The following is a 57,671-nucleotide window of genomic DNA, read 5'->3' as shown; positions in this document are numbered from 1 at the left end:
GCCCGCGAGCGGTTCAGCCTGGTGACCCCGCTCGACCTGGTCTGGGAACCCGACCGAAGCACCCTGTAGACGCGAAAACGGCCGCCGGGACGCACCCCGGCGGCCGTTTCGTCGATCCGTCAGCTCTGGATCATCTTGCGCAGCACGTACTGCATGATGCCGCCGTTGCGGTAGTAGTCCGCCTCGCCCGGGGTGTCGATCCGGACCACCGCGTCGAAGTCCACAGTGGAGCCGTCGGCGCGGGTCGCCTTGACCGCGACCGTGCGCGGGGTGTCGCCGTCGTTCATCGCCTCGATGCCGGAGACGTCGTAGGTCTCCGTGCCGTCCAGGCCGAGCGACGACGCCGTCTCGCCCTCCGGGAACTGCAGCGGCAGCACGCCCATGCCGATCAGGTTCGAGCGGTGGATGCGCTCGAACGACTCCGCGACGACCACCCGCACGCCGAGCAGCGAGGTGCCCTTCGCCGCCCAGTCACGCGACGAGCCGGACCCGTACTCCTTACCGGCCAGCACCACCAGCGGCACCCCGGCCTCGGCGTAGGCGACCGACGCGTCGTAGATCGTGGTCTGCTCGCCGCCGGCCAGGAAGTTCCTGGTGAAGCCGCCCTGCACGTCGTCCAGCAGCAGGTTCCGCAGCCGGATGTTGGCGAACGTGCCGCGGATCATCACCTCGTGGTTGCCGCGCCGCGAGCCGTAGGAGTTGAAGTCCCGGCGCTCCACGCCGTGCTCGGTCAGGTACTTCCCGGCAGGCGAGTCCTGCTTGATCGCGCCCGCGGGGGAGATGTGGTCGGTGGTCACCGAGTCGCCGAGCAGGGCCAGCACCCGCGCGCCGGCGATGTCCGACACCGGCTCCGGCGTCGCGCCCATGCCCTCGAAGTACGGGGGCTTGCGCACGTAGGTCGACTCGGTGTCCCACTCGAACGTGTTGCCGGTCGGGGTCGGCAGCGCGCGCCAGCGGTCGTCGCCGGCGAACACGTCCGAGTAGCCGCCGGTGAACATCTCCGACGAGATCGCCGAGGCCACCACGTCCTGGATCTCCTGCGGCGACGGCCAGATGTCCCGCAGGTACACCGGCTCGCCGTCCGAGCCCGTGCCGAGCGGCTCGGTGGTGATGTCCTTGTCCATCGACCCGGCCAGCGCGTAGGCGACCACCAGCGGCGGCGACGCGAGGTAGTTCATCTTGATGTCCGGGTTGATCCGGCCCTCGAAGTTGCGGTTGCCGGACAGCACCGACACCACCGCCAGGTCGGCGTCGTTCACCGCGGCCGAGATCTCGTCCTGCAGCGGCCCGGAGTTGCCGATGCACGTGGTGCAGCCGTAGCCGACCAGGTGGAAGCCCAGCTTCTCCAGGTACGGCAGCAGGCCCGCGCGCTCGTAGTAGTCCATGACCACCTTGGACCCCGGCGCCAGCGTGGTCTTCACCCACGGCTTGCGACCCAGGCCCTTCTCCACGGCCTTCTTCGCCAGCAGCGCGGCGCCGAGCATCACCGACGGGTTCGACGTGTTCGTGCAGGACGTGATCGCCGCGATCGCGACGGCGCCGTGGTCCAGTTCGAACTCCGCGCCGTCGACGCTCACCCGCGTCGGGTTGCTCGGCCGGCCCTCGGCGCCCTCGGCCGCGGTGTACGGGCGGGGCGCGCCGTCACCGTTGCCGCCGTTGGCGTACGTGGGGGAGTCCGAGGCCGGGAACGACTCGTTCGAGGCCTCGTCCACCGGGGAGTCCGAGCTCGGGGCGGGCTCGTCGGACACGTACGCGCCGAGCGCGCCGCGGAACGCCGGCTTGGCGTCGGTCAGCGCGATCCGGTCCTGCGGGCGCTTCGGCCCGGCGATCGACGGAACGACCGTGGACAGGTCCAGCGACAACGTCTCGGAGTACGCGGGCTCGACGTTCGGGTCGTGCCACAGGCCCTGCTCCTTGGCGTACGCCTCGACCAGCGCCACCTGCTCGGCGGAGCGGCCGGTGAACTTCAGGTAGTCGACGGTCTCGCCGTCGATCGGGAAGATCGCGCAGGTCGAGCCGAACTCGGGGCTCATGTTGCCGATGGTCGCGCGGTTGGCCAGCGGCACCGAGGACACGCCGGAGCCGTAGAACTCGACGAACTTGCCGACCACGCCGTGCTGGCGCAGCATCTCGGTGATCGTCAGCACCAGGTCGGTGGCGGTCGCGCCGGGCGGCAGCTCGCCGTCCAGCTTGAACCCGACGACCCTCGGGATCAGCATCGACACCGGCTGGCCGAGCATCGCCGCCTCGGCCTCGATGCCGCCGACGCCCCAGCCGAGCACGCCGAGCCCGTTGACCATCGTGGTGTGCGAGTCGGTGCCGACCAGCGTGTCCGGGTACGCCTGGCCGCCTCGGGTCATCACCACGCGGGCCAGGTGCTCGATGTTCACCTGGTGCACGATCCCGGTGCCGGGCGGCACGACCTTGAACTCGTCGAACGCCGACTGGCCCCAGCGCAGGAACTGGTAGCGCTCCTTGTTCCGCTCGTACTCCAGGTCGACGTTGCGCTCGAAGGCGTCCGGCCGGCCGAAGATGTCCGCGATCACCGAGTGGTCGATCACCAGCTCGGCGGGGGCGAGCGGGTTGACCTTCTCCGGGTCGCCGCCCAGCTCGGTCACGGCCTCACGCATGGTGGCCAGGTCCACCACGCACGGCACGCCGGTGAAGTCCTGCATCACCACCCGGCCGGGGGTGAACTGGATCTCGGTGGACGGGTCGGCGGTGGGGTCCCAGTTGGCGAGCGCGTTGACGTGGTCGGCGGTGATGTTCGTGCCGTCCTCGGTGCGCAGCAGGTTCTCGAGCAGGATCTTCAGGCTGTAGGGCAGCCGGTCCGCGCCGCTGACCGCGTCGAGCCGGAACACCTCGTGCGAGGCATCGCCGACGGTCAGCGACTGGCGGGCGCCGAAGGTGTCCTTGCTTGCTGGTGCGGTCACGTCCAACTCCATCTGGCCGGTGGTGGTCTACGGGAACGATCTCTCTGCCTCAAACAGTACGCTTGTCCTGTATTCGACGCCAAGGGAGGGTCGTACCCATGCTGCACCACGTCCAGATCGCCGCGCCCGTCGGCAGCGAAGACCGGCTCCGTGCCTTCTACAGCGGCGTGCTCGGCTGGTCCGAGCTGCCCAAACCGCCCCTGCTGGCCGCACGCGGCGGCTGCTGGTTCCGGGTGCCGGGCCGCGGCGGCCCGGACGCGGAGCTGCATGTCGGCATCGAGCAGGGTTTCCAGCCGGCCCGCAAGGCACACCCCGCTTTCGTGGTCGATGTGGACGCGGTCGCGGCCGCCGTCGAGCGCGCCGGCCACGAGGTCCGCTGGGCCGACCCGGCCGAGATCCCCGGCCGCCGCCGCTTCCACACGAACGACCCCGTCGGCAACCGCCTGGAGTTCCTGGCCGGCTGACCCGCCATTTCCCCTGGTCGGTGGCACCGGCCAGATATGGCCGCCGCTGTGCCTGTGCCTGGCCGCCCGCCGGTGGGTAGGAACTGGGCCTAGCGGGAGGGGGAAACGGATGACGAACCGGGCCGGGCCGCGGCCGTTCGAACGGCGCGCGCTGCGTCCACTGCGTGAACTGGGTATCGACGACGACACCCCACTGTTCGTGCTGACGCTGCCGGAGGGCAACGTCGAGGTTCGGGAGACCCACCGCGACGAGCTGGTGGTGTTCGCGTACACCCGACTGGACTGGCTGTTCGCCTGTTGTGGCGGGAGCCAGCCGTTCGTCCGCGCCACGGTGCGTGAGCTGCGCACCGTCGGCACGGTGCTCGACCAGTTCGTGTACGCGGCGGTGGACCTGTGGCATCCGGAGGGGGAGCGCTACCCGGAACCGGACTGGCGGGACTTCGAGCCGCTCCCGTTGATCGACACGACGGTGCCGGACTCGACCCTGTTGTGGGTGCCGATCCGCGCGGGCTCGGTCGGTACCACCAAGGCCGTGGTCGAGATGGCCACCGGCGAGCACGGCGAGCCATTGCTGCTCGTGTTCAGCTCCCTGGCCAGGCTGCGGGCCGAGCTGGGTGAGGGGCGGGCGGCCGCGTCGGTGCGCGCCGACCACCTCCAGCGCATGATCGACGACCTCGGCGCGCGGTCCGTGGTGTTCGACCCGACGGTGCCCCCACAGAAGCAGGACTTCGCGAGAGAGGCGACATGGGCTACAGCTACGACCCGGAGGCACTGAACAAGGTCGCCGCGGGCAACAGCGCCGCCGCCGACTCCATCGACACGGGGCTCGCCGTGCGGATCCCGTCGGCCGACGCGGGCATGTCGTCGGAGATCGTCGGGCTGACGGTCGCGAACCTGGTGCTGCTCGGCGTGACGCTGGCGCAGACGTTCGACGAGATCAGCGCCAGGGTGGACGCCACCGACGGCAGCTACGCCGAGGTGGAGAACACCAACGAGGGCCGGATGACCTACGTGGCGCGCTACCACACCAACCCTGGCTACCACGCGCCGGTCGGCCCGCTCGAACGAGCCCCGGTGCGGAACACGGAAGCCACTCCCTGACCCGGCGAGGAACCACACATCATGACTGCCGAACCTCTCGACACCACCGTCGCGGGAAGCCCGGGGACCTGCGTCCAGGCGGCCGACGCGCTCGACAAGTACGCGGGTTGGATCCAGCAGGCCGGTGACCTGAGCCGCGGTGCGCGGACCGTGGCCGAGTCGGGCTGGGACGGCCCGGCCCACGACGCCTTCGACCGGGTGATCCAGACCCCGCTGCGCACCGCCGACGACCTGGCGTTCACCTGCCAGGAGGCGATGCGGGCGTTGACGAACTTCGCCGACGCGCTGACCAGGGTGATGGAGGCGATGTTCGGCACGGTCGAGGCCGCCCGCGGCGGCGGTCTCGAGGTCCAGGGCCCGTTGATCCTGCCGCCGTCCCCGGCGCCGCCGAAGCCGACCATCGCCCGCCAGGCGTCGTCGGCCGGCGACGCGGCCGCCCTGCACCGGGACTACCAGGCCAAGATGGACGCCTGGCTGCCGCTCGCCAACGAGTACAACCGCAAGGCGCGGCTGTTCAACGACTGCGCCGACAAGGTGCGGGACGCGCGGATCAAGGAGGACGAGGCACACGGCGCGCTCCGGGATGCGCTCGGCCCGATCAGCGAGAAGAACATCGACGATGTCGGGTTCGTGATCAGCACCGAGCTCTCGTTGGGGACCGCGGCGGCGCTCAACACGGTGTCGGCCACGGGCGGCGTGCGGGCGGACGCCGTGGCCGCGCAGCGGGCGTTCCTCGCGGAGGCCGACCTGTTCCAGCGGTGGGCGACCGGTGACATCACCGTGCTCACGCCGAACGAGCGGACGGTGCTCAGCCGGGCGGCGGCGGTGGGCTCGCCCACGGCGAACGTCCACCTGTCGCAGGTCATGGCGAACTCGTACCAGCAGCGGATCGACCGGTACGACCAGTGGCTCGGGAACATGCCGGACGCGGTGCGCAACGGGGTGACCGCCTACCCGAAGTTCAGCGCGCTCCAGCACGCCGACGCGGGTCTTGCCGCGCGTGCCACGAACGCGGCGCTCAAGAACACGCCCTACGTCGGCACCGCGGTCACCATCGGCTTCGAGGCGTGGAACGCCTACCAGGACCAGCAGTCGTGGCCGAAGGCGGCGGCCAAGGCGGGCGCGGGCATCGCGGGCACCACGGTCGGCGGCATGCTGGGCGGCGCGATGGGATCGGTTTTCCCCGGCCCGGGCACGGTGATCGGCAGCGCCGTCGGCGCGACGGTCGGCAGCTTCGCCGGGAGCTACGTCGTGGACAGCGTCGCGCCCGGCGAGGACCCCTACGCGGAGGACAAGGTCGACCTCGCCGACACGAGCGTGCTCGACGAGAGCAAGGTCGTGCGCCCGGGCGCGGTGCCGACCCCGCCGCCGGCACCGCGCTGACGACCGGTGGCGGCGCCCAACCAGAAAGACATCCCTCAGGCGCTCGTGTCGACCAGCTCGCGGCCTTCGCGGCGGATCCGCTCACGGCCCCAGGCCCCGAGCGGTCCGAGGGCCTGGTTGAGCGTGCGGCCGTGCTCGGTCAGGGAGTACTCGACCCGCGGCGGCACCTCGGCGTAGACCTCCCGGTGCACGAGGCCGTCCTCCTCCATCTCGCGCAGGTGCTGGGTCAGCATCTTCTCGCTCACCCCCGGCAGACCACGCCGCAGCTCGGCGAAGCGGCGGACGTGATGGGCGTCCAGCTCCCAGAGGATCAGCCCCTTCCACTTGCCGCTGACCACGTCCAGCGCGGCGTCGATGCCGCAGATGTAGGGCCCGCACCTCGGCGCCTTGGCCATCGCCGACCTCCTCACTAACCAAAAGGTAAGTACCGCAGTAAATAGTGGGTACTTCCGACAGTAGCGGTACCTGTCGACGATGGGCACGTGAACGAAACGAACAACACCGCGGGTGTCACGCTCCTCGGCCTCGGCGCCATGGGCAGCGCCCTGGCCGCCGCGCTCGCCGACGCCGGCCACCCGACCACCGTCTGGAACCGCACCCCCGGCAGGGCCCCCGGCCTGGCCGTCACGCGAGCGGCCACCGTCCGCGACGCCGTCACCGCCCACCCGATCGTGGTCGCCTGCCTGCTGCGGCACGACTCCGTGCACGAGACCCTCGCCCCGGTCGTCGACGACCTCCGCGGCCGCACCCTGGTCAACCTCACCACCACGACCCCCAACGAGGCCCGCGAACTCGCCACCTGGGCCACCGGCCACGGCATCCGCTACCTCGACGGCGCGATCATGGCGACCCCGCCGATGATCGGCTCCCGCGAGGGCCAGGTCTTCTACAGCGGCTCGGCGGCGGCCTTCGACGCCTGCCGGCCGGTGTTCGACGTCTGGGCGACCAGCGAGTTCCACGGCGAGGACGCCGGCATGGCCTCGCTGCTCGACCTCGCGATGCTCTCGGCGATGTACGGCATGTTCGCCGGCCTCACGCACGGCGCCGCCATGGCCGGGTCCGCCGGCGTGCGCGCCACGGACTTCGCCGTGCGGGCGATCCCCTTCGTCGGCGCCATGACCGCGCACTTCGCCCGGTCGGCGGAGATCATCGACGGCGGCGACTACACCGTGCCCGGGCAGAGCCTCGACTTCTCCGACCTCGGCCACATCGTCCAGGCCAGCGAGGAGCAGGGCGTCGACCCGGCCACGATCGTGGCCGTCCAGGGGCTGATCGACCAGCAGGTCGCGGCCGGTCACGGCGCCGAGGTGTTCGAGCGGATCTACGAGAGCCTGCGCGCTCCCGACCGGGCGGTTGCGCGATGAGCCGCGTCACCGTCATCGGGCTCGGACCGATGGGCCAGGCGATGGTCCGTGTGCTGGTCGCCGCCGGGCACCCGGTCACCGTCTGGAACCGCACCGCCGCCCGGGCCGAGGGCGTCGTCGCCGACGGCGCCGTGCTCGCCGCCACCCCGGCCGACGCCGTCCTGGCGAGCGACCTCGTGCTTCTCAGCCTCACCGACTACCAGGCGATGTACGACATCCTCGGCGACGCCACCGACGCGCTCGCCGGCCGGACCCTGGCCAACCTCAGCTCGGACACCCCGGAGCGCACCCGCGAGGCGGCGACCTGGGCCGAGCGCCACGGCGCGGCCTTCCTCACCGGCGGGGTGATGACGCCGGCCCCGATGGTCGGGACGGCGGAGGCGTACGTCTACTACAGCGGACCGCACGAGGTGCTGGACCGCCACCTGGCGGCGTTGACGCTGATCGGCGAGCCGAGGTACCTGGGCGAGGATCCCGGCCTCGCCCAGCTGATGTACCAGGCCCAGCTCGCGTTGTTCCTCACCACCCTGTCCGGGCTGATGCACGCGATCGCGATGCTGGGCGGGGCCGGGATGAAGGCCGAGGAGGTACTGCCGGAACTGCTCTCCGCCGCCGACTCCGTCGGCACGATGATCCGGTCCGGCGAGGAGGCCCCCGGCGCCGCGCTGGACGCCGGGGAGCACCCCGGCCACCTCAGCACGGTCACCATGATGGGCGCGACCGCCGACCACATCGTCGACACCAGCGCGTCCCTCGGGCTCGACCTCGCGCTACCGCTGGCCGTCCAGGCCCACTACCGGCGGGCGATCGAGGACGGCCACGGCGGCGACAACTGGACCCGCATCATCGACGGCATCCGCCAGCCGCGCTGATCCCGCACCGGGGCGTGTGACTGTTCCCCATACGTCTCGACTGTCGGTGAAGAACTTGCGGGATCAGTACGCATGTGTCGGGTGCGCACGCGGATGATGCTGGATGGCGTGGCTCCTGCATCTCTTCCACCCGACTACCCGCCCGCGGTCTCGTCGTCATCGGACAGCGACCAGCCGCGAAACCTGGTCTCGGCGATGACCGCGGTCACCGCGTGCCGCAGCCGTGGAGCGGGGCCGGCGACGCGCAAGACGTCGCTCTCGGCCGCCCACTCGACGGACACCTCCGGTCCGAGTTCGGCGGCCAGCCGGGCGGCCGCGATGACCGGGGCGGACGCGTCCACGGCGACCCGACGCACCACGACCTGGTGCTCCGCCGACGTCCACGCCTCCCGCACCCGTTCATCCTGGCGAACGACGCGCCGTTCGGCGGCGTTTGCCTGGGCACGTTGCTGCCAGGGCCGTGTCACCATCCTGCCGTGGGACGGTGAACATGGCGCTGCGTGACCTCGGGTTCACTCCGCTCGCCGAGCGCGTGTACCGCACGCTGCTCGACCTGCCCCAGGCGCGACCGGCGGAACTGGTCGACTTCATGGACTGCACCGACAGCGAGCTCTACGACGCCGTCGAGTCGCTGGTCGGGCTCGGCGCGGTCCGGCCCGCCCCGGACGCGCCGGCCAAGGTGGTGGTGAACCACCCCGCCGCGGCGCTCGCCAAGCTGGTCGAACAGCGCGAGGACGAGTTGCTGCGGCGGCACCGGCGGGTCGGCGACACCCGAGCCGAGATCGCCGACCTGGCCGCTCGCTACGCCGGCCGGGAACGCACCGAACCGGTGGCCGGCCTGGAACGGATCGAGGACCTCGGCCGTGTACGTGAACGTCTGGAGGAGTTGGCGTTCTTCACCAGGTCGAGCCTGTACTCGGTGCAGCCGGGCGAGTCGATCAGCCCGGCCGCGCTGGACGCCAGCCGGCCGCTGGACCTGCGCGGCCTGCGCCGGGGCATCGACATGCGCACGATCTACCAGACCGGGTTCCTGCGGAACCGGCTCGGCGTCGAGTACGCGCGGCAGATGCTCGACGCCGGGGCGAAGATCCACGCCATCGAGGACCCGCTGGAACGCATGATGATCATGGACGAGCGGGTCGCGATGGTCCCGATCGACCCGGACAACAGCAGCCGCGGCGCGCTGATCGTGACCCAGCCCGGACTGATCGCCGGGTTCATCCGCCTGTTCTGGCGCCTGTGGGACGACGCGACCACGGTCAGCTTCGACGACCCGCCGGCGGAGGACCAGGACGACGTCACCGACCAGGACCGCGCCGTGCTCGAACTGCTCGCCGCCGGAAACACCGACGAATCGGCGGCCAGGACGGTCGGAATATCTGTTCGGCACCTTCGCCGGAAGGTCGCCCGGCTGATGGAACGGCTGAATGCGACGAGCCGGTTCGAGGCGGGAGTGGAAGCCGCCAGACGCGGTTGGCTGTGACCTCCGGTCAGGATGTTGCCATCGGCATGTCAGCTTGCTGACCGCCTGGCGCCTGGCTCGATCATGCTTTCGTGAAGCACAGTTTCAGGTGTCACCGGAAATGGTGGGAGAAACGAAGAAAGGTCAACGAAAATGTCGACCACGATTCTGGCAGTAAATGCGGGTGTCGCAGCGGCCGACGGTTTCATCTGGGACTGACCCGATTCGCCGAACCCGCCGATCCACCGATCGAGTCAGAAAGAGGTGTGCCATGCGCGACGCGCTGACCGCGGACGACCTGATGGAGCTGGGCTACGAGAACGACCCGTTCCTGATGGAGGACCCGTCCCTCTGCACCGTGTGCAGCTGGACCGACAGCGACCAGCACTAACCGAGCTGTTGTTCGTGGGGCTCCGGCAGACCCGCCGGAGCCCCACGAAAGACACCGCCGAGACGTCCAGCCTCGGGACGAAGCGCAGGGAGAAACCCGTGTCCGTCCGACGAACCCGCTCGGCGGTCGAACCCGTCTCGACGACCGCTCGCCAACTGGCCGGCGAGTACCGCACCACCTACCAGCTCCGGGCGGACGGCGGCTGGTGGCACTTCGACCCGATCAGCTCGGCCCCCCTGCCGCCCCAGGGGTGGAAGCTGCACGTCAGCGCCTCCCCGCTCACCGCGGCGGAGGCACTGCGCCGGGTGGCGCGGATCGTTCTGCCGCGCGGCGTGCGGTGGAAGTCGGCCCAGACGGTCGACCAGCTGGCCCGCCTGTCCGGACCGCCGACCCCGCTGTCCCAGGTCGGGAAGTTCATCACGGTCTACGTCGACGACGAGGACCACCTCCCGGTGCTCGCCGAGCAGCTGCACACCGCGACCCGCGACCTGACCGGGCCGGTGGTCCCCAGCGACCGGCGCTACCGGCGCGAGAGCAACGTCTACCTCAGGTACGGGGCGTTCACCAGGCGGTCCGACTACGCCGTCCCCGAGCAGACCAGGCAGTCGTACCTCGTCGACCCGGACGGCAACCAGGTCCCCGACGTCCGGGCACCGGGCCAGACCCGGCCGCCCTGGGTGCCGGAACCACCCCTGCCCGACGCGCGGGAGCCGCGCCGCCACGGGGACGGGCTGTTCGGCCGGGGCATCACGGTGCACGGGGTGCTCAACCAGTCCGCCAAGGGCGGGGTCTACCGCGGCACCTGGCGCGGCCGCGACGTCGTGGTCAAGGAGGGCCGGGCGGGGACCTGCCCGGACCTGATCGGGCGGGACGCGGGAACGCGGCTGCGCAACGAGTGGACCATCCTGCGCCGGCTGAGCGGAACCGGGCTCGCGCCGGAACCGCTGGACCTGTTCGTCGAGCGGGACAACGTCTACCTGGTCGAGGAGTTCCTCCCGGGCGTGACCCTGCGCGCTTCCGTCGAGAACGCCAACTACCTGGGCCGCCCGGACCCGGACGAGCTCCGGAACAGCTGCCGGGCGGTCGCCGACCTCGCCGCGCGCCTGCGCGACCACGGCGTGCGCCCCCGCGACTTCACCCCGAACAACATCATGGTCCACGAAGGCCGGTACACCGCCGTGGACCTGGAACTGTTCGAGATCGCGGACTCACCCGAGCCGCCGTTCGCCGGCTGGACCCCCGGCTACGCCCCGTCCCGGGACGGACGTCCGCCGGACGCGGGCGACACCGACTTCGCCGTCGCCGCGATCACCTACTTCGTCCTGACCGGGATCGACCCGTTCCTCGGCCGGGCACAGGACATCTCCACCCACGTCGACGCGTTGCTGACCGCGTTCGGGCCGACCGAGACCGAGCCGGTCGAGGCCGAGCTGGACCTGGTCCGGACCCGGCTGGGCGGCCCGGTCCGCTCGCCGTCCGGCACCCCGGCGCCCGGACCGGCCCAGATCGTCGAGGAGGCGGTCGAGGCCGGTCTGGAGCTCACGCGACGGGTGGAGTGGGACCGCGCGTCCTGGCCGTGGCCGGAGGAGTGGTCCTCGGGTCTGTTCCACCCGGCCTGCTTCCACACCGGGACGACCGGCGTGGCGCGGTACTACCTCGACCTGTGGCACGCCACCGGCGACCGGGCCTGGCTCGACCACGCCGACGACCTCCTCGACTGGACCTTCACCACCGTGCCGTTCGTCCCCGGCCGCACACCACCCGGACTGCACTTCGGCATCGCCGCGCTGCCGTGGCTCGCCGCCGACCTGGCGAACCTGGTCGATCCCGGCCGGGCCCCCGTGCTCCGCGAACGGGCAGTCCAGCTGGCCGACGCCCTGGTCGAGGCGGACCCCGGCAGCTGGGACATCACCCACGGCTGGGCCGGCATCGGGCTGGCCCAGGTCGGGACGATGCTCGCCACCGGGGGCGACGCGGACCGCCGGGCCGCCGTGACCCGGATCGCCCACCACGTCCTCGCCGCCGGCACGGACCGCGACGGCCTGCTGGTCTGGCCCCGCGGCGGCGAACCGGACACGTACAGCACCGGCTTCGCGCACGGCAGCGCCGGCATCGGCTACTTCCTGCTGGCCGCCGGTACCGCGACCGGCGATCACGACCTGGTCGACGCCGCGACGGGCGTCGCCGCCGCCCTGCCGGACCTGGGCGTGCCGACGGCCGGCGGCGCCGGGCTGAGCTGGCGCAGCGGCCCGACCGGCCGCGCGGTGCCCTGGACCCACTGGTGCAACGGTGCCGCCGGCGTCGGCGCGCTCCTGCTGTCGGCCGGGCTCGCCAGCGGTGACCCGGCCCTGATCGACGCCGCCCGCCGCGCCGGGCGGGCCATCACCCGCGGCCGCGCCTACGGGAGCACCTGCCGTTGTCACGGCCTGGCCGGTGACGGGGACTTCCTGCTGGACCTGGCCGCTCGCGCCGACCACGACGGCGAGTTCCGGCGGGGCGCCGAGACCATCGGCCGCAAGCTCGACGCGCTGCGGTTCCGGGACGGGTTCGCCTGGAAGTGGGCGCACGAGGGCGGCGGCGAGCCCCGGCCCAGCTACATGCGCGGATATCTCGGGGTGCACGCCTTCCGGCTACGCCTGGCCGGACTCGTGGCCGACGCCCCCCTCACCATCGCCCCCGCGAGGAGCACACCATGACCGCCGTCGACGACCGCACCGGAGCCGACGCGCCGCCGTTCGCCACCAGGACCGAGCTGGTGTCGTGGTGGGACAACACCTGGCTGGTCCGCGCCGTGTCCGCCGACGGCACGGTCCTCACCTGTCTGGCCACGCGAACCGGCCGCGAGTCGTGCCTGCTGGACGAGCTCCTGCCGCGACGCCGCGATCCGCGACTGGCCGGCCTGCTGGTGGCCGCCGCCGACCGGGTTCGCGACGACCTCGGCGTCACCACGGTCCTGGCGGTCCACCCGGCCGACTGGGACGAACACCTCAGCGGGCACGGCGTCACGCCGCTGCACCGGATGGCCCACCTGGGGCTGCTGCTCGACGACGAGCAGCTGCGGGCGCACCACCGGCCGCTGCCCGACGGCCACGCGATCGTCCCGCTGCACACCACCACCGAGGCGGACCTCGCCGGCCTGAGCACCGGACCCGGCCGGGAGCGTGACCTCGCCGTCTGGCGCGACGTCCGGTCCGGCGGCTACGGACCCGTGATCGCCGACGCCAGCCTGGCGGTCGGCACCGGCTCCGGCGTGACCGCCGCGATCGCGGTGAGCGAGTACCGAGGCCGTCCGCTCATCGGCCACTGCGTGACCGGTGAGGCCCACCGGGGGCACGGCCTCGGCCGGGCCGTACTGGTCGAGAGCCTGCGCCGGCTGGCCGCCGCCGGCTACGCCGACTGCCACCTGAACGTGGTGGCGGACAACTGGATCGCCCACCGGCTGTACCGGTCGGTCGGGTTCAGCCCGAGGCGACCCCCGCTGCGGGTCACCCGAATCCCTGACGGAGGTGTGCGCCATGGGCGCTGACCCGCTCGACGCGCTGACCGACCCGACCACCGGCGCACCAGGACCGCGGATCGTCGAGGCCACGTCCGCCGAGATCGCGGCCGCCGTGACCGACGCCGCCGAGCGGCACGGACCGCGGTACTACCTGTCCGCCGGCTCCGGCACCGCGAGCGTCCCCCTCTGGGCCTTCGGCACCGAGCCCCACCCCGACCGCCGGTCCGTGCTCGCCAGGGCGGAGGGCCTCCTGCACTGCCGCGAGGAACGCGACGCCGCCGTCGAGCACGAACTGACCGAGGTCGGCACCTGGCTCGCCGCCGACACCGGCGGCCCCAAGATCCTGGTGGCCGAGCTGTTCGGCCCGGCCACCAGGGACCAGGTCGCGTTCCTGCACGCGTGCGGGCAACGCCGACCGGACCAGCCGCGCATCGTCGTGCTGCGCCACACCGGCCGGCCGGGCGCCGGCACCCGGCCGCCCGGCGACCCCGAGACCGACGAGATCCTGCTGGCCATGCGGCTGGCCGGCGGCCAGGCGAGCGACGCCCGGGTCGCCAGGTGGACCCGGCTGCGCCGCTGGGACCCGGCCACAGTGGCCGCGCTGACCTCCACCCGGCCCGGTCCCCGGGGACCCGTGCGCACCTACGCCGACGTCCGCGCCTGGGCCGCGGCCGGAGCCGTCCTGGCCAGGACCGGCCAGGAACTCCTCCGCACCGTGGCGACCATGGTCACCAGCCGGGACGACGACGCTCCCGCCGACGTCGTCCCGCTGTCGACTGCGGCGCTCGCCGACGACCCGGCGGCCGCGCTGACCGCCATCACCGCGGCGAGCTGCGCCGCGGCGGCCGACCGGCCCTCGGCGCTCCTCGACGTCACCCGGTCGGTCCTGTGGGGCGGCCGGCGGCGCGGCTGGTCCGACGTGGACCGGAGCACCGCCTACGCGCTGCACCTCGCCGCGTTCGTCAGCGCGGGCCGCGGCCGGCTCTCCCCGGCCGCCGCGGACCGGGTGCTCGCCCTCGCCGAACGGACCGGTGTCGACGCCCCGGTCCGGTCCCTGCTCGGGTACCACCTCGGTCAGATCCTCGCGAAGTCCCGCCGCCCGGCCGGCTGGGCCGCGAGCACCCGCCACTTCGCCTACGCGCGGGAACACGTCCGGGCCACCCCGGGCGGCGTCGCCAGCCGGATCGCCGCCAGCTACAACGGCGAGGCGCTGGCGCGCTTCCGGGCCGGGGACCGCGACGGCGCCGTGCGTGCGGAACTGGCCGGCCTGGCCGCGCTGTCGGCCCCCGGCGTGCCGAGCACGCGGGCACTGGCGGAGCAGCGCGTGTTGCTGCTGACCAACCTGGCCGACGTCCACGCCCGCGGCGACGGCACCGCGCTGGAGGCGATCCGGTGCGGCCAGGAGGCGTTCCGGGTCGCGGTGGACGCCGACTCGCTGGTGGCGCTGACCTACGTGGTGCCGAACCTGGTTCGCCGGCTGCTCGACCAGGGCTGGCTCCCGGAGGCGGAGCGGGTGGCCGACCAGCTGGTTCGCCGGTACGACCGGAACGTCGCCCCGCGCCGCGCGGCCGAACGCGCCGTGGTGGGGGTGTGCTGCCGCCTGGCCGCGGCCCAGCTGGCCGCGGGCGGGGTGGGCGCCGCGGCCGGGTGGTACGCCCAGGCGGCACTGCGGATGCGCCGGGCCGCCCCCGCGGCGCTCGAGGGCATCGTGCGCAACCTGCGGGCACTGGACGACGACCGATCCGTCCAGGTGCTCGAGCGGTTGGACGCGGAGCTCACCGCGCGGCGCGGCACCCACGAGCGCCTGTCACCGCTGGCAGGCCTGCTGGACCCACGATGACCGCCGCGACCTCGGCGACCGCCGCGACCCCCGCGACCGCCACGACGACCGCATTGGACGGGCAGGTGCTGGGCTGGACCGTCAGCCCGGACCGCGCGGAGCTGGTCACCGTGCACGACACCCCGGGGGAGGAGCCGACCATCGAGCTGGTCACCCGGCGGATCGGGCCCGACGGCGCCCCGGACGGCGAACCACCGAGGCCCGTCACCGGCCCGTTGCCGCCGGACTGGCGCGTCCTCGACTGGGCAGGCCCCCGCCGGCTGGCACTGTGGCGCCCCGGCCGCCGGAGCCAGCTGTGCGTGCTCGACCTCGCCGGCGACGTCACCCACCGCGGCGAGGTGCTCGGCCGGCCGCTCCGGTGCCGGCTGAACGCCCGCGGCGACGTACTCGTCCTGCTGGTCGTGAGCGGCGCCGACAAGCCCGAACTGTGGCTGCACCACGCCGGCTCGAACAGCTACCTCCCGGTTCCGGACAGCGGGGGAGTGCGCCGGGTCGGCGCGTGGGACGCCGACGCCGGGGTGTTCGCCGCCGACGTGGACCGCACCCGGTTCTACCGCCACGGCCAGGCAGGCTGCGTCGAGGTCGCCGTGGACCAGCCCGACGACACCCGGGTCACCGCGACCGCCGGCTGCGCGGCCGGCCGGATCGGGCTGACCGGAACACGCGTCACTGGCGACACCGTGCCGGGAGTTCTCGACATCGCCACCGGACGGGTCCGCTGGTTCGACGACCACCCCGGCGGCACGGCCGTGGACCTCGCCCCGGCCGGTACCCGGCTGCTCACCACCACCTGGGACCAGCAGCGGCACACCTACCAGGTGCTCGACCCCGCCGGCCACCGCACCGCGGTACTGGACCCCGGGCCGACCCTGGCGACCGACGTCCGCCTCACCCGGGACGAGCGGCACCTGATCGGCTGGCACCAGTCACCGGCCGACGAGCCTCGGCTCACCCGCTGGGCCCCACCGGACCCGTGCCCGCGCCCGCTCGCGCCGCGCACGTCCACGCCGGTCGGGATGCGCTGGCGGCACCGGTGGGTGCCCGACGCGTCCGGAACCGACCTTCCCGAGTGGGTCTTCGAACCGACCGGCACCACGGCGACGGGCACGGTCCTGTTCCTGCACGGCGGCCCGCGCGGCCGGTTGAAGCAGGAACACGACCCGGTCGTCGAGGCCATGGTCCGCGCGGGCTGGTCCGTGGTCGGCCCGAACTACCCCGGCAGCTCCGGCTACGGCGAGCGGTACCTCGACCTGGGCCGCGGCGACTGGGGCGGGGTCGACGCCGCCGCACTGCGCCGCCGCCTGGAGACCCTGCACGACGCCGGCCAGCCGGTGTGCGTCTACGGCCAGAGCTACGGCGGCTACCTCGCGCTGCGGGTGGCCGCCGAACTGCCGCACCTGGTGGCCGGGGTGGCGGTGTGGGCGCCGGTCACCGACCTGCCCGCGCTCCACACGGGGATGACCGGGGTGCGCCGGCGCTGGCTCGACGACGAACTCGGCGACCTGCGGCTCGACCAGCGGGTCCTCTGGGAACGCAGCCCGGTCAGCCAGGCGCGGGTCCTGGCCGGCACCCGGCTGCTGATCGGCCACGGCCGGTCCGACGACCGCTGCCCGGTGGACCAGTCCCGCCGCCTGGTCGACCTGGTGCGGTCGTGCGGTGCCGACACCGGCCTCCGCTACCTGGAGGAGCCGGGCAACCACGCGCCGGCGGACTGGGGACCGTGGAGCCGCGCGGTCGTCGAACACTTCGCCGCCGCGTCCACCGAAGGCCGCTCCGGTGCGACCGGCTGACGCCGTACGCGCCCGCCTCGCCCCCCGCCGGGCACTGCTGACCATGCTGTGGCGGGCCGCCGGCTGGCGGATCCTCGGTGTCGGGGTGCTCGCCGTCGCCCAGGGCCTCGCGCCCACCGCGGCGATCCTGGCCACCGGGATCATCATCGACGCCGTCCACACCCCCGACGGTGACCGGGCCGTGCTCGGCCTGGTCCTGTTCGGCGGCGCCCTGCTCGTCCGAGTGGTGCTGACGGCGCTACTGGACTACCTGGTGCGGGTGCTCGACGGCAGGTACGGCCAGGTCGTGCACGACACGATCGCCCGGGCGACCCTCCGCACGCCGCACGTCGCCGCCCTGGAGGAGCCGGCGGTCGTCGGTGAGCTCGCGTCCCTGGCCGAGTTCGAACGGGTCGACGGGTTCGTCCGGACCGTCAGCCAGCTGCGCGAGGTGGTGCAGCGCCGCGCCACCGGTCTCGGATCCGTCGTGGTGCTCGTCGGGTTCGCCTGGTGGATGCCGCTGGTGCTGCTCGTGGCGTGGCGCGGGCTCGCCCACGGCGTCCGGCGGTGGATCGACCACGGCGTCGGCCTCAAGACCACCGTCGGCGCCCGGATGACCCGCCGCCCGAGGTACCTGCGCGGTCTGGCCGTCGACGCCCCCGCCGCGAAGGAGGTGCGGTTGTTCGGGCTGGCCGGCTGGCTGGTGGACGGCTACGCCGACAGCTACCGGGAGGCGCTGCGCCACATCTGGACCGGCCGCGCGCTGGGCATGCGCTCCGTACTGGCGGGCAGCGCGGGCCTGGCCGCCGCCCACCTGCTGGTCCTCGGCACCGCGGGATGGCAGGCGCTGACCGGTGCGTTGTCGGTCGCCCAGCTCGTGGTGCTGGTGCAGGCCGTGCTGGGCACCGGCGCGCTGGGGTTCCTCGGCGAGCCGGAGCTGACCCTCGGCCGCGCGCGTCAGGTCGCCCGGCAGGCACTGCGGCTGGAACAGACCCTCCGCCCGGCCCGGACCGCCACCCGGACCGCCGGCCGACCCGCGCCAGGCGGGGCGCTCCCGGTCCGGCTGACCGGCGTGCGGTTCACCTATCCGACACGGACCCGGCCCACCCTGGACGGCCTGGACCTGGAGATCCCGGCCGGTCAGTCGGTGGCCGTCGTCGGCGGCAACGGGGCCGGCAAGAGCACGCTGATCAAGGTGCTCTGCGGACTCTACGAACCCGACCTCGGCCGAGTGGAGATCGGCGGCCACCCGCCCGGCGGCCCGGACAACCGCATCGGGGCGATCTTCCAGAACTTCACCCGCTACGAGCTGCCGCTGCGCGCGAACGTCGGCTTCGGCAGTCCCGGCGCCGGCCAGGAGGTCCTGACCGCCGCGCTGGCCGACGCCGGCGCGGGCGACCTGCCAGCGACCCTGCGCGCCGGCTGGGACACCGTGTTGTCGGCGGGTTATCCCGACGGGCAGGACCTCTCCGGCGGCCAATGGCAGAAGGTGGCCCTGGCCAGGGCGCTCGCCGCCGTGCGTGGCGGCGCCGGGTTGCTGGTGCTCGACGAGCCGACCGCCGCGCTGGACGTGCGGGCCGAGGCGGAGCTGTTCGACCGCTTCCGGGCGGCCACCACCGGGGTGACGACGATCCTGGTCTCGCACCGGCTCGCGTCGGTGTGCCGGGCCGACCGCATCGTGGTGATCGACGACGGGCGGGTGGTCGAGGACGGCACGCACGAGGACCTGATGGCGGCCGGCGGACGGTACGCCGCGATGTTCACCCTGCAGGCCGAACGGTTCGTACCGGCGGCGCCGCGCGTCGCCGCCCGGGAGCGGGAGCCGGCCCGTGGCTGAGCACTTGCGTGCCGTGGCCCTGCTGGTCACCACCGCCTGGCGGGTCGACCGGTGGCGCACCGCCGCGGCGGTGCTGGAGCCGCTGGGCAACGTACTCGCCCTGCTGGCCGGGCTGTGGCTGGCCGTCCTGACCACCGGAGTGGTCCAGCAGGACACGTCCTCGGTCGTGGTGGGCGTGGTCGGGTTGGTGGCCGGTGTGGTGCTCGGGTGGCAGCTCGACCTGGCCGGCAGCCAGTGGCGACTGGTCCTCAGCGAGAAGGTCGCGCACGCCTTCGACGTCGAGATCGCCACGATCTGCGCGACCCTGCCCGGGCTGGACCACCACGAGAACCCCGAGTACCGCGACAAGCTGGAACTGCTGCGGCAGGGCCAGGGCATGCTCGGTCGCTCGTTGAACGCGCTGGCCATGGCGGTGAAGTCGGTGTGCGGCGCGCTCACGGTCCTCGTCCTGCTGGTGGGGGTGCACCCGGGGATGGTGGCGTTGGTGCTGCTGGCGCTGCCGGCCGTGCTGACCGGCGGGATCCAGCAGCGCTGGCACCGGCGGGCGGAGGAGGAGTCGGCCGAGCCGGGCCGGCTGGCCGCCCACCTTCGGTCGCTCGCCTACGACCGGGACGCCGGAATGGAGATCCGGGTGTTCGGCCTGGCCGACGAGATCGGCCGGCGCTGCGGCCGTGCCTGGTCCGACCACCGCCGCCCGCTGCACCGCGCGGAGCGGCGGGCCGGCCTGCTGGCCGCGGCCCGCGACCTCGGCTACGCCGCCGGGGTGGTCGCCGCGGTGGCGTTCGTGCTGTGGCGCGTCCTGGGCGGTCATGCGCCGGCCGGCGACGTGGTGCTGGTGATCTACCTCAGCCAGCAGGTGCAGACCGCCCTGCTGTGGCCGGTGCTCAGCATCAGCGGGCTGGGCCAGACCCTGCGCACGGCCGGCCGCGTGCGGTGGCTGCGGGACTACGCGGCCGCGGCGGCGGTGCGCTCGGGCGGGCTGCCGGCGCCGGAGAGACTCACCGGCGGGATCGTGTTCGACGACGTGTCGTTCCGCTATCCGGGCTCGGACTCCTGGGTGCTGCGGCACGTCTCGCTGACCATCCCGGCGGGATCGGTGCTGGCGCTGGTGGGCGAGAACGGCGCCGGCAAGACGACCGTGGTGAAGCTGCTCGCCGGGATGTACCGGCCCACCGAGGGCCGGATCCTGGTCGACGGGGTCGACCTGGCCGACCTCGACCCGACCTCCTGGCGGCGCCGGCTCTCGGCGGCCTTCCAGGACTTCGCCCGGTTCGAGTTCACCGCAGGACGCACCGTGGGAGTCGGGGACCTGCCGCACCTCGACGACGACCGCGAGGTCGCACGGGCGGTGGACCGAGCAGGGGCGACCGACCTGGTGCGCGCGCTCCCGAGGGGCGCGGCCACCCAGCTCGGCGCGAGCTGGGACGGGGTCGACCTGTCCACCGGCCAGTGGCAGAAGCTGGCGCTCGGCCGGGCCCTGATGCGCGCCGAACCCCTGGTGCTGTTCCTCGACGAGCCGACCGCGTCCCTGGACGCCGCCACCGAGCACGGACTGTTCGAGCGGTACGCCGCGGCCACCTCCGCCGGCGCGGCGCGCGGGCTCGTCACGGTTCTGGTGTCGCACCGCTTCTCCACGGTGCGCGCCGCGGACCAGATCGTCGTGCTGGGCGACCAGCGGGTCCTGGAGTGCGGCGGCCACGACGAGTTGATGGCCGCCGGCGACCACTACGCCGCGATGTACGCGACGCAGGCCGACTCCTACCAGCCGGCACCCCGTCCGTAGACCGACAAGCCGGTGGCCCGCCTCCCACGAGCGGGAACCGGGCCACCGGATGTTCGTCGACTACTGCGCCTCGATCAGCGCGAAGACGTCCTCCGCGGTCAGCTCGCTGATCGCGGACAGGCCAAGCTCGGTGTACGTCCGCAGCGGGCTCACGTACCACTTGCCGTCGAACTCGGTGACGACGACGCCGGTGTTCTTCATCATCCCGGACGCCAGATTGGTGAGCGCCTGCTGCATCTCCGGGCTCATGGTGCTGTCGCCCATCTCGGTGCTGAGGTCGTCGGCGCACATCGGCTGGGTGCGGCCCTGTGCCTCGACGGTGTAGCAGTCGCCGTCGCGGCTGACCTTGACCGTCTCGCCCTCGACGGTGAGCTCCAGGTTGGACAGCAGGACCTTCTGGCCGCCGCTCTCCGCGTCGGTCACCTCGGTCTCCAGGGTGGTGATCTCCACGCCCTCGGCGGCCGGTGGCGTGCCCATCTCCTCCAGCAGGGCCGGGCCGGCGTCGTGCAGCGCGCCCATCTCGTCCGGCGGCAGCAGCTCGATGATCCGCTCCACGTCGGCGCCGATCGAGGCCTCCACCATCTCCCGGACCGCGCCCTCGGCGTCGTCGGCGCCGTTGTTCGCGATCGACTCCGCCGGCCACTCCTTGTCCGCCTCGAGCAGCGCGTAGTCCGCGACCGTGTAGAAGAGGCTCGGGTACCACTCGCCGTCGACGTTCACCGTGGCGATCCGGACCGGCTCGCCGGTCTCCTTGACCACGTCGGCGATGTCGACCTCCTCGTTGGTCGACTCCTTGGCCATGACACCGTCGGGGAACGCGGCGTCCAGGAACTCCTCGGTGAACGGCAGCTCCGTCATGTCCGTCCGCACGCCGACCGTGCCGCCGACCAGCTTGGTGATCGTCAGGTGGTCGTTGACCTTCTCGGCCGCGGCCTCGTCGTACTTGAGGTTCTTGGCCTCGATCGTCGCCCCGTGCAGCTTGTTCGGGTCGGCGTCGTCCTTGTAGATGTTCAGCTCCTTGAGCCGCTCGGTCGACTTCGCGTTGAAGTCGACCATCAGCGCGGACTCCGCCGGGGTCAGGCTCTCCAGCACGCCGAGCACGTCGCCCTGGCTGAGGCTGTTCACCAGGTTCGTGGCGGCCTCGGTCGGGCTCGCCTCGCCCGCCGGGTCGTCGCCGCCGCGGTTCAGCATGAAGACCGTCGCGGCCACGCCGACCGCGATGACCAGCACCGCGGCGATCGAGCCGATGATCGGGCCCTTGCCCTTCTTCTTCGGCGCGGGCGGCGCGGCGCCGTACCCGTACCCCTGCTCGTACCCGGCCGGCTGCTGGTATCCCGGCTGCTGCGGGAAGCCACCCGACTGGGGGTAGGCACCCTGCTGTGGGTAACCGGGCTGCTGCGGCTGGGCCGGAACCGGCCCACTGCCCGGCTGGTTCGGGTCATTCGGCTGCCACGGTCCGCCTGAACCTGGATAGCTCACGGTTCCCCTCCTGAAAGGACCGGCCGCGCGTCGCGGCGGCCGGGAAGATGCGTCACCGCATACGACGGTCGGGACCGTGGCGGTGGTTCCGAAAGATTATCGCCGATTCCCTCGGAAGCGTTCCGCCCGCCACCCTCCGTGTCCCTCCCGCTCCCGGCTGAGTGAATGTTGTCCGAGTTGGCCATGTTTCTGCTGTTACGAGTGGTGTCAAACGAGACAGGAGTGGCACAGTGGGTCGAGCTCGAGCCGAACGTGCAGGTCAGGGAGGTAGTCCCGTATGGGCATCACACGGCTGAGCGCCAGGGCCGCGACCACCGCCGCGACCGTCGTGCTCGTGCTGGCGCTGGGCACGCAGGGCGCGGTCGCGGTACCCCCGCCCCCGCCGAACCCGAGCGACGCCGAACTGGACAGCAGCCGGGACACCGCCGGCTCCCGCGCCTCCCGGGTGGGCGAGCTGACCAACGAGGTCGCCCGGGCCGAGGCGCTGCTGCTCGACCTGCAGGCCCAGGTCGCCCTCAAGCTCGAGGAGGCCAACAAGGCTCTCGTCGACCTGCGCACCGCCGAGGACGAGGCCGCCCGGGCCAAGACGGACGCCGACGCCGCCCGCGCGGCCGCGACCGCCGCCGCCGAGGGCGTCGACGACGCCCGCGAGGCCCTCGACGAGTTCGCCGCCGGCAGCTACAAGCAGGGCAGCACCGTCGGCTCACTGTCCGCCTACCTGGGCGCGACCTCCCCCCAGGACCTGCTCGACCGCGCCCAACTGCTCAACGTCGTCGGCGAGAGCCAACTCGACTCCCTCGACGACCTGGAACGCGCCCGCACCGACAAGGCGAACAAGGATTCCGCCGCCCGCGCCGCCCTCAAGGTGGCCAGGGACAAGGCGGACCGCGCCCGAGCCGCGAAGTCCGCCGCCGACACCGCGACCGCCGCCGCCCGCCAGGCCCGCCAGGACCAGGCCGCCCGAACCGGCGAGATCCAGGCCCGCAAGGACCGCGCCGAGCAGCGCCTGGCCGCCGCCCGGGCGCGGGTCGGCGGCCTGGAGGACCAGCGGGAGCGGTACCAGGACTGGCTGGACGCCAAACAACGCGAGGACGCCGCCAACGCCGCCGCCGCCACGTCGTCGTCCACTTCGTCTTCCTCGTCCAGCGCCCCCACCCCCGCCCCGGCCAACGGCACCGTCCGGGCCGTGATCAACCGCGCGCTGTCCCAGGTCGGCGTGCCCTACGCCTGGGGCGGCGGCAACGCCTACGGCCCGACGCGCGGTATCCGCGACGGCGGCGTAGCCGACTCCTACGGCGACTACAGGAAGGTCGGCTTCGACTGCTCCGGCCTGATGATCTACGCCTTCGCGGCGGCCGGCTTCAACCTGCCCCACTACAGCGGCTACCAGTACCACGCCGGCCCGCGGCACCCGCTGAGCCAGAAACGCCCCGGCGACATGCTGTTCTGGGCCACCGGCGGCCGCATCCACCACGTCGCCCTCTACATCGGCAACGAGCAGATGGTCGAGGCCCCGTACTCGGGCTCCCACGTCCGCGTCACCTCGGTCCGCTACGGCGGCATCGTCCCCCAGGTGACCAGGCTGCTGTAGGTCGTTCGGGTCGGCAGGTGGGTGAGCACGTGCCGCACGTCGCGGTCGGCGTACCGCCGCTCGTCAGGTGAGTCGGCCTCGAGTGCCAGATGAACCTGCCCCGACACGTAGTTCAGCAGGCCGATCGCCGCGCTGCGGAAGGTGTCGAGGGACAGCGGGGGCAGGACGCCCGCCCGTGCGCGGTAGCCGTCCAGCAGCGCACGGGCACCGGCGGCGTTGACCCCGCCACGTGGATCGACCGCCCAGGCGGCCAGCGCCGCGGACAGCTCCCACTCGGGTGGGAGCCCGCTCGCGTGCTCCCAGCCGGCGACGGCAAGCCGGCCGTCCGGACCACGGCGCACGTTGCCCGGGCTGAGGTTGTTATGGCACATCACCGGCTCCCCCGTCACCACCCCGGCACCGATGGACTCCAGTTCGACCAGCGTCGGAACCGCCGAGTCGAGCACCGCGGACCAGGCGGCGCCCCGGTCCGCCGCAACCTGCGCGAGCCGTGCCCAGCTCGTCGTCGACAGCCGCCGGGCGTTCCACGGGCAGATCTCCGCCACCGGGAAGCGCAGTGCGTGGATGGTGGCGAGGATGTCCCCGACCGCCCGGGTGACGACGGCGCTGACCGGCGCGGCCAGCGGCGGCCCGGAACGCAGCCACTGGTAGACGCGCCACCGATTGCCGTCGATCTCCTCGACCGAGGCGCCGGTCCTGCCGCGGACCGGGGCAGGCAGCAGCACGCCGGCTCGCGCCGCGGCTTCCTGGAAACGAGTGTTGTCCTCGCCGTCGGTCACCGGGAACACGTCGTCGACGGTCCGCGGCGCCCAACGGCCCCGGTCGGTGGGCAAAGTCCAGCGCCGGCCGGCCTCGTCCGGACGGGACACCGAGCGCATCGGTCCGGTCACCTCGCCCAATCCGAACCGTTCCGCGATTCGCCGGGCGAGCGCGGGATCGGCGACGTCGACCGTGCCCCGCGTGCGGTCGACCTCCGCCTTCAGGTCGGCCCAGGTCCGGAACCCGTACTGTTCGGCGAGGGAGGTCTGCGCGTCGGCGAGCGAGGCGTCCGGGTCGGAGTCCCGCAGGCCGGCGAGCAGATCCTTCGCCTGGCGGCGCAGATGGTCGAGGTTGGGGTTGTCGGGCAGCGTCTTCATCGGAGCACCTCGCTCACCGCCCGGACTCGCACGGACGGACCTGAGCGCGGCATCCGTCGCCAACCTGACACCAAAGGGGTGGCTTCGAGCCTTCCGGCGAGTCGCGGCGCGTACCCCACGCGCTGGGTCCGACGATACCGCAGACCGGCTACTCGCCGGTGGGGCGCGCCCCACAGCCCGCGACGGAACGGGGGCGGTCGGTTCGGGGAACGGGTCGTTCGTCGCGCATAGTGTGCGGCGTGAGAGCTTCACAGCCGTCACACCGGTGATCGGGTTGCCTGGTAGGCAGGAGGAGCACGTCTTAGGAGGAGGTTTGTCCGTGACCGAGCCGGCGGAGTCCGCGAACGGGAACGAGCCGAGTACGCCCGCCCGCGACGCCCAGCTGCTCGAGCGCACGGTGTTCGAGGTCAAGCGCGTCATCGTCGGGCAGGACCGGCTGGTGGAGCGGATGCTGGTCGGCCTGTTGTCGAAGGGGCACCTGCTCCTGGAGGGCGTCCCGGGCGTGGCCAAGACGCTCGCCGTGGAGACCTTCGCCCGTGTCGTCGGCGGGTCGTTCACCCGCGTGCAGTTCACCCCGGACCTCGTGCCGGCCGACATCCTCGGCACCCGGATCTACCGGCAGGGCAGCGAGAAGTTCGACGTCGAACTCGGCCCGGTGGTGGCCAACTTCGTGCTCGCCGACGAGATCAACCGCGCCCCGGCCAAGGTGCAGTCGGCGATGCTCGAGGTGATGGCCGAACGCCACGTCTCCATCGGCGGCGAGACCTTCCCGATGCCCGACCCGTTCCTCGTGCTCGCCACGCAGAACCCGATCGAGAGCGAGGGCGTCTACCCGCTCCCGGAGGCCCAGCGCGACCGGTTCCTCTTCAAGATCATCGTCGACTACCCGACGGCCGAGGAGGAGCGGGAGATCGTCTACCGGATGGGTGTCACCCCGCCGGTCCCGCAGCAGGTGCTCACCCCGGCCGAGCTGGTCCGCCTGCAGGACGTCGCCGCCCGGGTGTTCGTGCACCACGCGCTGGTCGACTACACCGTCCGCGTCGTCCTCGCCACCCGCACCCCGCGCGAGCACGGGCTCAACGACGTCGCCGGGTGGGTGGCCTACGGCGCCTCCCCGCGCGCCAGCCTCGGCATCATCGCCTCCGCCCGCGCGCTCGCGCTGATCCGCGGCCGCGACTACGTGCTGCCCCAGGACGTCGTCGACGTGATCCCCGACGTGCTGCGTCACCGGCTCGTGCTGTCCTACGACGCGCTCGCCGACAGCGTGCCGCTGGACCACATCGTCTCCCGCGTGCTGCAGACCGTCCCGCTGCCGCAGGTCACCGCGCACCCGCAGGCCGGCGGCATGCAGCCCCCGGTCGGGGTCGCCGGGATGCCGTGACCGCAGCCGTGGACAAGGACGTGACCTCGAAGAAGGACAGGGACCGGCCCGGCTGGGCGCCCCCGATCATGCAGGGCGACCGGATGGAACACGGCCTGCGCCTGCTCGAGCTCGACGTGCGCCGCCGGCTCGACGGGCTGCTGCAGGGCAACCACCTCGGCCTGGTGCCCGGCCCCGGCTCCGAACCCGGCGAGGCTCGCGCCTATCAACCCGGCGACGACGTGCGCCGGATGGACTGGGCGGTCACCGCGCGCACCACCGTCCCGCACATCCGGGAGACCATCGCCGACCGCGAGCTGGAGACCTGGCTGGTCGTCGACCTGTCCGGGAGCCTGTTCTTCGGCACCGCCGCGTGTGAGAAGCGGGACCTGGCGGTGGCCGCGTCCGCCGCGATCGCGCACCTCACCGGCGGCGGCGGGAACCGGATCGGCGCGATCATCGCCACCGGCGAGAAGACGGTCCGGGTGCCGCCCCGCGGCGGGCTCGCGCACGCCCGCGGCCTGGTGCGCCGGATCGCCGAGACCCCCGCGGCGCCCGAGGGCGTGCGCGGCGACCTCGCCGAGGCCATCGAGCAGCTGCGCCGGCCCCCGCGCCGCCGCGGGCTGGCCGTGGTGATCTCCGACTTCCTCGGCGACGACGACTGGCAGCGGCCGCTGCGCGCGCTGTCCACCCGGCACGACCTGATCGCGGTCGAGGTCCTCGACCCGCGCGACCTCGACCTGCCCGACGTCGGCACCGTGGTGCTGGCCGACCCGGAGAGCGGCCGGCAGCGCGAGGTGCAGGCCACCGCGCTGCTGCGCCGGGAGTTCGCCGCCGCGTCCGCCGAGCACCGGGTTCGGGTCGCGGCCGGTGTGCGCCGCGCCGGCGGCGGTCACCTGGTGCTGCGCACCGACTCGGACTGGATCGCCGACACGGTCCGGTTCGTCGTCGCCAGGAAACGGCGCTGGTCCGGGGGAGGAGTGGCCTGATGTTCAACCTGAGCTTCCGCAACTTCGCCGCCCCCTGGTGGTTCCTGCTGCTGGTCGTGGTCGCGCTGATCGTCGTCGGGTACGTCGCCGTGCAGCGGGCGCGCCGCAAGCGGACGATGCGGTTCACCAACCTGGCGCTGCTGGAGCGGGTGATGCCGAACCGGCAGGGCTGGGTGCGGCACGTCCCCGCGGTCATCCTGGTGATCGCGCTGATGCTGCTGACCACGGCGATGGCCGGGCCGACCGCCGAGCAGCGGGTGCCGCGCAACCGGGCGACGGTGATGCTGGTGATCGACGTGTCGCTGTCGATGGAGGCCGAGGACGTCGCACCGACCCGCCTGCGGGCCGCGCAGGACGCCGCGAAGGACTTCGTCACCGGTCTGACCCCCGGCATCAACCTGGGCCTGATCTCCTTCGCCGGCACCGCCACCGTCCTGGTCTCGCCGACCACCGACCGGGAGGGCGTGGCCAACGCGATCGAGAACCTGCGGCTGGCCGAGTCCACCGCCACCGGCGAGGCGATCTTCGCCGCTTTGCAGGCGATCGACGGGTTCGCGCAGGTGATCAGCGGCGTCGAGGGCGCGCCGCCGGCGCGGATCGTGCTGATGACCGATGGGAAGCAGACCATCCCCACCGACGACCCGGACGACCCGCGCGGCGCGTTCACCGCGGCCAGGGCCGCCGCCGAGGCGGAGGTGCCGGTGTCCACGATCTCGTTCGGCACCGAGACCGGCGAGGTCACCATCGACGGCGACACCCAACCGGTGCCGGTCGACGACGCCTCGATGCGGGAGATCGCCCGGCTGTCCGGCGGCGAGTTCCACAAGGCGGCGACGGCCAATCAGCTACGCGGAGTCTATGACACGCTCGGTGAGCAGATCGGGTATGAAACCAAGGAAGCGGACGCAAGCAGGCCTTGGCTGATGCTCGGCACTCTCGCGGTGCTGACCGCCGCCGGAAGTGCCCTGTTGATCGGTCAGCGGTTGCCATAGCGGCATTCCGCGGGAGATTCGCGTAGTTTGTCCGTAACCGGCCAGTTCCGGACAACGGCGAGCCTCCGCGTCCGGTCGTGTTGTTCTGCAGATAACCTTGCGGTCGCAAGTATCGGTCGTTCCGAGGAGTGCGTGTGGGACGTTCAGTTCTCGTGACAGGCGGTAACCGAGGTATCGGACTGTCCATCGCCCGGGCGTTCGCCGCACAGGGGGACCAGGTGGCGGTCACCTACCGGGGCAAGCCGCCGCCGGAGGGCCTGTTCGGAGTGCGGTGCGACGTGACCGACGCCGAGCAGGTCGACGCCGCGTTCAAGGAGATCGAGGAGCACCAGGGCGCGGTCGAGGTGCTGGTGTCCAACGCCGGCATCACCGACGACACGCTGCTGATGCGCATGGGTGAGGAGCAGTTCACCCGCGTGGTGGACACCAACCTGACCGGCGCGTACCGGGTGGCCAAGCGGGCCTGCCGGGGGATGCTGAAGGCCCGCTGGGGTCGGATGATCTTCATCTCGTCGGTGGTCGGCCTGACCGGCGGCCCCGGCCAGATCAACTACGCGGCCAGCAAGGCGGGCCTCATCGGCGTCGCCCGGTCGGTGGTGCGCGAGATGGGCAACCGCAACATCACCGCCAACGTCGTCGCGCCCGGTTTCGTCAGCACCGACATGACCGACGCGGTGTCCGACGAGCGCCGCGAGGTGATCCTCAACCAGGTGCCGGCCGGTCGCTACGGCCGCGTCGACGAGATCGCCGCCGCGGTCACCTTCCTCGCCTCCGAGCCCGCCGGGTACATCACCGGTGCGGTGCTGCCCGTCGACGGTGGGTTGGGCATGGGTCACTGACCGCTTCCTGACAGACTGGTCGCGAGATCGTTGACCACTCAGGAGGGACGGCCGTGACCGGTCTGCTCGATGGCAAGCGCCTGCTCATCACCGGCGTGATCACCGACGCGTCGATCGCGTTCCACGCGGCGAAGGTCGCGCAGGAACAAGGTGCGACGGTCGTGCTGACCGGCTTCGGCCGGATGAGCCTCGTCGAGCGGATCGCCAAGCGGCTACCCGAACCGGCGCCGGTGATCGAGCTGGACGTGCAGAACGACGAGCAGCTCGACACCCTGGCCGACCGGGTGCGCGAGCACGTCGACGGGCTCGACGGCGTGCTGCACGCGATCGGGTTCGCCCCGCAGACCTGCCTCGGCGCGCCGTTCCTGGACGCGCCGCGCGCGGACGTCTCGGTGGCCGTCGAGGTGTCGGCGTACTCGTTCAAGTCGCTCACCACGGCACTGCTGCCGCTGTTGGGACGCGGGGCGTCGGTGGTCGGCATGGACTTCGACGCACGGGTGGCGTGGCCGGCCTACAACTGGATGGGCGTGGCCAAGGCCGCGCTGGAGTCGGTGAACCGCTACCTGGCACGCGACCTCGGCCCGAAAGGGATCCGGGTCAACCTGGTCTCGGCCGGCCCGCTGAAGACGATGGCCGCCAAGTCGATCCCGGGCTTCGGCGAGCTGGAGGGCGGCTGGGACGAGCGGGCGCCGCTCGGCTGGGACGCCGAGGACGCCACCGCGGTGGCGCGGTCGATCTGCGCGGTCCTGTCCGACTGGCTGCCCGCCACCACCGGCTCGATGATCATGGTCGACGGCGGCGTGCACGCGCTGGGGCTGTGATGGGCGAGTTCGACGCCCTGCTCTGGCTGTCGTTCGGCGGCCCGGAGAAGCCCGAGGACGTGCGGCCGTTCCTGGAGAACGTGACCAGGGGCAGGGGGGTGCCGCCCGAGCGGCTGGACGAGGTGGAGCACCACTACCAGTCGTTCGGCGGGGTGTCCCCGATCAACGCGCTGAACCGGTCGGCGATCCAGGCGACCGAGGCGTCGCTGGAGCGGCAGGGGATCGACCTGCCGGTGTACTTCGGCAATCGCAACTGGCACCCGATGGTCGAGGACACCCTCGCCCGGATGGCCGACGACGGCGTGCGGCGGGCCCTGGTGTTCCCGACCAGCGCGTACGGCGGGTACTCGGCCTGTCGGCAGTACGACGAGGACATCGAGCGGGCGCGGGCGGCGGTCGGCGAGCGGGCGCCGGAGCTGGTGAAGCTGCGTCAGTTCTTCGACCACCCGCTGTTCGTCGGTGCCTTCGCCGACGCGGTCCGGTCGGCGGCCGCGGACCTCGGCGAGTACCGCCTGGTGTTCACCGCGCACTCGGTGCCGCTGGCCGCCGACGCGGCGTCCGGCCCCCCGTCCGAGGGCGGCGGCCGCTACTCCCGCCAGGTGGCCGAGGCGGCGCGGCTGGTGGCCGGCGAGGCCGGGGTCGCCGACCACGACGTGGTGTGGCAGTCCCGGTCCGGGCCGCCGTCGGTGCCGTGGCTGGAACCGGACATCCTGGACCACCTGGACGTGTTGGCCGGCAAGGGTGTTCCCGCGGTCGTGGTGTGCCCGGTCGGGTTCGTCAGCGACCACCTGGAGGTGGTCTGGGACCTCGACACCGAGGCGCGGGAGAAGGCCGCCGAGCTGGGCATGGGCTTCGCCCGCGCGGCCTGCCCGAGCGGCGACGTCCGGTTCGCCGACCTGGTGGTGGAGCTGGTCCGCGAGCACGTCGCCGACGCGCCGGCGCGCAAGCTGTCCGACTTCCCGGCCGCCGGCTGCACCGTCAACGGCGCCCCCTGCGCGCCGCTGTGCTGCGAACCTCAGCGCAGGCGCGGGTAGGAACGGGCGCGGCGCCCACCCGGTACGCGACCTCCGAACCTCAACGCAGCCGGAGGTACGCTTCCCCGCGCGGGGAGAGCCGGTAGCCGACCTCGAGGCTCAGCGTCAGGCCGAGGTTCTTGAGCTTGCGGACGTCCACCTTGAACGGGTGCGTCTCCCGGCCCAGTTCCTCGGCCAGGTCGCCGGCGCGCACGGCCGGGCGCCGCCGGATGATGTCCAATGTGGACTCGGTCCACGGCCCGTGCGTACTGGCGGCGTCGAACCGCGCCAGCCGGGCGGTGATCTCCAGGACGTCCTCTGTGGACAGATCGGCGTCCTCGGCGAGTACGTCGCGGGGATCCGGTTCGTCGACGTGGTGCAGCCGCAGCAGGTACACCGGGTCCGCTTCGGAACCGCGCAGGTCGGCGAGCACCTCGGCCACCGACGCGTACCCGGCGGCCAATGCGTCCCGCTTCCTGATCCTGGTCGGCCGCACCACCTCGACCGCGTCGACGACGACCCGGCCGGCCGCCGTGCGGTACACGTTGCCCGCCGTGACCTGCCGATGCCGCCACCGCCGGAACATCACGGTGATCGAGCCGTCCCGGATGCCGGCGTGCAGGCGTTTCTCAATCAGCACGGGCGTGGTCGGAGAGCGCCCGCACGGCGTCCGCGACCGCGGCGCACCGCGCCGTGCGCACCGCCTGGAACAGCGGGCGCAGCGCCTCGGCCCGCTTGTGCGCTGCCGACGCGGACAGCGCGCCGCCCGGCTCGTCCTCCATCGCCAGCTCCAGGATCCCGGACACCTCGGCGGCCCGCTGCAGCACCCGAAGCGCCCGCTGCGGCATCCCGTCCGGCCAGCTGCTCCTGGTCCGGTCCGCGACCCTGGCCTGCAGCTCCTCGCGGACCCCGGCGCGCCGCTTGGCCACACCGAGCTCGATCAGCATGCCCGCGGCCACCCGCATCGCGCCGGTCAGCTCGTGTTCGGCCTCGCCGAGCGGCACGTTCGGGACCGGGGCGAGCCGCGGCGTCGGGAACACCGTCCAGCGCACGATCCCCGAGTCGTCCCGGCCGACCCGTTCCGGCACCAGCCCGAGCCCACCGGCGTCGGTCTCGAACACGATCGCCTCGCCGGCTCTGAGCGCCTCGGTGGCGAACTCACTCGGCCCGCCGAGCCCGCGGACGTCGCCCGCGACCGGCATGACCAGCCGCGCACCGCCGACGCCGGCCAGTCGCAGCGACGCCAGCAGGGTCGCCGGCCCGGCACCGGGCTGACCGCGTTCGGGAAGTTCCAGGGTGGCCGCCAGCCGCTCGTCCGCGGCGACCACGTCGTGCAGCTCGGCCCACCCCTGCAGGGCGTCGAGCACATCATCGGCGGCAGCGGCCCCACTCAACCAGGCCGAGGACCACACCGCCATTGTCGCGCTGGGGGATGACACGGCGGAGAGGTTACGCGACCGCGACCGCCACCCGTTCGGGGTGGGGACCTACTTCCGGTTGGCGGGGCCGAGTTGGCGGCCGAGCAACTCGCGGAACCTGGCCTGCTCCGCCTCGTCGCCGAACGCGCGCAGCGGTACCGGGAGCAGCGCCGTCGCCTCGCCGGTGCGCAGCACGAAGCCGCGCCGGGTCTCCAGCCAGCCCGCCAGCGTCGACCAGCGCAGGTCGCTGTAGGCGGTGCCGTCGATGGTCATCATCCGCAGCGAGGCATCGTCGGCGGTCGCGGTGACCGTCGTGGCCGCGACCGGGTTGCGCCGGAACGAGAAGTTCACCGTGAGCGGTGGCAGTACCGCGATGAGCACCGCGCAGCCGAGCCCGAACAGGCCGGGCAGCGGCTCGTCGAGGACCAGCAGCACCACGGCGAACACCGCGAGCGCGCCGGCGAACCACGGCGACCAGCGGTAGACCGGCGTCACCGCGCGCACCGCGTCGCCCCAGTCGGCGGGGTGCGGGTCCCACCGCAGCTCGAGTTCATCGGTCATTACCCGTGTCGCCTCCCTCACCGCGCGGGTCGGGGTCCAAACTAGTGCCCGTGGTAGGTCCAGCACGGGTTCGGGTCGAGCGGGTTCGGGAGTCGAGCACCGCCACGACCCTGGAGCTCTTCTTCGATCTGGTGTTCGTGTTCGCGCTGACCCAGGTGACCGCACTGATGGCCGACGACGTCAGCGGCCGGGGCCTGCTCCGCGGGGTGCTGCTGATCGCGGTGGTCTGGTGGTGCTGGGTCGGGTACTCGTGGCTGTCCAACGTGGTCAAGGCCGACGAGGGCTGGGCCAGGGTCACGATGCTGGTCGGCATGGCCGCGATGTTCGTGCTCGCGCTGGCCATTCCGGAGTCCTTCGTGGACCTGCCGGGCGGTTTGTCCGGACCGACCGTGTTCGCGTTCGGCTACCTGGTCCTGCGGTCCGCGCACCTGGTGCTGTTCTGGATCATCAGCGACGGCGACGCCGGCCTGCGCCGCCAGGTGGCGCTGTTCGCGCCGACGATGGTCGGCGGCACCGTGTTGCTGCTGCTCGCCGGCCAGACCTCCGGCGACGCGCAACTGCTGCTCTGGCTCGCGGCGGTGGTCGCCGACTACGGCGGCACGATGATCATCGGCGCTCGCGGGTGGCGGCTGAACTCGGCGCGGCACTTCGCCGAACGGCACGGGCTGATCGTGATCATCGGGCTCGGCGAGTCCATCGTGGCCATCGGGGTCGGGGTCACCGAGCTGCCGATCTCGTGGCCGATCGTGCTGGCCGCGACGCTGGGCCTCGCGGTGTCGGCGAGCCTGTGGTGGACCTACTTCGACACCTCCGCCCTGCTCGCCGAGCACGCGCTGGCGGACGCGGAGGGCCACCGGCGGGTGTCGATGGCGCGGGCCGCGTTCACCTACCTGCACCTGCCGATGATGGCCGGGATCGTGCTGCTCGCGCTCGGGTTGAAGAAGGTGCTCGAGTACGTCGGCGACGCCGGGCACCACACGTTGTCCGAGCCGCTGTACGGCGTTCCGCTGTGGGCGCTGTACGGCGGCACCGCGCTGTACCTGGCGGCGAACTCGGCGTTCTCCTACCGCTGCTACCGGAACGTGAAGGCGTTCCGGCTGGCCACGGCGGCGGTGCTGGTCGCGCTGGTCCCGGTGGCGGCGAACCTGCCGGCCCTCGCCAGCCTCGGCGTGCTGAGCGCGCTGCTGATCGCGCTGAACGTGGTCGAGTCGGTCCGGTTCCGGGCCATGCGCGACGAGGTCCGGCACGGCGGCCACGAATGAGCTGGAGTCGCTCCACGTCGACCGATGGTCGGATCGTGCGTAGCGTCGGGGGAGTGACAGGACCGGAGAACCTCCCGCGGACGGCGGGGGAGCTGCGCGCGACCGGCTACGCCCCGCGCGGCGTGAAGACCGAGATACGCGAGAACCTGCTGGCCGCCCTGCGCGCGGGACGCGACCCGTGGCCGGGCATCGTCGGATTCGACAGGACCGTGCTGCCGCAGCTGGAGCGGGCGCTGCTGGCCGGGCACGACGTGGTGCTCCTCGGGGAGCGGGGGCAGGGCAAGACCAGGCTGCTGCGCACGATCGTCGGCCTGCTGGACGAGTGGACGCCGGTGATCGAGGGCGCCGAGCTGGGGGAGCACCCGCTCGACCCGATCACCCCGGAGTCCCGCCGCCGGGCGGCCGAACTGGGCGACGAGCTGCCGGTGGCGTGGCGGCACCGCGACGAGCGGTACGCGGAGAAGCTGGCCACCCCGGACACCTCCGTCGGCGACCTGATCGGCGACGTCGACCCGGTGAAGGTGGCGCAGGGCCGCACCCTGGGCGACCCCGAGACCATCCATTTCGGACTCGTGCCGCGCTCCCACCGAGGCATCGTGGCGGTCAACGAGCTGCCGGACCTGGCCGAGCGGATCCAGGTCGCGCTGCTGAACGTGATGGAGGAGCGGGACATCCAGGTCCGCGGCTACACCCTGCGGCTGCCGCTGGACGTGCTGCTCGTCGCCACGTCCAACCCGGAGGACTACACCAACCGAGGGCGGATCATCACCCCGCTCAAGGACCGGTTCGGCGCCGAGGTGGTCACCCACTACCCGCTGACCGTGGCCGCCGAGATGGACGTGATCAAGCAGGAGGCCGAGCTGCTGGCCGAGGTCGGCGACCCGCTGCTGGAGGTGCTGGCCAGGTTCGTGCGCAACCTGCGCGACTCGTCCGCGATCGACCAGCGCTCCGGCGTGTCGGCCCGGTTCGCGGTCGCCGCCGCGGAGACCGTGTCGGCGGCGGCGCTGCGCCGCGCCGCTCTCACCGGTGAGGACCCGCCGATCGCGCGCCCGGTCGACCTGGACGCGGTGCCGGCCGTGCTGCGCGGCAAGCTCGAGTTCGAGTCCGGCGAGGAGGGCCGGGAGATCGAGCACCTGGTGCACCTGCTGCGCCGCGCGGTCGCCGAGACCGCCCGGGACCGGTTCGCCGGCCTGGACCTCGAGCCGCTGGTGGACGTGGTCGTCGACGGGCACCTGGTGGCCACCGGCGAGCGCGTCCCGGCCGGCGAGGTGCTGGCCGCACTGCCCGAGCTGCCGGTGCTGCACGAGGTCGCCGCCCGGCTCGACGTCAGCCCGTCCGACCCGCCCGGCCGGATCGCGGCGGCGGTCGAGCTGGCCCTGGAGTCCCTCTACCTGCGCCGGCGCCTGGCCAAGGACTCCAGCGAGGACACCGCGGTGTACGGCCCGTGAGTAGGTACACCTACGGCGAGTACTACGACGGGCCCGATCCGTTGGCGCCGCCGGTGGACCTGCGGGAGGCGCTCGACGAGATCGGCCGGGACGTGATGGACGGCCGGTCGCCGCGATCCGCGCTCGAGGAGCTGATGCGCCGCGGCACGCCGAGCACCTCCGGGCTCGACGAGCTGACCCGCCGCCTGTGGGAGCGCCGGTCGCGGATCCAGCGCCGGCACAACCTCGACGGCACCCTGCAGCAGGTCCGCGAGCTGCTCGACGACGCCCTGCGCGCCGAGAAGACCGCCCTGTTCCCCGACCCCGACGACGACGCCCGGTTCCGCGAGGCCCAGCTGGACGCCCTGCCGTCCGGCACCGCGGCGGCCGTGCGTGAGCTGGCCGAGTACGACTGGCGGTCCGACGAGGCCCGCGAGTCGTACCGGAAGATCCAGGACCTGCTCGGGCAGGAGCTGTTGGAGTCGCGGTTCCAGGGCATGAAGCAGGCCCTGCGGGACATGACCCCGGAGGACACCGAGCGGATCCGCCGGATGATGGCCGACCTCAACGACCTGCTGCTCGCGCACCTGCGCGGCGAGGACACCACCGACCGGTTCCGCGACTTCATGCGCCAGCACGGCGAGTTCTTCCCGGAGAACCCCCGTAACACCGAGGAGCTGGTCGACGCGCTGGCGCAGCGGTCGGCGGCGGCGCAGCGGATGATGAACTCGATGTCCGACCAGCAACGGTCCGAGCTGGCCGAGCTGATGGCCGGCGCGTTCGGCGACCCGCGCCTGGCCGAGCAGGTGGCCTCGTTGGACGCGAACCTGCGCGCGCTGCGGCCGGGGGAGGACTGGACCGGCTCGGCGCGGATGCGCGGCAACCAGCCGCTCGGCCTGGGCGAGGGCGCGGAGGCGATGGCCGACCTGGCCGAGCTCGACGCGCTGGCCGAGCAGCTGGCGCAGTCCTACCCCGGGGCCAGGCTGGAGGACATCGACCTGGAGGCGCTGTCCCGGCAGCTCGGCGAGGACGCGACCGTCGACGCGCGGCGGCTGTCCGAGCTGGAGCGGGAGCTGCGCGAGCAGGGACTGCTGGAGCGGGCGCCGGACGGCTCGCTGCGCCTGTCGCCCAAGGCGCTGCGCCGGCTCGGCCAGACCGCGCTGAAGGACGTGGTGAACGCCGCGCACCGGCAGGGCCAGCGCGATGCCCGCACGGCCGGTGCGGCCGGCGAGCCAACGGGCGCGACCCGGCCGTGGCAGTTCGGCGACACCGAGCCCTGGGACGTGCCCCGGACCGTACGCAACGCGGTCCTCCGCAGCGCGTCCACCGGCGAGGTGTCTCTCGACGTGGTGGACGTCGAGGTGACCGAGACCGAGCAGCGGGCGCGGGCCGCGGTGGCGCTGTGCGTGGACACGTCGTGGTCGATGGTGCAGGACAACCGGTGGGTGCCGATGAAGCGCACCGCGCTGGCGCTGCACCAGCTGATCACGACGAGGTTCCGGACGGACGCGTTGCAGCTGGTCACGTTCGGCCGGCACGCGCGGTCGGTGGACCTCGCGGAGCTGGTCGGCCTGGAGGGCGTGTGGGAGCAGGGCACGAACCTGCACCACGCGCTGCTGCTGGCCGGCCGTCACCTTCGCCGGCACTCCGACGCTCACCCGGTCGTGCTGGTGGTCACCGACGGCGAGCCGACCGCCCACCTGGAACGGGACGGCTCGGCGGAGTTCCACTACCCGCCGCTGGACCGGACCCTGCGCAAGACGGTGGCCGAGGTGGACGCGCTGGCGAAGCTCGGCGCGTCGGTGTCGGTGTTCATGCTCGGCGAGGACCCGAGGCTGGCGGAGTTCGTCGACCTGATCGCCCGCCGCAGCGGCGGGCGCGTGGTCAACCCCGACCTGGACGGCCTCGGCGCCGCCGTGGTCGGCGACTACCTGCGCAACCGCCGCGCCTGAACCGGTTCGCGCCGTATGGTGAGGCGGTGTCGTTCAGCCCGGGACGCACCTCCGACAACGTCTACCTGGTGGTGGTCGACGCTGCCGGCTATTCGAGCATCGTCCGGCACAACCCGCTGGACCGGGCGGCCCACGCGTTCGACCTGCTGCGCGAACGCGTGGTCGCCCGGGTGCACGACACCGCCGCCGACCTCGGCTGCGCCCGCTCCGACCTGTGGTCCTGGCGCGGCGACGGCGGCATGCTCGCGGTGCACGACGGCAGCGAGAGCGTCGCCCGCGACGTGGCACTGACCTCGGCCCGCCAGGTGCTCCGGGTCGACCTGCCCGAGGTGCGGGACGCGTTGCGGCACACCGAGTTCCGGGGCGAGCTGCACCTGCGCATCGCCGTGCACAAGGGCACGGTCACCTACGCACCGGACGACCGGCCCGGCGCCATCCACTCACCGGTGATCAACCTCGCCGCGCACCTGGAGGAGCTGACCCCGCCCGATTGCCTGGCGATCTCGGCGGCGGTGCACCGGGTGGCCGGCCCGCACGCGTCGGCCTTCGAACTGGTCGGTGAGTACGAAGGCAGTGGTGTCCACCTGATGACGCCGAGCGGCTCCGCGCAGGACGCGCACCGCGCCTGGCTGACCAAGGCGGGCCTGGCCGGCGGCGTGCCCGTGTTCGCCCAACCCGAACGCCCGAGCCAGCTCGAGAAGCTCCGCCTGGTCCGTGCCGCCAGGACGGAGGTGATCGACTACGGCACCGCGTTGCGGACGTTGTCCGGGTACCTGACCACCGCCGAGCGGCCGGCCCACTACCGCGACACCGTGCTCGACTTCCTCGGCCGCGGCGGACTTTTCCGTTGCGTCCTGCTCGACCCGACCTGTGCGACGACCGCGACGTTGTCCGAATACCGGGGCGAGAACATCGCCGACAAGATCCGGAACTCGGTCCGCGCATTCGCCCGGTTCAAACAACGGCACGGTGAGGTGACCGAGAATCTGCACGTGTATCAGACGCGTGCGTTTCCCGGGTTCGCGGCGATAGCGGTCGACCTGAACTCCGACGACCCCATGATCCTCTATTCCCCGTACCTCATGGCCATGAAGACCCACGACATCCACGTCGAGCACGGCGACTCCCCGCACTACCTGGCCACGACGGCGTCCGGCCGGCTACTGACCCAGCTCACCGCCCTGCTCCGGTCGGCGCTGGAGCCGGGAACGCTGGAAAGAGTCATGTAACAGCGGTCCCTGATCGGCTACGCTTGATCCGACCCAATTTCGCCGCGCGGCTCCAGCACATTTGTTGTGCGAGCCCAGTCTGGGGGTGCGGGATGGCCGACAACACCACCTGGCGGACCAGCAGCGTCAGCGGCGGTAACGGTGGAAGTAGCTGCGTCGAAATCGCCATCACGCCGAACGTCGCCCTCGTCCGTGACTCGAAGAACCGCTCCGGCGCCGCGCTCTCGTTCACCGGTCCCGAATGGCGGGCATTCGTCATCGCCTTGTCCGGCCGAGGGAAAACCTCAGCGCAGTGAGCCCGCGGCGGCGTGGCCGTGGCCGAACGTGCTCTCCAGGGGCTGGCACTTGGCCAGCAGGGACCGGACGTAGGCGGCCGCGGTGAGCGAGGCGTAGCGGCGCCAGGCGTCGTCGCGGTGACCGTCGCCGTAGTCGCTGACGCCGCGGACGACGAACCACTCGCTCCCGCTCAGGAAACTGCTGCGGCCGATGCCCGCGCCCTCCATCTCCAGGGCGAGGAAGCCGTACCGTTCGGCGAGGTCGTCGCGGGCGGCCGCGTCGCGCACCGAGATGTCGGCACTGCCGATCGACCCGTAGTGCACCTTCGGCATCGATCCGCCCTTCGGATGCCCGCTGCGGTCGCGTCGGGGGTGTTGCAGCTGGTTGCCGGCACGGTCGCGCAGGATGTCGTTCGGCGGCCGCCCGTACCGGGCCAGGTTCGGCGGCCGGCCGCTGTCGAGCCACCGCTCCCAGGGACGCAGGCCGCCGAGTTCGTCCGCCTTGAGCAGGTCCGCGCAGCGGCCGAGGCGTGCCGACGGCTGCGGGAACTGCCGTCGTTGCTGGTCGCCGTTGGCGGCGCTGCGCACGTGGCCGTAGTCCACGATGCCCTGCGTCGCCACCACGATGTCGCCGAGCCGGACGTGCCGCTCCGGCTGCCGCGGGTTGGGCACGCCGGCGGCGATGCCCACCATCACGACCACCACGACGGACGGGAAGCTGCGCAGCAGGTGCGCGCAGCCGGCCGCCGCCGCGTCGGTCGCCGTCTGGCCGAGCAGGGTGAGCGCGACCGGGTGGCTGCGCTCGCTCTCCCGGCTGGGCACCGAACCCACCACGTACGACGCCGGGTCGCGGGGAACGTAGAACTCGGTCTGCTCCTCGATCAGTGCGCGCATGGCGGCGAACTCCTCGGGGATCGCCGTGACCAGGCCGATGGTGGGACCGTCGGGCGACTCGGACGAGCGTTGCCGGGGGAGCGGCTGGGGGAGCGGTGCCGAACCGGTTCCCGTGCCGCCGTCGCGCCCACTTCCTGCCCTGGTCATCGCACGACCGAGCCTCCCTCTGGGTCTAGGTGCCGACGCGCATCCGGTCGACCACCGAGTCGATCAACGTGTCCAGCTCACCTTCGCGGGTGGTGTAGTCGTCCAGCTCGTAGTACGTCTCGACGAACTCGCTGGTGGTGTCGAGGTCGTCGCGGATGAGCACGTCGCTGTGCGGGCTTTCCAGGTTGACGATCGGGTCCTCGTCCTCGGACGGGAACTCGAAGATGGTGAACGAACCACGCAGACCGGGGTGCATGCCGACGGAGAACGGCACGACCCGGATGTTGATGTTGGGCTGCTTGGCCATCACCCGGAGGTGTTCGAGTTGCTCGCGGGCCACCGCCGGTCCGCCGATCCACCGGTGCAGCGCTCCCTCGTCGATGACGAACCAGAACTCCTTGCCCCGCTCGGGTGCGAGGAGTTCCTGCCGCCGACGGCGGATCCGGGCCGCGCGTTCGACCCGCTCCGGTTCGTTCATGTAGCCCTCGAACAGCGTTCGCATGTAGGGCTCGGTCTGCAGCAGCCCGGGAACCGCGAACGAGATGAACTGCCGTACGCGCGTCGCGGAGTTCTCGTAGTCGAGGAAGTCGAGGAACTGCTGCCCGTAGTTCGGGCGGAACTCGTCCCACCAGACCTCGTCCCGCTTGCGGGTGATCGCGAGGAGTTCGTCGCTGCGCTCCGGGTCCCGGACGCCGTAGAAGTGGAGCATCGCCCGGACGTCCGCCCCGGAGACCTGGACGGCGCCGGTCTCGATGCGGATGAGCTTGCTGACGGACCAGTCGAGCGACTGCGCGGCGACCTTCTGAGTGAGGCCGGCGTCCTCCCGCAGGCGGCGTAGCTCCGCCCGGAGCCGTCGCAGTTGCATCGCACGGCTGCTGCCGCCCTGTGTCATCGGCTTACCTCTCACGGTGCTGTCGGCATCTGACGAGGCGCCAGCGGCCGATACGCCACCTGGCTTGAGGATACCTCGCATATGGCCAGTGTCACACTGGCAGGCGGCACGCTAGCAGGTTGCGGATCGATACCTGGCGGGACACAAAACCGATTCCGAGGAAGTTCACCCGACCAGGTGTTTCGCAGGGCCGGTGTGGCACGGTGTAACCAGGGAGGGATCACATGAGCGAGAACCCCGGGGTGTGGGAGATCCGCGTCGGCGTGCACGCGACCGAGCGGCAGGCGCGTGAGGTGGTGGAGCGGATCCAGCGGCTGTTGTGCCAGGACCCGGACCACGCGGGCCCGTGTGCGGTGCCGTGGAGCACGTCGCTGACCGAGTCCGACGACTATCCGGAGCTGCACGAGCAGTACGAGATCGAGCGGGCGTCCCGGGACTGAGAGCCCGGGACGCCCGCCCGGTCACGAGGTGATGTCCTTCGTGCGGAAGCGGCGGGCGGCCAGCAGGCCGAAGAACGCCGCGTAGGCGACGGCCGAGAACGCGCCGGCCGCCATGTTCGACCAGTCGATGTCGCGGGAGATCAGGTCGGACCAGGCGAACGCGTAGTGCGTCGGCAGGTAGTTCCGCAGGCCCTCCAGCGCGGTGATCTGGTCGAGGATCTGGGACAGGATCGCCACCAGCACCGCGCCGCCGACCGCGCCGAGCGGCGCGTCCGTGGACACCGTGAGGAACAGCGCCAGGCCGGCCACCCAGAGCACGTGGATCGCCAGGTAGATCACCGTGAACAGCAGCGCGAGCATCGACTCGTCGAACGGGATCGCGTCGCCGGTCGGGCTGACCGCCTCGCCCGCACCGTAGAAGATCAGGCCCACCAGCAGCGACATCGCCGGCAGCAGGGTGATCGCCAGCAGCGACAGCAGCCCGGACGTGATGGCCTTCTGCCGCATCAGCCGATGCCGGGGGACCGGCGTCGCCAGCAGGTACTTCAGGCTCGACCAGGACGCCTCGCTGGCGATCGTGTCGCCGAAGAACAGCGCCACGATCATCGGCAGCAGGAAGCTCGACACCGCGAACAGCACGAACACCACGAAGTTCGGGGCGCTCGACGTCGCCAGGTCGACGAACCCGCCGGACCGCTGCCCGGTGGCCTCGGTGCCGAACTCGAACGCCGCCCACAGGATCCACGGCAGCAGCACCAGGAACCCGAGCACCAGCTGCACCCGGCGCCGCCGCAGCTGCCGGGCCAGCTCGACCCGCAGCCGCAGCGTCCGCCGCGCCTTGTAGCCGACCACCGACCCGTCCGGCGCGACCTCGACCCGCTCCTGCGCGGCCGCGTCGGTCAGCTGCTCCAATGCCGCCGGATCCGTGTGAACGTCGTGGTCAACGCTGTGGTCCTCGACCGGCGTCATTTCCGGCTCTCCTCTCCGACCAGCTGCAGGAAGGCGTCCTCCAGGCGGCGGCGTGGCCCGGCCTGCTCGACCGCGACCCCCGCCCGCACCAGCGTCGCCAGTGCCTCGGCCCTGGCCAGCCCGTTCAGGTTCGCGTGCACCAGCGGGCCCTCGACGACCACGTCGTGCACGCCGTCCGAGTCGCGCAGCACGTCGGCCGCGTCGATCGGGCGGTCGACCCGGAAGGTGGCCTCGCCCGCGCCGCCCACGATGGCCTCGACCGGGCCGGTCGCGACGAGCTTGCCGTGGTGCATCACCACCACGTGGTCGCAGGTCTGCTCGACCTCCGCCAGCAGGTGCGAGGACACCAGCACGGTGCGCCCGGCCGCCGCGTACCGGCGCAGCACCTCACGCATCTGGTGGATCTGCGGCGGGTCGAGCCCGTTGGTCGGCTCGTCGAGTACCAGCAGGTCCGGCAGGCCGAGCATGGCCTGCGCGATCGCCAGCCGCTGCCGCATGCCCTGGCTGTAGGTCTTCACCCGCCGGTGCACCGCGTCGCCGAGCCCGGCGATCTCCAGCGCCTCGTCGAAGTGCGCCTTGTCCGCAGGACGGCCGGTCGCCGCCCAGTACAGCTCGAGGTTCGCCTTGCCGGACAGGTGCGGCAGGAACCCGGCGCCCTCGACGAACGACCCGATCCGCGACAGCACCGGCGCACCCGAGTACACCTTGTGCCCGAACACCCTGATGCTGCCGCCACTCGGCGAGATCAGCCCCATCAGCATCCGCAGCGACGTCGTCTTGCCCGCCCCGTTCGGCCCGAGCAGGCCGACGACCTGTCCGCGCTCCACCCGGAACGACAGGTCGTCGACCGCCTTCACCCCGCCCGCGTACGACTTCGACAGGTTGTCGATCACCAGCGGCACGTCGTCGAGCGCGGCGTCGTGGTCGACCGCCCGGCGCCGCCGGAACGCGCCCCAGACCGCGGCCAGCACGACCAGGCCGAGCACGATCCCGATGCCCACCAGCGGACCCGTCGGCAATCCGGTGTCCGACCGGGTGCCGGGCACCACCGGCGCCTCGAGCGCGCCGTCCTCGACCAGCGACACCCGGAACGCGGCGGGCTCCGGCGGCGTGGCGTAGGCCTGGTCGGTGGTGGTCACCACCAGCTCCACCCGCCGGTCGGTCTCGATCGGCCGCACGATGCCGGGCAGCGTCACGGTGACCTCGACCGGCGTGCCGTCGGCCGGCAGCGACGGGATCCGCAACGGCGACACCGCCGAGCCGGGCAGGACCCGCGCGCCGTCCGAACCCACGTCGTAGAGCTTCGCGAACAGCACCGCCCCGTCCTGGGCCGGCGCGCCCGGCAGCGTCGACACCAGCAGCCGGACCGTCGACGACCCGGCGATCAGCAGCTGGTTGTCCAGGGGCCGGCTGGCGAACCGCGCCGCCTGCCCCGGCATGTCGAACGCCACCCGCCCGGCCAGCCGCGACGAGCTGCCGATGACCGCGCCGAGCCCCGGCATGCTGCTCACCGACGCCGGGTTGCCGCCCGGCGGGTTGATGATCGTCTGCTGCGGGCCGTAGAGCCGCACCCGCTGCCGCTGCGCCACCTGCCCGCCGTCGAGCCCGGGATACGCGTCGGTGGAGACGGTCCGCACCGACGGCGCGCCCTGCACCCGCAGCGCGCCCTGCACGGCGTACTCGAAGCCGGTGCCCGGGTCCTCGCCCCGGCCGCGCAGGTGGAAGTCGAACCAGTCGGCGATCTCGCCGCGCAGCTGCGGGCCCGGCGCGCCGCCGTCGTGGCCGCCGGTGTACCAGACGACCTTGACCTCGCCGCCCGCCGCGCTGATCTGCCGCGCGTTCGCGTCGGCCTGGTCGAGCCCGAACAGCGTGTCCTGCTCGCCCTGCACCAGCAGCGTCGGCTGGGTGATCCGGTCGGTGACGGCCATCGGGGAGACCGAGCGCAGCAGGTCGACGGTCTGCTGGCTGGCCCGGCCGGTGGTGGCCACCTCGGCGTAGGCCGCGCAGATGTCCTGGCGGAACTTGCCGCACGGGTCGCCGGTGTCCAGCCCGCCCGGCGGGGCGCCGCCGCCCGGCGGTGCCCCGCCCTCGGCGGGTGCCTCCTCCGGGGCCGGTGCGCCGCCCGGGTTGGCCGGTGCGTCCGGGTCGTCGTCCTCGTTGCCCGGCTCGACCGCGTCCACCGACGGGTTGGCCAGCCCCGCGCCGCCGACCCCGGCGGCGAAGAAGATGCCGGCCCAGGACTGCTTGAACACGCCGTTGTCGGCGAACGCGTTGGCCGCCGGGGTGTCCGGCACGTCGCCGGTGGTGGCGGAGTTCGGCAGCAGCGCCTGGCTCAGGTCGTTGTAGGTGATGGTCGGGGCGAGCGCGTCGACCCGGTCGTCGGTGCCCGCGAGCATCAGCGAGAGCGCGCCGCCGTACGAGCCGCCGGTGACACCGACCCTCGGGTCGCCCTCGGCGTCGGTGACCACCTCCGGCTGCTCGGCGAGCCAGCTGACCAGCTCGCGCGCGTCGGCGACCTCCGCGTCCGGCGCGTTCAGCGAGATCTCGCCGGAGCTGACGCCGAACCCGCGGGCGGAGTAGGCGAGTACGACGAACCCGCGCTGGGCGAGCTCGCGGGCCTCCCCGTCGACGCTGTCCTTGCTGCCGCCGAACCCGTGCGCGACGATGATCGCGGGCGCCGGGGTCTGCTCTGGCAGGTAGAGCGTCGAGTCGAGGGTGATGTCGTCGGCGGCGCCGGCGAGCGTCTGCTCGCGCGTGCGGACCTCGGGTGGCTCGTCGCCGCTGTTGAGCCAGACGACACCGCCCGCGGCGACGACCACGACGGCCAGCCCGAGCAGGAGCCATCGCAGGTGGGATCGGGAGAATCGGGACACGGCATGACCGTATCCGCCGGTTCCTGAGAGTAGCTGAGAACCCCGTCCAGCCCGGTCGCCCGGTTCGTCCTGTGCGTCCTGAATGTGATCTAGGACAAGTCCGCTCGACTGGTGCGCCATCGCGTGGCACGCGACAATGGTGGGAGCTGTGGAGGGGAGTATTCCTTCGCGCCGGTGTCGTCAACACGGATCTTTGGGTGTGGGTCCCGGCGTCGGCGGCCAGCGGACCGCTGGCGGGAGAGACCTCCGGTCATAGTGACGTTGGACCGGAGGTTCACTGGATGAATGTGCCCGTTTGGATCTGGCTCGCCACCGTGGCGGGACTGATCGTGCTGCTCGCCATCGATCTGGTGATCGTGGACCGCAAGCCGCACGAGGTCACCGTCGGCGAGGCCGGCAGGTGGGTGGCCTTCTACATCGGCTGTGCCGTGTTGTTCGGAGTCGGGATCCTGGTGTTCTCGGGGGGCACCTACGCCGGCGAGTACTTCGCCGGCTACATCACCGAGTACTCGTTGTCCGTGGACAACCTGTTCATCTTCCTGGTGATCATGTCGGCGTTCAAGGTGCCGGCGATCCACCAGCACAAGGTGCTGCTCATCGGCATCGTGATGGCGCTGGTGCTGCGCGGCATCTTCATCGCGGTCGGGGCCGCGGCGATCTCCCAGTTCAGCTGGATTTTCTACGTGTTCGGCGCGTTCCTCGTCTACACCGCGATCAAGCTCTCCAAGTCCAACATCGGCAAGGAGAGCGAGGACGAGGAGTACGAGGAGAACCGGGTCACCAAGTGGGCCCGCAAGCTCTTCCCGGTCACCGAGGACTACCACGACGGCAAGATCTTCACCAAGATCGACGCCAAGCGGTACGCCACGCCGATGTTCATCGTGATGATCGCGATCGGCTCGGCCGACCTGATGTTCGCGGTCGACTCGATCCCGGCGATCTTCGGTCTGACCAAGGAGCCGTTCCTGGTCTTCGCCGCGAACGCGTTCGCGCTGATGGGCCTGCGGCAGCTGTACTTCCTGCTCGGCGGCCTGATCAAGCGGCTGGTCTACCTGTCGGTCGGGCTCGGGGTCATCCTCGCGTTCATCGGCGTCAAGATGATCCTCGAGGCGCTGCACACGAACACGCTGCCGTTCATCAACGGCGGCGAGCACGTGAGCGTGCCGACCGTGGGCATCGAGGTGTCCCTGCCGGTGATCATCGGCGTGCTGATCATCACCGCGGTGGCGAGCCTGCTCAAGACCCGCAAGGACGGCCGGCGCGAGACCGCGACCGGCCCGGACGCCCCCGCGCCCGCGCCGCACGGCACCCCGACCACCATGGGTGCCCCGGCCGAGCCGGAGGCCAACCCGGCCGCCGACGAGCCGCAGGAGGCGGAGCACGCCGACCGGCGCAAGTAGCTACGACAAGGTGTAGTTGAGGGAGTCGCACACCCGGGCCAGGGGCAGGTCCAGGCCCGGGTGGTCCAGCGGCAGCAGCACCTCGGGCTGGGCGGGCAGGGCGTCGCCGGCCGGTGGGTTCCACAGGCAGACCGCCGGGTCGCCGGAGTCCATCGACGAGCGGTACCAGAGCCCGTCCAGCTCACCGAACGCGCCGCGGATCGCCCGCGCCCACGCCTGGGTGACGTCCTTGGCGCCGCTGCTGATCTCCTGGGACGCGCCGGCGCGGGTGGGCCAGAGGCCGGTGAGGTCGAGCAGCCGCAGCGCACGGCGGGGCCGGACGACGACCAGGTGCGGGCGCCGGGTGACCCGGTCGACCACGGAGGTCTGCTGGAACACCTCGGCGATGCTGGTACGCACGGACAGGCCGAAGTAGAGGACGCCGTGCGCCGGGCTGTCCTGGCGGGTGCCGTCCGGGCCGGGCGGGTGCGGGTCGAAGCGCGCGTGCGGGAGCGGGCCGGTGGTGCGGAACGTGTTCCACCGCTGCTGGTGCCGCCCGCCCGCGTTGAACACCCGGACGATCCGCGTACCGGGGTGCACGACGGCGACGTCCTCGTCCGGGCGGAGAAGGTCGCGCAGGTGCTCGGGAGCCGGCGGCTGGGGGAGCCGGGACATGCGTCGGGGTGTCTCCTGGGTCGCCGGCGTCGCGGACGGTTCCAGCGTAGCCAGTCGGAAAAAAATCCGGGCGGCGGTGTCGGATCGGGGCGGCGCCGTTCGTAGCGGGGGTGAGAGGCCGCCCACCAGGGGCGCCTTCGAGGAACGGAACCCCGATCATGAAACTGACCACCACCACCCAGGTCTCCGTCGACGGCGTCGTGCAGGGCAACGGCGGGCGGGACGAGAACCGCGCTGGCGGGTTCGAGCGAGGCGGATGGGCCAGGCCGCTGTTCGACACCGAGGCCACGACGTTCGTCGACGAGGTGTACCAGGGCGCCGACGCGTTCCTGTTCGGCCGGCGGACCTACGACCTCTTCGCCGGCTACTGGGGTGTGCGCGAGGATCTGGAGAACCCGATCGTCGGCGCGTTGAACACGAAGCCCAAGTACGTCGTGTCGACCACGCTGACCGAGCCGCGCTGGGCGGACACGACGGTCCTCTCCGGCGACGTCGCCGCGGCGGTTCGCGAGCTGAAGGCCAGGCCGGGAGGTGAGCTGCAGGTGCACGGCAGCGGAACCCTGGTCCGGTGGCTGCTCGAGCACGACCTCGTCGACGAGCTGACCCTGCTCGTCGTGCCGGTGGTCGTCGGCCAGGGCATCCGGCTGTTCCCGGACACCGGTCCGGACCGAGCGCTCGACCTGGTCGAGTCACGCGCCTTTCCGGAGGGCATCACGCTTCAGGTCTACCGGCCCGGCGGCCGCCCCCGGTACGCGATCGACTAGAGGAGACTACCGAGATGCAGTATCTGGTTTCCGTGCTCAGCGACAGCGCCGACCTGGCCACCCCGGACGAGCAGTCCGCCATCAGCGTCTTCGACGACCGGCTCCGGGCGGAGGGCCACTGGGTCTTCGCCGGTGGCCTGGCCGCGCCAGACGCGGCGACCGTCGTCGACAACCGGGGAGCGGAGGCGATGGTGACCGACGGGCCGTACCTGGAGTCCAAGGAGTTCCTCGTCGGCTTCTGGATCATCGAGGCGCCCGACCTCGACGTGGCGCTCGCGCTGGCCGCCGAGGGGTCGAGGGCCTGCCACCGCAAGGTCGAGGTGCGCCCGTTCCGGTGACCACCGACGACGTTCCGGCGGCGATCACCCGCGCGCACCACGAGGAGTGGGCGCGGGTGGTCGCCACCCTGACCAAGCGCTTCGGCGACCTCGACCTCGCCGAGGAGTCGGCGGCCGAGGCGTTCGCGACCGCCGTGGAGCGGTGGGCGTCCGCCGGCGTGCCGCCGAACCCCGGCGCGTGGCTGACCACCACCGCCACCCGCAAGGCCATCGACCGGATCCGGCGCGAGCACCGGCGCGACGACAAGCAGCGGGAGGCCCGGATGATCCACGACGACCAGCCCGACGTCGCCGGCCCCATCGACGACGACCGCCTCCGGCTGATCTTCACGTGCTGTCACCCCGCGCTGGCGATGGAGAGCCGGGTGGCGCTGACGTTGCGGATGGTCGGCGGTCTGACCGTGCCCGAGATAGCCCGCGCCTTCCTGGTGCGGGAGACGGCGATGGGCCAGCGCATCACCCGCGCGAAGACCAAGATCAAGGCGGCGCGCATTCCGTACCGGGTGCCGTCGGCGGAGGATCTGCCGGCGCGGGTCGGCGGCGTGCTCGCCGTCCTGTTCCTGGTCTTCAACGAGGGCTACCTGGCGACCGGCCCTGACCCCGTTCGCCACGACCTGACCGCCGAAGCGATCCGGCTCACCCGCCTGATCCGCACCCTCCTGCCCGACGACGGTGAGGTGGCCGGGCTGCTGGCGCTGATGCTGCTCACCGAGGCGCGCCGCACCGCCCGGGTCTCGGCCGCCGGGGACCTGGTCCCGCTCGACGAGCAGGACCGCGGGGCGTGGGACGCCGCGCTGGTCGCCGAGGGGCACGGGCTGGTGCGCGAACGGCTGGCCACCGGGGTGGCACCGGGTCGCTACCAGCTGCTGGCCGCGATCAACGCCGTGCACACCTCCGCCCGGGACATGCGCGACACCGACTGGTCGCAGGTCGTCGCCCTCTACGACCAGCTCGTCCGCGTGGATCCCTCGCCGGTGGTCGCGCTCAACCGGGCCATCGCGGTCGCCGAACTGGACGGCCCGGAGGTGGCGCTGTCGGCCGTCGACCGGCTCGAGGTCGGCTTGGCGAACTATCACGCCTTCCACGCCACCCGCGCCGACCTCCTGCGCCGGCTGGGTCGCGCTCGGGAGGCGGGCGCGGCCTACGACAGGGCGATCGAGCTGGCGGGCAACACCGCCGAGATCGCGCACCTGACCCGTCGCCGCGACCGGCTGGGGTAGCGGTTCAGGGGGTGGGCACCGAAATTCGACACCGAACCCGTCGCCGCGACCGGCTGGGGTAGCGGTTCAGGGGTGGGCCACCACCGAAATTGCACACCCAACTCGTCGCCGTGACCAGCTGGGATAGCGGTCAGGCGGGTGTGCCCAGGGTGGCCACGAGGTCGGCCACCCGGCTCGGGTCGCCGGAGGCGAGGAGCCAGTCGCGCGGGGTGATGGGTTTGCCGGCGAGCCGGAGCTCGGCTTGCCGGGTGGTCATGAACGCGGCCACCACCAGCGGGGGCTGGTCGGGCGGGACGGCGGCCAGGACCACCGGCAGGCCCGGGAGCACCCCGGCGTCGGTGAACTGCCAGACCGGGAGTCGCCAGCCAGCACGGTCCTTCCAACCGGCGAGGCGGCCGTCGGCGAGGCGGTGCCGGATGCGGCTCGGGTCCACGGCGACGCGCTCGGCGGCGCCGGTCACCGTGAGCGCCGTGTCGCGCAGGACCGCCTGGGCGGCAACCGCTCTGGCTCGCGAGTCGCGTTCGGACGGTGCGCGGGGGGACAGGTCCAGGCCCACGTCCGCGAGCGCCGCGCGCTGGTCGGCGTCGAAGTAGTCGGCCGGGTCCGGGTCCGCCGGGGCCAGGCGGCTGGCCGCGTCCTCGACCAGGGCGAGGAACTCCTCGGACTCCACGCGCAGGCCGGCTCTGGCCAGGGCACCGCGCAGCGAGGCAGACATGCGCTCAGAATAGCACGAGCGTGCGCCTTCGTGCGCGCCTTGACACTCGAGTGGCGGCACCCTTAGCGTTCGGTAATCGATTTCTCAGACGCCCGGCTCGGCGACGAGGGATTCATGGACGACGGTGTCAGCACGCTGGTCGAGATGATCGGCATCAGCAAGTCCTACGGCGGTGTGCGCGCCTGCCGTGAGGTCGACCTCACCCTGCGCGCCGGCGAGGTGCACGCCCTCCTCGGCGAGAACGGCGCCGGCAAGTCCACCCTGATGAAGGTGCTCTCCGGCGACGTCACCGACCACACCGGGGAGATCAGGGTCGGCGGGCGACCGGTCCGGTTCGCGGCGCCGGTCGACGCCCAGCGCGTCGGGATCGCCATGATCCACCAGGAGCTGGATCTGGTGCCCGGCCTCTCGGTCGCCGAGAACATCTTCCTCGGCCGGGAACCGCGTACCCGATTACGAACCGTCGACCGCCGGGCCATGAACACGATTACCCGAGGGCTGCTCGACCGGTGTGGCGTCCGGCTCGACCCCCGGCGCCCGGTCGGTGAGCTGCGCACGGGGGAACAACAGCTGGTCACCATCGCCAAGGCGCTCTCCCTGGACGCCAAGGTGCTGATCATGGACGAGCCGACCTCCGCGCTCTCGCCGGTCGAGGTCGAGCAGATGTTCACCGTCATCACCGAGCTGCGCCGCGAGGGCGCGGGAATCGTCTACATCTCCCACCGCATGGACGAGATCGGGCGCATCGCCGACCGCGCCACGGTGCTGCGCAACGGCGCCGTCGTCGAGCAGTTCGACGCCCGCGACCTGACCGCCGAGAAGGCCGCGGAGGCCATGGTCGGGCGGCCGGTTCAGGCCATGTTCCGCACCCGCACGGTCGAACCGGGCGAGGAGGTGCTGCGGGTCACCGACCTCGTGGTCACGCCCCGCCGCGAGCGGTCCGGCCGCCGCGAGCCGGACGGGATCTCGCTGAACGTGCGGCGTGGCGAGATCGTCGGCGTCGGCGGGCTCCTCGGCTCCGGGCGCACCGAACTGCTCGAGACGCTGTTCGGCGCCGGCCCGCCGGGCACGACCCGCGGCGAGATCCTGTTCCGGGGCGAACCGCACCGGCCACGCCACCCGCGCCGCTCGCTGGCCGCCGGGATGGCGTTCGTGCCGGAGGACCGCCGGATCGCCGGACTCGCGCTCGACCACTCGGTACTGGCCAACACCGTTCTGTCCATCGTGGACCGGATCGCCACCGCCGGCGTGGTGCCGAGGGCCAGGGAGGCCGGCAAGGTGCGCGAGGTCGTCGCCGACCTGCGGGTGAAGCTCGGCTCGGTCACCGACCCGGTCGGCACGCTCTCCGGCGGGAACCAGCAGAAGGTCGTGTTCGGCCGGATGCTGCTCACCGAGCCGGCGCTGCTGCTGCTCGACGAGCCCACCCGCGGCGTGGACGTCGGCGCGAAGGCGGAGATCTACGCCCTGCTCGGGCGGGCCGCGGAGCAGGGGATCGGGGTGCTGCTCGCCTCCTCGGAGCTGGCCGAGCTGGTCGGCGTGTGCGACCGGGTAATCGTGCTCTCGGGCGGGCGCAGCGTGCGCGAGCTGGACACCCGGCACGCCGGCGAGGCCGACCTGCTCGCCGCGTCGATGGGCGAGGGCGGAACGGCGATGGCGGTCGAGACCGGCGCGGGAGCGAAGGAGCGGGCACCGTCTGGACTGAGGGGCGCGCGCAGGCGCGCCAGCGCCGAGCACGCGACGAGGGAAGACGGTGCCTGAGCGGATGAGCGGAGCGCCCATGGAAACAGGAGAGGCACAGTGAGTTTGTCCACACAGGACACCGAGACGAAGGCCGGTCGGCGGGACGTCGTGGCCTCGTTGTTCCGGTTCCAGAGCCTGTTCGGGCTGGTCGCGGTGTTCCTGGTGGCCGTGATCTTCTCCCCGCGACACGACGGCGAGCTGCTGTTCCTCAACAGCGACAACCTGTTCAACGTCGTCCGCGCGGTGTCCGAGATCGGGATCATGGCCGTCGGCATGACGTTCGTGATCCTGGTCGGCGGGATCGACCTGTCGGTCGGCGCGGTGCTCGGGCTCGCCGCGGTCGGGTCGGCCGTGCTGATGGTCGAGAGCGACTTCGGCGTGGCCGCGGCGGTGGTGATCGTGCTGGTCATCGGGGTCGTGTTCGGCTTCCTGCAAGGGGTCGCGTCGGCCGTGTTCGGCATCCAGGCGTTCATCGTCACGCTGGCCGGGATGCAAGTCGCCAGAGGGCTCGCCAGGATGTGGTCCGGCGGGCAGGGCGTGCCGATCGCCTACGGGGACGGGCCGGGGCAGGCGCCGGTGACGTTCTCGCTGCTCGGCGAGCGCACGTTCAACGGGCTGGTGCCGATCCCGGCGCTGATCTTCGCGGTGGTCGCGGTGGTCGCGATCGTGTTCCTGCGGACCAGCGCGTTCTCCCGGCACGTCTACGCCATCGGCGGCAACGAGAAGGCCGCGCGGCTGTCCGGCGTGCCCGTCACCCGCGTCAAAGTAATCGTGTTCTGCATCGCCGGTGGGCTCGCCGCGCTGGCCGGGATCGTGCACGCGGGCCAGCTCAACCAGGGCAGCCCCAACGACGGCTTCGGCTACGAGCTGGACGCGATCGCCGCGGTCGTCATCGGCGGCACCAGCCTGATGGGCGGCCACGGCACGGTCACCGGCACCGTCGCGGGCGCGCTGCTGCTCGGCGTGCTCAACAACCTCCTCGGCCTGCACGGCGTCGACCCGAACGTCCAGCTGCTCGTGAAGGGCCTCGTCATCGTCGTCGCCGCCGGCCTGCAGCGCCTGCGGCCAACCACCTAGAAAGGAATGATCATGGCCCGACGTCGTGCCGTGGCGACCGTGCTCACCATGGCCGCCGCGCTCACCCTGTCCGTCGCGTGTGGAACGACCAGTGAGAACAGCGGCCAGAACCAGCAGGCAGGCGGCCCGAGCGAGAAGTGCGAGGGCCCCGACGGCGAGTACACCATCGGCATGAGTCAGGCCAACCGGGCCGAGCCGTACCGCGAGCGGATGGACGACGACATCCGCGCCGCCGCCGAGGACGTGCCGCAGTTCACCGTCGAGTTCGCGGACGCCCAGCAGGACAACGCCAAGCAGGTGTCCGATGTGGAGAACTTCCTCACCAGGCAGATCGACGTGCTGATCATCAGCCCCAACGAGGCCACCCCGCTGACCTCCGTGGTCGCCAAGGCCTACAACCGGGGCATCCCGGTGATCGTGCTCGACCGCAAGGTGGACGGCGACGCCTACACCACCTGGATCGGCGCGGACAACGTCGAGATCGGCCGCACCGCCGGGGAGTACGTCGCCAAGACGCTGCTGCCCAACGGCGGCAAGGTCGGCGAGCTGCGCGGCCTGGCCGGCTCGACCCCGGCCAAGGAGCGCGGCGACGGGTTCCGCCAGGGCATCGAGGGCTCCGGCGTCGAGATCGTCGCCAGCGCCGACGGCGACTGGCTGCGCGACAAGGGCCAGTCCCAGGCCGACGCCATGTTCAAGGCCAACCCGGACATCCAGGTCGTGTACTCGCACAACGACCCGATGGCCGAGGGCGCGTACCTGGCGGCGAAGGCGGCCGGCAAGGAGAAGTCGATGAAGTTCATCGGCATCGACGGCCTGCCGATCCCGTCCGGCGGGCTCAAGGCGGTCGAGCAGGGCAGGCTGTCCGCGACGCTGATCTACCCCACGGCCGGCAAGGAGGCCGTCGAGGCCGCCGAGAAGATCCTCATCGACTGCGCCGAGGTGCCCAAGGAGCAGACCCTGGACACCCAGCTGATCACCGCGGACAACGCGGCCACCGTCTACAACGAAGCCAACAGCTGAGGAGCTCGCATGCGTGTCAGATCCCTGCTCGGGCTGGCCCTGGCCGGCGTCCTGCTCGTCCCCGTCCCGGCGGTCGCGGCCGCTCCCGAGGCCGCGCGGCACGGCGCCGACGGCAAGGGCCCGATCGGCTGGGAGACCTACCGCGACCTGGACGCGATGGCCCGGCTGCGCCCGGACGCCCAGGTCAAGCAGTTCTCCAGCTTCGACCGCACCGGCCAGAACGACGACGGCTTCAACAACACCTACTCCTGCCTGCGGCACACCGACCACGGCTGCGTGATCGCCGAGCACCTCGGCGCCGGTCAGATCGAGTCGATGTGGTTCACCCGCGACTACGGCTCGATGGTCCACAACGGACGCATCAGGATCGAGCTGGACGGCCGCACGGTGGTCGACGAGCTGCTGCAGGAGCTCGTCGACGGCAAGACCGGCGCGCCGTTCGTCTGGCCGCTGGTCGGCAACGGCGCCGACACCGCGGGCGGCTCGGTGGTCAAGGTGCCGATGCCGTACCGGGAGTCGATGCGGGTGACCGTCCAGAAGGACCCGTTCTTCCACCACGTGTCCTACCGCGAGTTCCCCGACGACCGGGGCGTGCGCACGTTCGACCCGCGCGACGAGGCCCGGGACGTCGTCGAGCGGCTGCGCGGCTTCGGCGTGCGCGACCCCAAGCCCGGTCTGCGCGGCGCCCGGACCACCTCGCACACCGCCGACCTGGCGCCCGGCGCGGCGGCGGAGTTCGCGTCGCTGGACGGGTCGGGGTGGATCACCGGGCTGCGGGTGCGGCTGCCGCAGGTGGTGGCGAGCCCCCGCGTGGTCGACGACGGACGCGCGTTCGGCGCCGGCGGATCGAGCACGTTCGAGGTGGCGGTCGACCGGCGCAACGACGGCGTGCGGCTGACCAGGCGGGTCGACCCGATCATCGGCGACCAGGTGGCGCGGCTGCTGGTCGATGGCACCCCGGTCGGCGAGTGGAACAGCGGCGAGGCCCGGCCGGCCGGAACCTGGGTGGACCAGACGCTCGACGTGCCGGCGTCGCTGACCCGGGGCAAGTCGAGCCTGCGGATCACCACCGAGTACGTGTCCTCGGCGCTGGACGTCAACGAGTTCCGGTACGACGTGCACAGCATGGTCGACGACCGGTTCGTGCGGACCGACGTGCTGGACCTCGGCGCCGCGCACCCCGGCGAGGAGCGGGCGCACGACTACTCGATCCGCAACCAGAGCTGGGAGGGCTCGCGGACCTACCGCTACCCGACCGCCCAGGCCGACGTGACCGCGTCGGACGCGGTGCTGGACGGTGCGCGGCTGCGGATCGCCTTCGACGGCGAGACCACCGTGGACGCCCCGGTCGGCGAGTTCTTCGGCTCCGGGCTCGGCGAGTACGACACCCGCACGCTGTTCTCCTCGATCGACGCCACCGCCGATGGCTGGTACTCGGCGTGGTGGGCGATGCCGTTCCGGTCCGGGGCGACGGTCTCGCTGGTGAACGAGAGCGGCGAGCCGATCACCGGCGCGACCGTCGAGGTCACCTCGGCCAGCGACCGCGACGCCGGCGAGGGCCTGTCCTCCGGCGAGCTCGGGTACTTCCACGCCACCCACCACCGCGGCGCCACGGTGCCCGACGAGTCGTGGAACTTCCTGACCACCGAGGGCTCCGGCGTGTTCTACGGCGTCACGCACTCGATGCGGGGCAACATCGCGAGCGGGAACCGGCGCAACTACCTGGAGGGTGACGAGCGGGTCTACGTGGACGGCGCGGCCTCCCCGACCATGTACGGGACGGGCAGCGAGGACTTCTACGAGGCAGGCTGGTACTTCCGCGACGGCACCACGTACGTCATGCCGACCGCCGGCAACCCCGCCTACGAGTTGGACGGCGACGGCTGCCGGTACGACTGCACCGGCGCGTACCGGCTGATGGTCGGTGACGCGGTGTCGTTCGGCTCGTCGCTGCGGTTCGACATCGAGCACGGCCCGCTGGACGACGAGCCGGCGGACTACAGCTCGACGGCGTACTGGTACGGCCACGAGCGGCCGACGTTCACCGAGACCGACACGGTGGACCTGGCCGACGCCGACTCCCGGGCCGCGCACGACTACCGGGCGGACGGCGAGACCACGGGCACGCTGACCTCCACGTTCGAGGGCGTCGGCGACACCACACCGGTCACCGGGGACGTCACCGGCGCCACCGGCCGGGTGTCGTTCGAGCTGGCGGTGTCCCCGGCCAACGACGGCGTGCGCCTGCTGCGGCTCGGCGACCAGGCCGAGTCCTACCAGCGGGCCACCGTGTACGTCGACGACCGCCGGGTGGGGGAGTGGCTCCAGCCCCTGGGCAACCAGCACTCCCGCTGGCTCGAGGACACCTTCGAGCTACCCGCCTCGGCGACGTCCGGCAAGGACTCGGTCACCATCCGGATCGAGCCCGCCGATGACGCCCCAACCTGGTCCGCCGCCCGCTACCGCGCCCTCTCCCGAGGCTGACCGGGTAATGCCCTGAAGGTGACCGTCAGGACGCTGGGCGTCTCGACGGTCACCTTCAGGGCAGGTCACCCCGGTGGGAGCTCTCGCGTTCGATGAGGCGGGCGCCGAGGGTGGTGGTCGTGGCGGCGCGGGTGTTGTCGGCGATCCTGGCGAGCAGGAGCTGCGCGGCGACGGTGCCGATCTCGTAGGCGGGCTGGGCCACGACGGTGAGCGGCGGGTCGACCAGTTCGGCCCACGGGACGTCGTCGAACGCGACCACGCCGACGTCCCGGCCGGGGCGGCGGGAGGCCTCGTTGAGGGCGGCCAGGACGCCGATGGCCATCGCGCTGTTGGCCACCAGCAGCGCGTCCGGCGGCTCGGGCTGGGCCAGCAGGTCCTGGGCGGCCCGGTTCGCGCCGGCGGCCTTGAACTCGGTACGCCGGACCAGCCGGGGGGAGCTCTTCATGCGGGCGGCGCGCAGCGCGTCCCGGTAGCCGGCGAGCCGGTCGTCGGCGGTGCGGACGCCGGACGGGCCGGTGACGCAGCCGATCCGCTGGTAGCCCTGCGTCATCAGGTGCTCGGTGGCCTCGCGGGCGGCCAACCGGGTGTCGACCAGGACCGTGTCGCTCGGGCGCTCCGGCAGCGGGCGGTCGACCGCGACCAGCGGGGTGCCCCGGTTGATCAGCAGGTCCACGTTCGTGGCGGTGGGCGTCGGCGACATGATCACGCCGGCCACCCGCTCCTGGATGGCGACGTCGACGTACCGGCGCTCCTTGTCGGCGTTCTCGTCGGCGTTGCACAGCACGACCGAGTAGCCGACGGCGTGCGCCACGTCCTCGACGCCGCGCGCGATCGCGGTGAAGAACGGGTTCTCCACGTCGCTGATGATCAGCGCGATGACCGCTGCCTCCTGTCGCCGGAGGTTGCGGGCCGGGCCGTTCGGCTGGTAGCCCAGCTCCCGCGCGGCGGCGAGCACCCGCGCCGCCAGCTCGGGATCCACTGTGGACTTGCCGTTCAACGCCC

The 57,671-nt window shown here is 72.4% G+C and carries 50 protein-coding genes (2 of these 50 cut by a window edge); 35 read left to right on the top strand and 15 right to left on the bottom strand.

Annotated elements, in window-relative coordinates; translation table 11 throughout:
- Positions 1-69, top strand: the final stretch of a protein-coding gene (locus JT362_RS28705) for a hypothetical protein (protein WP_260194960.1). The gene continues 186 nt to the left of window position 1, outside the view; the window shows 69 of its 255 coding nt (coding positions 187-255); its start codon lies off the left edge, out of view; its stop codon occupies positions 67-69.
- A gap of 50 nt (positions 70-119) precedes the next feature.
- Here JT362_RS28705 and JT362_RS28700 read toward each other — a convergent pair whose 3' ends face one another.
- Complete coding sequence (locus JT362_RS28700) at positions 120-2,933, bottom strand: aconitate hydratase (RefSeq protein ID WP_311202761.1); 2,814 nt, start codon at positions 2,931-2,933, stop codon at positions 120-122.
- Positions 2,934-3,031: 98 nt separating this feature from the next.
- Between JT362_RS28700 and JT362_RS28695 the strand changes: the two genes are divergently transcribed.
- From JT362_RS28695 to JT362_RS28680, 4 genes are all read left to right on the top strand, one after another.
- Positions 3,032-3,397 carry a VOC family protein gene (locus tag JT362_RS28695; RefSeq protein WP_260194958.1) on the top strand — a complete coding sequence of 122 codons (366 nt, stop codon included), beginning with the start codon at positions 3,032-3,034 and terminating at the stop codon, positions 3,395-3,397.
- 109 nt (positions 3,398-3,506) lie between these two features.
- Complete coding sequence (locus JT362_RS28690) at positions 3,507-4,172, top strand: SAV_915 family protein (protein WP_260194957.1); 666 nt, start codon at positions 3,507-3,509, stop codon at positions 4,170-4,172.
- Positions 4,142-4,498, top strand: coding sequence for a hypothetical protein (locus JT362_RS28685; RefSeq protein ID WP_260194956.1), 357 nt, complete (start codon positions 4,142-4,144; stop codon positions 4,496-4,498). The genes JT362_RS28690 and JT362_RS28685 overlap by 31 nt, the downstream gene beginning before the upstream one ends.
- A gap of 21 nt (positions 4,499-4,519) precedes the next feature.
- A complete protein-coding gene (locus tag JT362_RS28680) occupies positions 4,520-5,881 on the top strand; it encodes a hypothetical protein (RefSeq protein WP_260194955.1) in 1,362 nt (453 codons plus the stop codon).
- Positions 5,882-5,916: 35 nt separating this feature from the next.
- Here JT362_RS28680 and JT362_RS28675 read toward each other — a convergent pair whose 3' ends face one another.
- Positions 5,917-6,276, bottom strand: coding sequence for a winged helix-turn-helix transcriptional regulator (locus JT362_RS28675; protein ID WP_260195094.1), 360 nt, complete (start codon positions 6,274-6,276; stop codon positions 5,917-5,919).
- A gap of 87 nt (positions 6,277-6,363) precedes the next feature.
- Here JT362_RS28675 and JT362_RS28670 point away from each other — a divergent pair, with 87 nt between their 5' ends.
- Entirely contained in the window at positions 6,364-7,245 is an 882-nt protein-coding gene (locus JT362_RS28670; protein WP_260194954.1) for an NAD(P)-dependent oxidoreductase, read from the top strand.
- Positions 7,242-8,117: an NAD(P)-dependent oxidoreductase gene (locus JT362_RS28665; protein WP_260194953.1), complete on the top strand. Its 876-nt coding sequence runs from the start codon at positions 7,242-7,244 to the stop codon at positions 8,115-8,117. The genes JT362_RS28670 and JT362_RS28665 overlap by 4 nt, the downstream gene beginning before the upstream one ends.
- 134 nt (positions 8,118-8,251) lie before the next feature.
- On the opposite strand, the gene JT362_RS28660 is transcribed toward JT362_RS28665, so the two are convergent.
- Positions 8,252-8,512 carry a hypothetical protein gene (locus tag JT362_RS28660; RefSeq protein ID WP_260194952.1) on the bottom strand — a complete coding sequence of 87 codons (261 nt, stop codon included), beginning with the start codon at positions 8,510-8,512 and terminating at the stop codon, positions 8,252-8,254.
- A 95-nt stretch (positions 8,513-8,607) separates the two neighbouring features.
- Here JT362_RS28660 and JT362_RS28655 point away from each other — a divergent pair, with 95 nt between their 5' ends.
- The 7 genes from JT362_RS28655 (at position 8,608) to JT362_RS28625 (ending at position 20,698) form a co-directional block, all read left to right on the top strand.
- The gene (locus tag JT362_RS28655; RefSeq protein WP_260194951.1) at positions 8,608-9,600 is read left to right on the top strand and encodes a LuxR C-terminal-related transcriptional regulator; all 993 of its coding nucleotides are present in this window, start codon (positions 8,608-8,610) and stop codon (positions 9,598-9,600) included.
- A 468-nt stretch (positions 9,601-10,068) separates the two neighbouring features.
- A complete protein-coding gene (locus JT362_RS28650) occupies positions 10,069-12,666 on the top strand; it encodes a class III lanthionine synthetase LanKC N-terminal domain-containing protein (protein WP_260194950.1) in 2,598 nt (865 codons plus the stop codon).
- The gene (locus JT362_RS28645; protein WP_260194949.1) at positions 12,663-13,496 is read left to right on the top strand and encodes a GNAT family N-acetyltransferase; all 834 of its coding nucleotides are present in this window, start codon (positions 12,663-12,665) and stop codon (positions 13,494-13,496) included. Before JT362_RS28650 ends, JT362_RS28645 begins: the two co-directional genes overlap by 4 nt.
- Positions 13,486-15,309 (top strand): hypothetical protein, encoded by a 1,824-nt coding sequence (locus JT362_RS28640; RefSeq protein ID WP_260194948.1) that lies wholly within the window; start codon positions 13,486-13,488, stop codon positions 15,307-15,309. Before JT362_RS28645 ends, JT362_RS28640 begins: the two co-directional genes overlap by 11 nt.
- A complete protein-coding gene (locus JT362_RS28635) occupies positions 15,306-17,099 on the top strand; it encodes an alpha/beta hydrolase family protein (RefSeq protein WP_260194947.1) in 1,794 nt (597 codons plus the stop codon). The genes JT362_RS28640 and JT362_RS28635 overlap by 4 nt, the downstream gene beginning before the upstream one ends.
- Positions 17,086-18,915 carry an ATP-binding cassette domain-containing protein gene (locus tag JT362_RS28630; RefSeq protein WP_260194946.1) on the top strand — a complete coding sequence of 610 codons (1,830 nt, stop codon included), beginning with the start codon at positions 17,086-17,088 and terminating at the stop codon, positions 18,913-18,915. Before JT362_RS28635 ends, JT362_RS28630 begins: the two co-directional genes overlap by 14 nt.
- Entirely contained in the window at positions 18,908-20,698 is a 1,791-nt protein-coding gene (locus JT362_RS28625; protein WP_260194945.1) for an ABC transporter ATP-binding protein, read from the top strand. The genes JT362_RS28630 and JT362_RS28625 overlap by 8 nt, the downstream gene beginning before the upstream one ends.
- A gap of 60 nt (positions 20,699-20,758) precedes the next feature.
- On the opposite strand, the gene JT362_RS28620 is transcribed toward JT362_RS28625, so the two are convergent.
- Positions 20,759-22,177: a flagellar basal body-associated FliL family protein gene (locus JT362_RS28620; protein ID WP_260194944.1), complete on the bottom strand. Its 1,419-nt coding sequence runs from the start codon at positions 22,175-22,177 to the stop codon at positions 20,759-20,761.
- 277 nt (positions 22,178-22,454) lie between these two features.
- Between JT362_RS28620 and JT362_RS28615 the strand changes: the two genes are divergently transcribed.
- The gene (locus JT362_RS28615; RefSeq protein ID WP_260194943.1) at positions 22,455-23,768 is read left to right on the top strand and encodes an NlpC/P60 family protein; all 1,314 of its coding nucleotides are present in this window, start codon (positions 22,455-22,457) and stop codon (positions 23,766-23,768) included.
- Here the strand turns inward: JT362_RS28615 and JT362_RS28610 are convergent.
- Positions 23,729-24,904, bottom strand: coding sequence for a phosphotransferase (locus tag JT362_RS28610; RefSeq protein ID WP_260194942.1), 1,176 nt, complete (start codon positions 24,902-24,904; stop codon positions 23,729-23,731). The genes JT362_RS28615 and JT362_RS28610 overlap by 40 nt on opposite strands.
- 319 nt (positions 24,905-25,223) lie before the next feature.
- On the opposite strand from JT362_RS28610, the gene moxR1 reads away from it, so the two are divergent.
- The 6 genes from moxR1 (at position 25,224) to JT362_RS28580 (ending at position 30,939) form a co-directional block, all read left to right on the top strand.
- Complete coding sequence (gene moxR1, locus JT362_RS28605; protein WP_260194941.1) at positions 25,224-26,285, top strand: chaperone MoxR1; 1,062 nt, start codon at positions 25,224-25,226, stop codon at positions 26,283-26,285.
- Positions 26,286-26,353: 68 nt separating this feature from the next.
- Positions 26,354-27,253, top strand: a complete 900-nt coding sequence (locus JT362_RS28600) for a DUF58 domain-containing protein (RefSeq protein WP_260195093.1) — start codon at positions 26,354-26,356, stop codon at positions 27,251-27,253.
- 8 nt (positions 27,254-27,261) lie between these two features.
- Positions 27,262-28,245 (top strand): VWA domain-containing protein, encoded by a 984-nt coding sequence (locus tag JT362_RS28595; protein ID WP_260195092.1) that lies wholly within the window; start codon positions 27,262-27,264, stop codon positions 28,243-28,245.
- 134 nt (positions 28,246-28,379) lie between these two features.
- Positions 28,380-29,084, top strand: a complete 705-nt coding sequence (gene fabG, locus JT362_RS28590) for a beta-ketoacyl-ACP reductase (protein WP_260194940.1) — start codon at positions 28,380-28,382, stop codon at positions 29,082-29,084.
- Between the two features lie 53 nt (positions 29,085-29,137).
- Positions 29,138-29,905, top strand: a complete 768-nt coding sequence (fabI, locus tag JT362_RS28585) for an enoyl-ACP reductase FabI (RefSeq protein ID WP_260194939.1) — start codon at positions 29,138-29,140, stop codon at positions 29,903-29,905.
- Positions 29,905-30,939 carry a ferrochelatase gene (locus JT362_RS28580; protein WP_260194938.1) on the top strand — a complete coding sequence of 345 codons (1,035 nt, stop codon included), beginning with the start codon at positions 29,905-29,907 and terminating at the stop codon, positions 30,937-30,939. Before fabI ends, JT362_RS28580 begins: the two co-directional genes overlap by 1 nt.
- 40 nt (positions 30,940-30,979) lie before the next feature.
- On the opposite strand, the gene JT362_RS28575 is transcribed toward JT362_RS28580, so the two are convergent.
- From JT362_RS28575 to JT362_RS28565, 3 genes are read right to left on the bottom strand one after another with little or no spacing between them, the layout of a single operon-like run.
- A complete protein-coding gene (locus JT362_RS28575) occupies positions 30,980-31,558 on the bottom strand; it encodes a Clp protease/crotonase-like domain-containing protein (protein ID WP_260194937.1) in 579 nt (192 codons plus the stop codon).
- Positions 31,548-32,357, bottom strand: a complete 810-nt coding sequence (locus JT362_RS28570; RefSeq protein ID WP_260194936.1) for an Rv1486c family protein — start codon at positions 32,355-32,357, stop codon at positions 31,548-31,550. Before JT362_RS28570 ends, JT362_RS28575 begins: the two co-directional genes overlap by 11 nt.
- A gap of 48 nt (positions 32,358-32,405) precedes the next feature.
- Positions 32,406-32,897 (bottom strand): YcxB family protein, encoded by a 492-nt coding sequence (locus tag JT362_RS28565; protein ID WP_260194935.1) that lies wholly within the window; start codon positions 32,895-32,897, stop codon positions 32,406-32,408.
- Positions 32,898-32,947: 50 nt separating this feature from the next.
- On the opposite strand from JT362_RS28565, the gene JT362_RS28560 reads away from it, so the two are divergent.
- From JT362_RS28560 to JT362_RS28540, 5 genes are all read left to right on the top strand, one after another.
- Positions 32,948-34,159, top strand: coding sequence for a low temperature requirement protein A (locus tag JT362_RS28560; RefSeq protein ID WP_260194934.1), 1,212 nt, complete (start codon positions 32,948-32,950; stop codon positions 34,157-34,159).
- Positions 34,160-34,212: 53 nt separating this feature from the next.
- A complete protein-coding gene (locus tag JT362_RS28555; protein WP_260194933.1) occupies positions 34,213-35,607 on the top strand; it encodes a sigma 54-interacting transcriptional regulator in 1,395 nt (464 codons plus the stop codon).
- A complete protein-coding gene (locus tag JT362_RS28550) occupies positions 35,604-37,538 on the top strand; it encodes a vWA domain-containing protein (RefSeq protein WP_260194932.1) in 1,935 nt (644 codons plus the stop codon). The genes JT362_RS28555 and JT362_RS28550 overlap by 4 nt, the downstream gene beginning before the upstream one ends.
- Positions 37,539-37,564: 26 nt before the next feature.
- Positions 37,565-38,767 (top strand): nucleotidyl cyclase domain-containing protein, encoded by a 1,203-nt coding sequence (locus JT362_RS28545; protein WP_260194931.1) that lies wholly within the window; start codon positions 37,565-37,567, stop codon positions 38,765-38,767.
- Between the two features lie 92 nt (positions 38,768-38,859).
- Entirely contained in the window at positions 38,860-39,063 is a 204-nt protein-coding gene (locus JT362_RS28540; RefSeq protein ID WP_260194930.1) for a DUF397 domain-containing protein, read from the top strand.
- On the opposite strand, the gene JT362_RS28535 is transcribed toward JT362_RS28540, so the two are convergent.
- Together JT362_RS28535 and JT362_RS28530 are read right to left on the bottom strand one after the other, a co-directional pair.
- Positions 39,052-40,083 carry a 5'-methylthioadenosine/S-adenosylhomocysteine nucleosidase family protein gene (locus JT362_RS28535; protein WP_260194929.1) on the bottom strand — a complete coding sequence of 344 codons (1,032 nt, stop codon included), beginning with the start codon at positions 40,081-40,083 and terminating at the stop codon, positions 39,052-39,054. The two genes, JT362_RS28540 and JT362_RS28535, sit on opposite strands and share 12 nt — an antisense overlap.
- A gap of 25 nt (positions 40,084-40,108) precedes the next feature.
- On the bottom strand, positions 40,109-40,948 hold the full coding sequence (locus JT362_RS28530) for a helix-turn-helix domain-containing protein (protein WP_260194928.1): 840 nt from the start codon (positions 40,946-40,948) through the stop codon (positions 40,109-40,111).
- A 251-nt stretch (positions 40,949-41,199) separates the two neighbouring features.
- Between JT362_RS28530 and JT362_RS28525 the strand changes: the two genes are divergently transcribed.
- Positions 41,200-41,415, top strand: coding sequence for a hypothetical protein (locus JT362_RS28525; protein WP_260194927.1), 216 nt, complete (start codon positions 41,200-41,202; stop codon positions 41,413-41,415).
- Positions 41,416-41,436: 21 nt separating this feature from the next.
- Here JT362_RS28525 and JT362_RS28520 read toward each other — a convergent pair whose 3' ends face one another.
- Both JT362_RS28520 and JT362_RS28515 read right to left on the bottom strand, forming a co-directional pair.
- Positions 41,437-42,384: an ABC transporter permease gene (locus JT362_RS28520; RefSeq protein ID WP_260194926.1), complete on the bottom strand. Its 948-nt coding sequence runs from the start codon at positions 42,382-42,384 to the stop codon at positions 41,437-41,439.
- Entirely contained in the window at positions 42,381-45,257 is a 2,877-nt protein-coding gene (locus JT362_RS28515) for an alpha/beta fold hydrolase (protein ID WP_260194925.1), read from the bottom strand. The genes JT362_RS28520 and JT362_RS28515 overlap by 4 nt, the downstream gene beginning before the upstream one ends.
- Before the next feature lie 281 nt (positions 45,258-45,538).
- On the opposite strand from JT362_RS28515, the gene JT362_RS28510 reads away from it, so the two are divergent.
- Positions 45,539-46,657, top strand: a complete 1,119-nt coding sequence (locus tag JT362_RS28510) for a TerC family protein (RefSeq protein ID WP_260194924.1) — start codon at positions 45,539-45,541, stop codon at positions 46,655-46,657.
- Here JT362_RS28510 and JT362_RS28505 read toward each other — a convergent pair whose 3' ends face one another.
- The gene (locus JT362_RS28505) at positions 46,658-47,311 is read right to left on the bottom strand and encodes an RES family NAD+ phosphorylase (RefSeq protein ID WP_260194923.1); all 654 of its coding nucleotides are present in this window, start codon (positions 47,309-47,311) and stop codon (positions 46,658-46,660) included. It lies immediately after the preceding gene.
- Between the two features lie 158 nt (positions 47,312-47,469).
- On the opposite strand from JT362_RS28505, the gene JT362_RS28500 reads away from it, so the two are divergent.
- From JT362_RS28500 to JT362_RS28490, 3 genes are read left to right on the top strand one after another with little or no spacing between them, the layout of a single operon-like run.
- The gene (locus JT362_RS28500; RefSeq protein WP_260194922.1) at positions 47,470-48,075 is read left to right on the top strand and encodes a dihydrofolate reductase family protein; all 606 of its coding nucleotides are present in this window, start codon (positions 47,470-47,472) and stop codon (positions 48,073-48,075) included.
- A 14-nt stretch (positions 48,076-48,089) separates the two neighbouring features.
- Positions 48,090-48,413: a YciI family protein gene (locus JT362_RS28495; RefSeq protein WP_260194921.1), complete on the top strand. Its 324-nt coding sequence runs from the start codon at positions 48,090-48,092 to the stop codon at positions 48,411-48,413.
- A complete protein-coding gene (locus tag JT362_RS28490; RefSeq protein ID WP_260194920.1) occupies positions 48,410-49,633 on the top strand; it encodes an RNA polymerase sigma factor in 1,224 nt (407 codons plus the stop codon). Before JT362_RS28495 ends, JT362_RS28490 begins: the two co-directional genes overlap by 4 nt.
- A 130-nt stretch (positions 49,634-49,763) precedes the next feature.
- Here the strand turns inward: JT362_RS28490 and JT362_RS28485 are convergent, their stop codons facing one another.
- On the bottom strand, positions 49,764-50,348 hold the full coding sequence (locus JT362_RS28485; RefSeq protein ID WP_260194919.1) for a DNA-binding protein: 585 nt from the start codon (positions 50,346-50,348) through the stop codon (positions 49,764-49,766).
- Between the two features lie 114 nt (positions 50,349-50,462).
- On the opposite strand from JT362_RS28485, the gene JT362_RS28480 reads away from it, so the two are divergent.
- Genes JT362_RS28480 through JT362_RS28465 form a run of 4 tightly spaced genes read left to right on the top strand, consistent with a single transcriptional unit; the run spans position 50,463 to position 56,669 of the window.
- On the top strand, positions 50,463-52,106 hold the full coding sequence (locus JT362_RS28480) for a sugar ABC transporter ATP-binding protein (RefSeq protein WP_260194918.1): 1,644 nt from the start codon (positions 50,463-50,465) through the stop codon (positions 52,104-52,106).
- Between the two features lie 39 nt (positions 52,107-52,145).
- Complete coding sequence (locus JT362_RS28475; protein ID WP_260194917.1) at positions 52,146-53,165, top strand: ABC transporter permease; 1,020 nt, start codon at positions 52,146-52,148, stop codon at positions 53,163-53,165.
- Between the two features lie 12 nt (positions 53,166-53,177).
- Positions 53,178-54,185 (top strand): substrate-binding domain-containing protein, encoded by a 1,008-nt coding sequence (locus JT362_RS28470; RefSeq protein WP_375546574.1) that lies wholly within the window; start codon positions 53,178-53,180, stop codon positions 54,183-54,185.
- Between the two features lie 9 nt (positions 54,186-54,194).
- On the top strand, positions 54,195-56,669 hold the full coding sequence (locus JT362_RS28465) for a glycoside hydrolase family 172 protein (protein WP_260194916.1): 2,475 nt from the start codon (positions 54,195-54,197) through the stop codon (positions 56,667-56,669).
- A 55-nt stretch (positions 56,670-56,724) separates the two neighbouring features.
- Here JT362_RS28465 and JT362_RS28460 read toward each other — a convergent pair whose 3' ends face one another.
- Positions 56,725-57,671, bottom strand: the 3' portion of a protein-coding gene (locus JT362_RS28460; RefSeq protein WP_260194915.1) for a LacI family DNA-binding transcriptional regulator. It continues 58 nt past the right edge of the window; 947 of the gene's 1,005 nt are visible here — the last part of the coding sequence; its start codon lies off the right edge, out of view; its stop codon occupies positions 56,725-56,727.

The organism is Actinophytocola gossypii (genome assembly GCF_025165815.1).
In the GTDB taxonomy this organism is placed as follows: domain Bacteria; phylum Actinomycetota; class Actinomycetes; order Mycobacteriales; family Pseudonocardiaceae; genus Actinophytocola; species Actinophytocola gossypii.
Note: the sequence above shows the minus strand (reverse complement) of the source record. Positions and strands in the feature narration are given on the sequence as shown.

Excerpts from the sequence above, each read along its gene's own strand:
- JT362_RS28695 (WP_260194958.1), top strand. The coding sequence starts at position 3,032 with ATGCTGCACCACGTCCAGATCGCCGCGCCCGTCGGCAGCGAAGACCGG.
- JT362_RS28690 (WP_260194957.1), top strand. The coding sequence starts at position 3,507 with ATGACGAACCGGGCCGGGCCGCGGCCGTTCGAACGGCGCGCGCTGCGT.
- JT362_RS28685 (WP_260194956.1), top strand. The coding sequence starts at position 4,142 with ATGGGCTACAGCTACGACCCGGAGGCACTGAACAAGGTCGCCGCGGGC.
- JT362_RS28680 (WP_260194955.1), top strand. The coding sequence starts at position 4,520 with ATGACTGCCGAACCTCTCGACACCACCGTCGCGGGAAGCCCGGGGACC.
- JT362_RS28675 (WP_260195094.1), bottom strand. The coding sequence starts at position 6,276 with ATGGCCAAGGCGCCGAGGTGCGGGCCCTACATCTGCGGCATCGACGCC.
- JT362_RS28665 (WP_260194953.1), top strand. The coding sequence starts at position 7,242 with ATGAGCCGCGTCACCGTCATCGGGCTCGGACCGATGGGCCAGGCGATG.
- JT362_RS28655 (WP_260194951.1), top strand. The coding sequence starts at position 8,608 with ATGGCGCTGCGTGACCTCGGGTTCACTCCGCTCGCCGAGCGCGTGTAC.
- JT362_RS28645 (WP_260194949.1), top strand. The coding sequence starts at position 12,663 with ATGACCGCCGTCGACGACCGCACCGGAGCCGACGCGCCGCCGTTCGCC.
- JT362_RS28640 (WP_260194948.1), top strand. The coding sequence starts at position 13,486 with ATGGGCGCTGACCCGCTCGACGCGCTGACCGACCCGACCACCGGCGCA.
- JT362_RS28635 (WP_260194947.1), top strand. The coding sequence starts at position 15,306 with ATGACCGCCGCGACCTCGGCGACCGCCGCGACCCCCGCGACCGCCACG.
- JT362_RS28615 (WP_260194943.1), top strand. The coding sequence starts at position 22,455 with ATGGGCATCACACGGCTGAGCGCCAGGGCCGCGACCACCGCCGCGACC.
- JT362_RS28610 (WP_260194942.1), bottom strand. The coding sequence starts at position 24,904 with ATGAAGACGCTGCCCGACAACCCCAACCTCGACCATCTGCGCCGCCAG.
- JT362_RS28600 (WP_260195093.1), top strand. The coding sequence starts at position 26,354 with ATGCAGGGCGACCGGATGGAACACGGCCTGCGCCTGCTCGAGCTCGAC.
- JT362_RS28580 (WP_260194938.1), top strand. The coding sequence starts at position 29,905 with ATGGGCGAGTTCGACGCCCTGCTCTGGCTGTCGTTCGGCGGCCCGGAG.
- JT362_RS28565 (WP_260194935.1), bottom strand. The coding sequence starts at position 32,897 with ATGACCGATGAACTCGAGCTGCGGTGGGACCCGCACCCCGCCGACTGG.
- JT362_RS28540 (WP_260194930.1), top strand. The coding sequence starts at position 38,860 with ATGGCCGACAACACCACCTGGCGGACCAGCAGCGTCAGCGGCGGTAAC.
- JT362_RS28535 (WP_260194929.1), bottom strand. The coding sequence starts at position 40,083 with ATGACCAGGGCAGGAAGTGGGCGCGACGGCGGCACGGGAACCGGTTCG.
- JT362_RS28530 (WP_260194928.1), bottom strand. The coding sequence starts at position 40,948 with ATGCAACTGCGACGGCTCCGGGCGGAGCTACGCCGCCTGCGGGAGGAC.
- JT362_RS28525 (WP_260194927.1), top strand. The coding sequence starts at position 41,200 with ATGAGCGAGAACCCCGGGGTGTGGGAGATCCGCGTCGGCGTGCACGCG.
- JT362_RS28520 (WP_260194926.1), bottom strand. The coding sequence starts at position 42,384 with ATGACGCCGGTCGAGGACCACAGCGTTGACCACGACGTTCACACGGAT.
- JT362_RS28510 (WP_260194924.1), top strand. The coding sequence starts at position 45,539 with ATGAATGTGCCCGTTTGGATCTGGCTCGCCACCGTGGCGGGACTGATC.
- JT362_RS28505 (WP_260194923.1), bottom strand. The coding sequence starts at position 47,311 with ATGTCCCGGCTCCCCCAGCCGCCGGCTCCCGAGCACCTGCGCGACCTT.
- JT362_RS28500 (WP_260194922.1), top strand. The coding sequence starts at position 47,470 with ATGAAACTGACCACCACCACCCAGGTCTCCGTCGACGGCGTCGTGCAG.
- JT362_RS28495 (WP_260194921.1), top strand. The coding sequence starts at position 48,090 with ATGCAGTATCTGGTTTCCGTGCTCAGCGACAGCGCCGACCTGGCCACC.
- JT362_RS28485 (WP_260194919.1), bottom strand. The coding sequence starts at position 50,348 with ATGTCTGCCTCGCTGCGCGGTGCCCTGGCCAGAGCCGGCCTGCGCGTG.
- JT362_RS28480 (WP_260194918.1), top strand. The coding sequence starts at position 50,463 with ATGGACGACGGTGTCAGCACGCTGGTCGAGATGATCGGCATCAGCAAG.
- JT362_RS28470 (WP_375546574.1), top strand. The coding sequence starts at position 53,178 with ATGGCCCGACGTCGTGCCGTGGCGACCGTGCTCACCATGGCCGCCGCG.
- JT362_RS28465 (WP_260194916.1), top strand. The coding sequence starts at position 54,195 with ATGCGTGTCAGATCCCTGCTCGGGCTGGCCCTGGCCGGCGTCCTGCTC.